This window comes from Cytobacillus sp. Bva_UNVM-123 (genome assembly GCF_046351715.2).
Classification (GTDB): Bacteria; Bacillota; Bacilli; order Bacillales; family Cytobacillaceae; genus Cytobacillus.
Genome location: NZ_CM177772.1, coordinates 4,605,691 through 4,663,361 on the forward strand (window position 1 = coordinate 4,605,691; position 57,671 = coordinate 4,663,361).

The 57,671-nt window shown below is 34.1% G+C and carries 53 protein-coding genes and 1 pseudogene (2 of these 54 only partly in view); 24 read left to right on the plus strand and 30 right to left on the minus strand.

The features are described 5' to 3' along the window. The 3 genes from KDN24_RS23670 to KDN24_RS23680 all read left to right on the plus strand — a co-directional run. Positions 1–1,192, plus strand: partial view of an SLC5/6 family protein gene (locus KDN24_RS23670; RefSeq protein ID WP_491348193.1) — the 3' portion only. It extends 134 nt beyond the left edge of the window; only the last 1,192 of its 1,326 coding nucleotides appear in the window; its start codon lies off the left edge, out of view; it ends in the stop codon at positions 1,190–1,192. Positions 1,193–1,204: 12 nt separating this feature from the next. Continuing rightward, complete coding sequence (ncs1, locus tag KDN24_RS23675) at positions 1,205–2,659, plus strand: NCS1 family nucleobase:cation symporter (RefSeq protein ID WP_491348194.1); 1,455 nt, start codon at positions 1,205–1,207, stop codon at positions 2,657–2,659. 182 nt (positions 2,660–2,841) lie between these two features. Next, positions 2,842–3,405 (plus strand): hypothetical protein, encoded by a 564-nt coding sequence (locus tag KDN24_RS23680; protein ID WP_409973383.1) that lies wholly within the window; start codon positions 2,842–2,844, stop codon positions 3,403–3,405. 158 nt (positions 3,406–3,563) lie between these two features. On the opposite strand, the gene KDN24_RS23685 is transcribed toward KDN24_RS23680, so the two are convergent. Beyond that, positions 3,564–5,144 carry an acetolactate synthase large subunit gene (locus KDN24_RS23685; RefSeq protein ID WP_409973462.1) on the minus strand — a complete coding sequence of 527 codons (1,581 nt, stop codon included), beginning with the start codon at positions 5,142–5,144 and terminating at the stop codon, positions 3,564–3,566. Positions 5,145–5,273: 129 nt separating this feature from the next. Here KDN24_RS23685 and KDN24_RS23690 point away from each other — a divergent pair, with 129 nt between their 5' ends. The 3 genes from KDN24_RS23690 to KDN24_RS23700 are packed head-to-tail and all read left to right on the plus strand — an operon-like array spanning position 5,274 to position 6,403. Beyond that, complete coding sequence (locus KDN24_RS23690) at positions 5,274–5,645, plus strand: group-specific protein (protein ID WP_409973382.1); 372 nt, start codon at positions 5,274–5,276, stop codon at positions 5,643–5,645. Continuing rightward, positions 5,632–6,177 (plus strand): RNA polymerase sigma factor, encoded by a 546-nt coding sequence (locus KDN24_RS23695; RefSeq protein WP_409973381.1) that lies wholly within the window; start codon positions 5,632–5,634, stop codon positions 6,175–6,177. The genes KDN24_RS23690 and KDN24_RS23695 overlap by 14 nt, the downstream gene beginning before the upstream one ends. Next, entirely contained in the window at positions 6,158–6,403 is a 246-nt protein-coding gene (locus tag KDN24_RS23700; RefSeq protein ID WP_409973380.1) for a hypothetical protein, read from the plus strand. Before KDN24_RS23695 ends, KDN24_RS23700 begins: the two co-directional genes overlap by 20 nt. Before the next feature lie 85 nt (positions 6,404–6,488). Here the strand turns inward: KDN24_RS23700 and KDN24_RS23705 are convergent, their stop codons facing one another. After that, a complete protein-coding gene (locus KDN24_RS23705; protein ID WP_409973379.1) occupies positions 6,489–7,094 on the minus strand; it encodes a TetR/AcrR family transcriptional regulator in 606 nt (201 codons plus the stop codon). A 136-nt stretch (positions 7,095–7,230) separates the two neighbouring features. On the opposite strand from KDN24_RS23705, the gene KDN24_RS23710 reads away from it, so the two are divergent. After that, positions 7,231–8,025 carry a tyrosine-protein phosphatase gene (locus KDN24_RS23710; protein WP_409973378.1) on the plus strand — a complete coding sequence of 265 codons (795 nt, stop codon included), beginning with the start codon at positions 7,231–7,233 and terminating at the stop codon, positions 8,023–8,025. 222 nt (positions 8,026–8,247) lie between these two features. On the opposite strand, the gene KDN24_RS23715 is transcribed toward KDN24_RS23710, so the two are convergent. Further along, positions 8,248–8,790 (minus strand): molybdopterin-dependent oxidoreductase, encoded by a 543-nt coding sequence (locus KDN24_RS23715; RefSeq protein ID WP_409973377.1) that lies wholly within the window; start codon positions 8,788–8,790, stop codon positions 8,248–8,250. 475 nt (positions 8,791–9,265) lie between these two features. Here KDN24_RS23715 and KDN24_RS23720 point away from each other — a divergent pair, with 475 nt between their 5' ends. The 4 genes from KDN24_RS23720 to KDN24_RS23735 all read left to right on the plus strand — a co-directional run bounded on the left by KDN24_RS23720 (position 9,266) and on the right by KDN24_RS23735 (position 13,179). Then, the gene (locus KDN24_RS23720) at positions 9,266–10,063 is read left to right on the plus strand and encodes a DUF2935 domain-containing protein (RefSeq protein ID WP_409973375.1); all 798 of its coding nucleotides are present in this window, start codon (positions 9,266–9,268) and stop codon (positions 10,061–10,063) included. Between the two features lie 227 nt (positions 10,064–10,290). Then, positions 10,291–10,803 carry a DUF3231 family protein gene (locus KDN24_RS23725; protein WP_409973374.1) on the plus strand — a complete coding sequence of 171 codons (513 nt, stop codon included), beginning with the start codon at positions 10,291–10,293 and terminating at the stop codon, positions 10,801–10,803. Between the two features lie 354 nt (positions 10,804–11,157). Further along, positions 11,158–12,018: an MBL fold metallo-hydrolase gene (locus tag KDN24_RS23730; RefSeq protein WP_409973373.1), complete on the plus strand. Its 861-nt coding sequence runs from the start codon at positions 11,158–11,160 to the stop codon at positions 12,016–12,018. Between the two features lie 27 nt (positions 12,019–12,045). Then, positions 12,046–13,179 (plus strand): zinc-dependent alcohol dehydrogenase, encoded by a 1,134-nt coding sequence (locus tag KDN24_RS23735; RefSeq protein WP_409973372.1) that lies wholly within the window; start codon positions 12,046–12,048, stop codon positions 13,177–13,179. A gap of 497 nt (positions 13,180–13,676) precedes the next feature. Here KDN24_RS23735 and KDN24_RS23740 read toward each other — a convergent pair whose 3' ends face one another. Next, positions 13,677–14,012 (minus strand): DUF6054 family protein, encoded by a 336-nt coding sequence (locus KDN24_RS23740; RefSeq protein ID WP_409973371.1) that lies wholly within the window; start codon positions 14,010–14,012, stop codon positions 13,677–13,679. Between the two features lie 209 nt (positions 14,013–14,221). Further along, positions 14,222–14,782, minus strand: a complete 561-nt coding sequence (locus KDN24_RS23745; RefSeq protein ID WP_491348195.1) for a cysteine hydrolase family protein — start codon at positions 14,780–14,782, stop codon at positions 14,222–14,224. A gap of 316 nt (positions 14,783–15,098) precedes the next feature. On the opposite strand from KDN24_RS23745, the gene KDN24_RS23750 reads away from it, so the two are divergent. From KDN24_RS23750 to KDN24_RS23760, 3 genes are read left to right on the plus strand one after another with little or no spacing between them, the layout of a single operon-like run. Then, positions 15,099–15,707 carry a class I SAM-dependent methyltransferase gene (locus KDN24_RS23750; RefSeq protein ID WP_409973369.1) on the plus strand — a complete coding sequence of 203 codons (609 nt, stop codon included), beginning with the start codon at positions 15,099–15,101 and terminating at the stop codon, positions 15,705–15,707. Next, a complete protein-coding gene (locus KDN24_RS23755) occupies positions 15,679–16,365 on the plus strand; it encodes a response regulator transcription factor (RefSeq protein ID WP_409973368.1) in 687 nt (228 codons plus the stop codon). Before KDN24_RS23750 ends, KDN24_RS23755 begins: the two co-directional genes overlap by 29 nt. After that, positions 16,362–17,462, plus strand: coding sequence for a sensor histidine kinase (locus tag KDN24_RS23760; protein WP_409973367.1), 1,101 nt, complete (start codon positions 16,362–16,364; stop codon positions 17,460–17,462). Before KDN24_RS23755 ends, KDN24_RS23760 begins: the two co-directional genes overlap by 4 nt. Before the next feature lie 312 nt (positions 17,463–17,774). Here the strand turns inward: KDN24_RS23760 and KDN24_RS23765 are convergent, their stop codons facing one another. The 8 genes from KDN24_RS23765 to KDN24_RS23800 form a co-directional block, all read right to left on the minus strand. Next, positions 17,775–18,011, minus strand: coding sequence for a hypothetical protein (locus KDN24_RS23765; RefSeq protein WP_409973366.1), 237 nt, complete (start codon positions 18,009–18,011; stop codon positions 17,775–17,777). A 618-nt stretch (positions 18,012–18,629) separates the two neighbouring features. Further along, complete coding sequence (locus KDN24_RS23770) at positions 18,630–19,763, minus strand: ABC transporter substrate-binding protein (RefSeq protein WP_409973365.1); 1,134 nt, start codon at positions 19,761–19,763, stop codon at positions 18,630–18,632. Positions 19,764–19,792: 29 nt separating this feature from the next. Then, the gene (locus KDN24_RS23775; protein ID WP_409973364.1) at positions 19,793–20,524 is read right to left on the minus strand and encodes a class I SAM-dependent methyltransferase; all 732 of its coding nucleotides are present in this window, start codon (positions 20,522–20,524) and stop codon (positions 19,793–19,795) included. Further along, complete coding sequence (locus KDN24_RS23780; protein WP_409973363.1) at positions 20,490–21,320, minus strand: ABC transporter ATP-binding protein; 831 nt, start codon at positions 21,318–21,320, stop codon at positions 20,490–20,492. Before KDN24_RS23780 ends, KDN24_RS23775 begins: the two co-directional genes overlap by 35 nt. Further along, positions 21,317–22,348: a FecCD family ABC transporter permease gene (locus KDN24_RS23785; RefSeq protein ID WP_491348196.1), complete on the minus strand. Its 1,032-nt coding sequence runs from the start codon at positions 22,346–22,348 to the stop codon at positions 21,317–21,319. The genes KDN24_RS23780 and KDN24_RS23785 overlap by 4 nt, the downstream gene beginning before the upstream one ends. Positions 22,349–22,449: 101 nt before the next feature. Beyond that, positions 22,450–23,019: an FmdE family protein gene (locus tag KDN24_RS23790; protein WP_409973361.1), complete on the minus strand. Its 570-nt coding sequence runs from the start codon at positions 23,017–23,019 to the stop codon at positions 22,450–22,452. Beyond that, positions 23,006–23,794 carry a Rossmann-like domain-containing protein gene (locus KDN24_RS23795; protein ID WP_409973360.1) on the minus strand — a complete coding sequence of 263 codons (789 nt, stop codon included), beginning with the start codon at positions 23,792–23,794 and terminating at the stop codon, positions 23,006–23,008. The genes KDN24_RS23790 and KDN24_RS23795 overlap by 14 nt, the downstream gene beginning before the upstream one ends. A 333-nt stretch (positions 23,795–24,127) precedes the next feature. Next, entirely contained in the window at positions 24,128–24,283 is a 156-nt protein-coding gene (locus KDN24_RS23800) for a peptidoglycan-binding domain-containing protein (RefSeq protein ID WP_409973359.1), read from the minus strand. Positions 24,284–24,603: 320 nt separating this feature from the next. On the opposite strand from KDN24_RS23800, the gene KDN24_RS23805 reads away from it, so the two are divergent. Further along, on the plus strand, positions 24,604–26,337 hold the full coding sequence (locus KDN24_RS23805; RefSeq protein ID WP_491348197.1) for a methyl-accepting chemotaxis protein: 1,734 nt from the start codon (positions 24,604–24,606) through the stop codon (positions 26,335–26,337). 579 nt (positions 26,338–26,916) lie between these two features. Here the strand turns inward: KDN24_RS23805 and KDN24_RS23810 are convergent. The 8 genes from KDN24_RS23810 to KDN24_RS23845 form a co-directional block, all read right to left on the minus strand. Next, positions 26,917–28,542 (minus strand): hypothetical protein, encoded by a 1,626-nt coding sequence (locus KDN24_RS23810; RefSeq protein WP_409973356.1) that lies wholly within the window; start codon positions 28,540–28,542, stop codon positions 26,917–26,919. Positions 28,543–28,908: 366 nt separating this feature from the next. After that, positions 28,909–30,651: a UvrD-helicase domain-containing protein gene (locus KDN24_RS23815; protein WP_409973355.1), complete on the minus strand. Its 1,743-nt coding sequence runs from the start codon at positions 30,649–30,651 to the stop codon at positions 28,909–28,911. Then, positions 30,641–32,641, minus strand: a complete 2,001-nt coding sequence (locus KDN24_RS23820) for an ATP-dependent nuclease (RefSeq protein ID WP_409973354.1) — start codon at positions 32,639–32,641, stop codon at positions 30,641–30,643. The genes KDN24_RS23815 and KDN24_RS23820 overlap by 11 nt, the downstream gene beginning before the upstream one ends. Positions 32,642–32,828: 187 nt before the next feature. Next, entirely contained in the window at positions 32,829–33,152 is a 324-nt protein-coding gene (locus KDN24_RS23825; protein ID WP_409973353.1) for a hypothetical protein, read from the minus strand. A gap of 185 nt (positions 33,153–33,337) precedes the next feature. Next, on the minus strand, positions 33,338–33,664 hold the full coding sequence (locus tag KDN24_RS23830) for an ATP-binding protein (RefSeq protein WP_409973352.1): 327 nt from the start codon (positions 33,662–33,664) through the stop codon (positions 33,338–33,340). 209 nt (positions 33,665–33,873) lie between these two features. Continuing rightward, positions 33,874–34,854, minus strand: a complete 981-nt coding sequence (locus tag KDN24_RS23835; RefSeq protein ID WP_409973351.1) for a TniB family NTP-binding protein — start codon at positions 34,852–34,854, stop codon at positions 33,874–33,876. Position 34,855: 1 nt separating this feature from the next. Further along, positions 34,856–36,895, minus strand: a complete 2,040-nt coding sequence (locus KDN24_RS23840) for a TnsB C-terminal domain-containing protein (protein WP_409973350.1) — start codon at positions 36,893–36,895, stop codon at positions 34,856–34,858. A gap of 367 nt (positions 36,896–37,262) precedes the next feature. Continuing rightward, a complete protein-coding gene (locus KDN24_RS23845) occupies positions 37,263–37,595 on the minus strand; it encodes a TnsA endonuclease N-terminal domain-containing protein (RefSeq protein WP_409973349.1) in 333 nt (110 codons plus the stop codon). 69 nt (positions 37,596–37,664) lie between these two features. Here KDN24_RS23845 and KDN24_RS23850 point away from each other — a divergent pair, with 69 nt between their 5' ends. Beyond that, positions 37,665–39,470: a TniQ family protein gene (locus tag KDN24_RS23850; protein WP_409973348.1), complete on the plus strand. Its 1,806-nt coding sequence runs from the start codon at positions 37,665–37,667 to the stop codon at positions 39,468–39,470. 236 nt (positions 39,471–39,706) lie between these two features. On the opposite strand, the gene KDN24_RS23855 is transcribed toward KDN24_RS23850, so the two are convergent. Continuing rightward, positions 39,707–40,729 carry a DUF4179 domain-containing protein gene (locus KDN24_RS23855; protein WP_409973347.1) on the minus strand — a complete coding sequence of 341 codons (1,023 nt, stop codon included), beginning with the start codon at positions 40,727–40,729 and terminating at the stop codon, positions 39,707–39,709. Next, positions 40,726–41,244 carry an RNA polymerase sigma factor gene (locus tag KDN24_RS23860; RefSeq protein ID WP_409973346.1) on the minus strand — a complete coding sequence of 173 codons (519 nt, stop codon included), beginning with the start codon at positions 41,242–41,244 and terminating at the stop codon, positions 40,726–40,728. Before KDN24_RS23860 ends, KDN24_RS23855 begins: the two co-directional genes overlap by 4 nt. 260 nt (positions 41,245–41,504) lie before the next feature. On the opposite strand from KDN24_RS23860, the gene KDN24_RS23865 reads away from it, so the two are divergent. The 8 genes and pseudogenes from KDN24_RS23865 to KDN24_RS23900 all read left to right on the plus strand — a co-directional run bounded on the left by KDN24_RS23865 (position 41,505) and on the right by KDN24_RS23900 (position 47,858). Beyond that, entirely contained in the window at positions 41,505–42,056 is a 552-nt protein-coding gene (locus KDN24_RS23865) for an RNA polymerase sigma factor (RefSeq protein ID WP_409973345.1), read from the plus strand. After that, complete coding sequence (locus tag KDN24_RS23870) at positions 42,049–42,807, plus strand: hypothetical protein (RefSeq protein WP_409973344.1); 759 nt, start codon at positions 42,049–42,051, stop codon at positions 42,805–42,807. The genes KDN24_RS23865 and KDN24_RS23870 overlap by 8 nt, the downstream gene beginning before the upstream one ends. A 1-nt stretch (position 42,808) precedes the next feature. Then, positions 42,809–43,684 carry an ABC transporter ATP-binding protein gene (locus KDN24_RS23875; RefSeq protein WP_409973343.1) on the plus strand — a complete coding sequence of 292 codons (876 nt, stop codon included), beginning with the start codon at positions 42,809–42,811 and terminating at the stop codon, positions 43,682–43,684. A gap of 5 nt (positions 43,685–43,689) precedes the next feature. After that, positions 43,690–44,952, plus strand: a complete 1,263-nt coding sequence (locus KDN24_RS23880; RefSeq protein WP_409973342.1) for a hypothetical protein — start codon at positions 43,690–43,692, stop codon at positions 44,950–44,952. Between the two features lie 11 nt (positions 44,953–44,963). After that, the gene (locus tag KDN24_RS23885) at positions 44,964–46,106 is read left to right on the plus strand and encodes a hypothetical protein (RefSeq protein ID WP_409973341.1); all 1,143 of its coding nucleotides are present in this window, start codon (positions 44,964–44,966) and stop codon (positions 46,104–46,106) included. 462 nt (positions 46,107–46,568) lie between these two features. Then, positions 46,569–46,718, plus strand: a pseudogene (locus KDN24_RS23890) (helix-turn-helix domain-containing protein); the annotation flags it as partial. Between the two features lie 340 nt (positions 46,719–47,058). Then, entirely contained in the window at positions 47,059–47,268 is a 210-nt protein-coding gene (locus KDN24_RS23895; RefSeq protein WP_409973340.1) for a hypothetical protein, read from the plus strand. Between the two features lie 152 nt (positions 47,269–47,420). Continuing rightward, complete coding sequence (locus KDN24_RS23900) at positions 47,421–47,858, plus strand: GNAT family N-acetyltransferase (protein ID WP_491348198.1); 438 nt, start codon at positions 47,421–47,423, stop codon at positions 47,856–47,858. A gap of 368 nt (positions 47,859–48,226) precedes the next feature. On the opposite strand, the gene KDN24_RS23905 is transcribed toward KDN24_RS23900, so the two are convergent. From KDN24_RS23905 to KDN24_RS23935, 7 genes are all read right to left on the minus strand, one after another. Next, positions 48,227–49,249: a sensor histidine kinase gene (locus KDN24_RS23905; protein ID WP_409973338.1), complete on the minus strand. Its 1,023-nt coding sequence runs from the start codon at positions 49,247–49,249 to the stop codon at positions 48,227–48,229. Then, complete coding sequence (locus tag KDN24_RS23910) at positions 49,246–49,941, minus strand: response regulator transcription factor (RefSeq protein ID WP_409973337.1); 696 nt, start codon at positions 49,939–49,941, stop codon at positions 49,246–49,248. Before KDN24_RS23910 ends, KDN24_RS23905 begins: the two co-directional genes overlap by 4 nt. Next, complete coding sequence (locus tag KDN24_RS23915; RefSeq protein ID WP_409973336.1) at positions 49,934–51,988, minus strand: FtsX-like permease family protein; 2,055 nt, start codon at positions 51,986–51,988, stop codon at positions 49,934–49,936. The genes KDN24_RS23910 and KDN24_RS23915 overlap by 8 nt, the downstream gene beginning before the upstream one ends. Next, positions 51,978–52,760 (minus strand): ABC transporter ATP-binding protein, encoded by a 783-nt coding sequence (locus KDN24_RS23920; protein WP_409973335.1) that lies wholly within the window; start codon positions 52,758–52,760, stop codon positions 51,978–51,980. The genes KDN24_RS23915 and KDN24_RS23920 overlap by 11 nt, the downstream gene beginning before the upstream one ends. 987 nt (positions 52,761–53,747) lie before the next feature. Next, positions 53,748–54,611, minus strand: a complete 864-nt coding sequence (locus KDN24_RS23925; protein ID WP_491348199.1) for a hypothetical protein — start codon at positions 54,609–54,611, stop codon at positions 53,748–53,750. A 148-nt stretch (positions 54,612–54,759) separates the two neighbouring features. Continuing rightward, the gene (locus tag KDN24_RS23930; RefSeq protein ID WP_491348200.1) at positions 54,760–56,655 is read right to left on the minus strand and encodes a TniQ family protein; all 1,896 of its coding nucleotides are present in this window, start codon (positions 56,653–56,655) and stop codon (positions 54,760–54,762) included. Between the two features lie 219 nt (positions 56,656–56,874). After that, positions 56,875–57,671, minus strand: the 3' portion of a protein-coding gene (locus tag KDN24_RS23935) for a PDZ domain-containing protein (protein WP_409973333.1). The gene runs 397 nt beyond the window's last position; the window shows 797 of its 1,194 coding nt (coding positions 398–1,194); its start codon lies off the right edge, out of view; it ends in the stop codon at positions 56,875–56,877.

Genomic DNA, 57,671 nt, shown 5'->3' on the forward strand with positions numbered 1-57,671 from the left:
TGGCCTGATAGGTGGGATTGGCTATTCATTAATGGGCGCATTTGCCCTTATTTTGTTTGGTTTTTTAGCAAAAAAAATTCGAAAAAACTATCCAGATGACTATACAATCGGCGATGTGTTGAGGAAGAAGCTACACCCTGCTGGTTATTGGTATATGATTTCCCTCCTTCTTTTCACAAGCTTAGATTCTTTATTTGTTCAGGCAATGGGAGCTGGTATACTCACACATATGATCTTTCCGATTCCTGTCTTTATTGGGATGCTGTTTTTTCTATTAGTTTGTTTTTTTATCGGTGGAGTTGGCGGAATGCAACGGCTGCACCAGCTTTCAGGCATAAACGTCACATTGATATTTGGAGCCGTTATCGTAATCCCTGTCTATTTTTTTATTCAAGAAGGTGTCCATCCGGTATATGAAGGGATTAGACTGTTTCACCCTTATATTCTGTATTTCAAAAATACAGACGCAACCTTATTTATCTTCACTGCGATCTTAATCGGCTTTGGACAAGTTGTCATTGATCGAGCCACATGGCAAAGAGTATTTATTATAAAAAAAGAAAAAGTGCAGATGACCTTTACATTAGCTGGGTTAATATGGGCGACCATCCCTCTCGCTTTGTCATCTTTAATCATGATTATTATATTTGGCAGAAGTTATGAAAATATGTATTCCTTAATTTTTGAGCTTGTCGATAGAATCCAGTCCTCCATTTTAATTATCTTATTTGTCCTTTTTTGTTTTAGTGCGATCTCAGCTGCTATTACAGCCGAATTACATGCGACAACTGCATTATTCGTAAGAAATGTTTTGGAATTATTTATTCATCCTTTAACTGATCATGATAAATGGAAATATACGTATATTTTTGCAGGTGGAGTGTGTGTGTTTTTACTTGGAATCGTCACGTTTCTTACCCCAAGCCTTATCGAATTACTTTTTTTCTTCGGGAATATTTACGCTGCTATGATTGGACCAATGCTTTATATTGTTCTCAGTAAAAGGGTACTTCCTTCCATCGTACCTTTCTCATCATTCATTGGTGCGGCGGCAGGCTATATATTTCAACGATATACTGAAAGCTTAATCGCCATTTGGATGAGTTTTTCAATCTCAACATTGATTTGCATAATTGTTTACATTTTTTTATCTTTCAAAGTCAGATTAGCTCTATTTAAAAACAATGAGTAGGAGTGACAACTTTTGGAGCTTAAACAAGCTTTGCTTGAAGAAGAAACCGCTGATAGCTTAGATTTATTCCCAACGAAAAAAGATGCACGAACATGGACGTTTGGACATTTTTTCTCGATTTGGATGGGATCTGTTCACAACATCCCATCCTATATAACAATTGGCGGATTCTTTGCTATTGGCTTGTCCGTTTGGCAAGTTTTTTCAATTATTATGATTTCCTCGATATTATTAGCTGGAATGATGGTGTTAAATGGCCATGCAGGTGGAAAATATGGAATCCCCTTTCCTATCCTCCTTCGAGCTAGCTACGGGATTAAAGGAGCACTTATACCTGGAGTACTTAGAGGTCTCATTACTGCCATCATGTGGTTTGGATTGCAAACGTATGCTGGCAGTATTGCTATATTGATTTTAATCGGAAAATTCTGGCCTTCCTTTTTAACAATTGGGGGGAATTGGAGTTTTTTAGGTTTGGGTTTACCGAATCTAATCGCTTTCATCATTTTTTGGCTCATTCATATCCTCTTTATTTTTACAGGAATAAATGCATTAGGGAAGCTGACAAAGCTTATTTCTCCCTTAGTTTTGGTTGTTTTCGGAGGAATGTCGATTTGGGCCATTCATCTCGCAGGAGGGATAACGCCGATTTTGAGCTATAGTTCAAGAGGTGTTGAGGGGAATAGCTTTTTCGTTTTCATCGCTTGTATGTCCGCCATTTTAGCCACATGGGTTGCGCAAATATTAAGTGTTTCAGATGTAACAAGGTTTTCCCGCTCTAATAAAGAACAAGCACTTGGACAAATATTAGGTCTTATTTTCACGTATTTGTTGTTTGCTGTTGCAAGTATTTCGATTATTATCGGCTCAGAAATTGCATTTGGGGTACCCATTTGGAATGTCCTTGAAGCGGTGGATCGTTTTGACAACATATTTGCCATTGCCCTTTCATTGCTTACCCTTTGCTTATCTACTTTATCAGTCAACATCATTGGAAATATCATTCCTGCTGGTAATCAGCTTGCTGCCCTTTTTCCGGGAAAAATTAATTTTAAATTAGGCGCTCTTATTGCAACGACAATCGGTATTCTTATTATGCCTTGGAAGCTCATGGAAAACTCTACAAGTATTTTTTCATTTTTAAATATCGTTGGGGGCTTGTTAAGTCCTGTAATCGGGGTAATGCTGACACATTACTTCTTTATTAGTAAAAGAAAGATTCATATACAAGAGTTATATTCTTTAAAAATTGCAGGGCCTCTTTCAGGTGGGGTGAACATTCCCGCATTACTTGCAACTGTCATGGCAGGAGGCATGAGTTTAGTAGGGAAATATATGGCTTTTCTTGAGCCTTTATATCGAATCTCATGGTTTACGGGAATCCTATTTTCCGTACTTTTATATACTTTGTTTTTTTACATGAATAAACGATTCACAAATAAACAGTCACAAGTCCATTTCAATTAGATGGGATTAATAGAGGGTGTCCCAAAAGTATAACTTTTAGGGACTCTCTCTTTTTTAATTTATTACTGCAAATAACATCGCCCAATACATTAATAAAATCTTTTTGCTTGCATATTATTCAAATAAAAAAGCTACACACATCATACAGGAAAATTGTTAACGAGATTATTGGGGGGAATCTAATGGGAAATCATGACACTTTTCTAAATAAAGTAAAGCAATTGCAACTGGAATTTTTAAAGCATTCAAAAGTAAAAAAAATTGTGTTTATATCATTATTAAGTAGTTTTAGTGCTATTTTCCAATCAGCTGGGGGGTTTTTCCCTGGGATCGGGTATTTAATTAATCCGTTAGCAACTGCTCCCATTATCCTTTCTGCTGCTTTTTCACAAACACTCGGTTTCTTCGCCTATTTATTAACGATCCTGCTGCTATTAATCGTACAGCCAAGTGAATTAATCGTGTTTCCATTTACAACAGGGCTGTTAGGCATTGCGATTGGAGTGTCTATCTATTATTTAAAAAAGGGAGTAAGTATCGTTCTGTATGGTGCAATTGCCTTAACAGCAGGAATTTGTCTACTTTTATACGGTTTGAATTTTCCAGTTTTAGGGCCAGTTGTTTCTCATTCATTTAGTATTCTAGTAGTCGGAATGATTTTTGTTTTCTCATTTTTTTATAGTTGGCTTTGGATGGTGATCAGTAAAATATTAATTAAAAAATTCACCTTCCTTAAATCCCCGTAATTTTCAAGTCAACCAGTCTTAGAGGCTCGTTTACTTATTTTATTAATGGCAAAAATTCTACTGTTTCAACTGCTCCATCATGACCACCTTTTAGAAAAGAGTATTTTTTATGTATTCTAAAAGGGGTCGTCATCTTTGCTTGATCCCGTATAACCCTCTTACGTATCTAATTGGATTTCAATTAATGTTAGTTCATTTTTCAATTGAGCTTCTGTTAGCATCTTTTCAAATTCGCCAATATTTACCGGCTTTAGCCCTTTTATGTGAAAGCTATTCGCAAGCTTCATAAAATCAGGGTTCCCAAAGGCTGTCCCATAACGATTATGAAATGTTTTCATCATCATCTCTTCTTCTAATTTAAGCTTCGCATCATTTAGGATGATGATAATAAAAGACAGACCTAATCGGGTAGCAGTCTCAATCTCAGCAAAGTTCATTAACGCCCCACCATCACCAGTAATACAAATAACCGGAGCATTAGGACAGGCAAGCTTCGCTCCGATTGCTCCAGGCAAGGCGATTCCCATCGCAGCAAGACCATTAGACATAATTAGTCGATTTGGTTGTTTCGGCTGATACGTACGGGCGATTGAAACTTTGTGTGCCCCGACATCAGAAATAATAATCGTACGTTCTGAAGCTAGCTTTTCAATCTTATGTAAGATTGAAATAATGGAAAAAGATTCGTTTATTCCTTCCTGAAGCTGATATGCTTGTTCAATTCGTTCTTTTAAATTTTCAGACGGAACCCACGTTCTTGGGAAAATTTCTAACTTATTCAATGCTTGAAGTGTTTGTTCTAAATTTCCTACCAATTCCATTTTTAACGGGTAATATTCATCTATTTCTGCAGGAACTGCAGCGATATGGATAACCGGACGTTTCTTTTTATTCCACTCCTTTGGAAGCCTTTCAACAAAATCAAAACCAATTACAATCAGGAGGTCAGACTCTTCAATCCCTTTTAATACTTCATCCCGCTCATTAAATCCAAACGTATAATAATTTTGCGGATGATTTTTAGGCAGTATCCCTTTTGCCTTAAAACTATGGACAACAGGTGCAAGTAATTTATCAATAAAAATTCTCAATTCATCTTTCATTGGCTCTCTACATACACCATTGCCAACAATGATAAATGGTTTTAAAGATTGATTGATTAATGAAGCTGTTTCCTGAAGTAATTCAATAATGGGAATACTCTTTGGAATTGGAGCAGCAGGAATAGAGCTATTTGGAATCATTTGGGCTGCTAAATTTTCCGGCAACTCGATAAGCACTGGCCCAGGCTTTTCCATAGTTGCAAATCTAAATGCTTTACGAATGATTTCAGGGATTGATTGTGAATCCTTAATTTGGATACTCCACTTTGTCACTTGTTCATACATTTTTACAATCTGTATATATTGATGGGATTCTTTATGCTGTCTTTCAAAGCCAGCCTGACCAGTAATTGCCACTACTGGTGAGTGATCCAATGCCGCACTCGCTATCCCTGTCAATAAATTTGTTGCCCCTGGTCCTAATGTTGCCAAACAAACTCCAGGCTTTTGTGACAGCCTCCCATATACATCAGCCATAAAAGCAGCGCCTTGTTCATGTCTTACATTGACAAACTGAATTTGCTTAGACTTTGATAATGAATCAATGAAGTCGAGCGTTTCTTTGCCCATAATGCCAAAAATATATTGTACCCCTTCTTCTTCTAAACATTTTACGAGCACATCTGTTGCTTTCATATGTTCCACAATTCCACCTTTACTATTATTTTATAATTAGCTTTACCAAAAATATTGGAATCATTAATGAACCTTTCTGGCTTCTCAATTGTATAAACTAGTAAAGAATAGAAATGGAGGTTCGTTTCTTTGGATACTGGCTGGATTGTTTCGCTGATTGTTGCTGGCGTATTGATGACGATTATTTTAGCTATTGCGATACCGATGGATCGCAAATATGTTATTCGTGAAAATGGGAAGATCAATTTTAAGAAAACAAAAATATATTTACGTTGGAATGTTTTTGATACACTTACACTTATACTAGTTATTTATTCGATTATTTGCGTTCAATCTTTAAATTTTTTAATAACAATGGGGAAAACAGTTGAAAATGTTTTTGTGCAATTTTTTACAAATCAAGCACAAGCATGGACGCTCGTCTCTTTTCTTTACTTAATTTTCCGTGTTTCATTGACATTAAAAACGATTAAAGAACGTTGGGGAGATGAAATTGATTGATAGAGAAGATGAGTTAATGATCGCCTATCAAAATGGGGATGATGAAGCATTAGAAGGCATTTATGTTCACTTAAAACAAGCACTTTATGCCTTTATTTTCCGATATTCAAGAGATGAGCAATTGAGTATTGATATCGTACAAGATACATTCATGAAATTACAACGATATAGACACTATTACGATCCTAACAAAGGAAAGATTAAATCTTATCTTTTTCAAATTGCCTATCGATTAATGATTGATCGATTAAATCGACGGAAAAAATGGCGAACTCTCCTGCCTTTTCTTACCCCCGTAAAAAGTATTGATATTCAGCATGCCGATCGAATAACAGTTCGAGATGCGGTTACAAAACTGCCTGAAAAGCAGCGCGCCGTTGTTTTACTTTATTACTATCATGATATGCCGCAAGAAGAAATAGCCGTGATCCTTGATATTCCAAAAGGAACCGTTAAGTCAAGATTGCATAAAGCGATTCAACTTTTAAAGCAAGAATTGGAGGGCGAATATTATGAGTCAAGATCCCTTTAAAAAAGAACATCATCTCCGCTCGAAGTTAGATGAATATCACGTTACGATCCCTGATTTTCCGATGAAGCGAAAAAGATGGGATCGATTCATCCATATTCTAGCTTCACCAGCAAATAATCCATTTGAGCCGTTGATTTCGAATACAAATGGCTCCTTAGCCTTGAAGATTGTGCCAATCATAGGAACGATTGCATTCTCAGTTTTACAGATTTTGTTTTTTATATAAAAATAGAGAGAGTACTCCTAAAAAGTATAACTTTTAGGAGCACTCTCTTTTTATAAACCTTATGAAAGCACATTCGTATATTCTTTTACTTTCTTTTTGCTTCTTTCGTAAATCCTTCTGCGATAAACTCAATAATTTGCGCTATTACTTTAGGAAATACGTCTTCACCAATTTCGTGTTTGTGTAAACGAATCATCATAATAGCTTGGATAATTCCTACGATGACTTTTGGATCATCTTGAGGTAATACTCCCCTCTCCATTAACATATTGACGGCATGAATGCCTCTTTCTGTATTCTCCTTCGAAAATTCCAACATTTGCTCAGGAAGCTTTCGATTAAGACGCTCATGATCATCATTTTGAAAAACTTGTTGAAGAAATGGATTTTCCTCGACTAATTCAAAAGATGTATGGAAAAAAGAAGCTAATAATTCTTTCGGGGAAAGCTTTTCACGAAATAGCTCATTCAGCACTGTTTCACGAATTTCTTCTTCATTTTTTAAAATTTCATAATAGAGCTCCTCTTTAGAAGAAAAAAACTTATAAAATGAGCCCTTGCCAATTCCACATGCCAGTACAATATCGTCAATACTCGTTTTAGTTAGACCATATTTAATAAATATTTCTTTCCCTTTTATTAAGAGAGATTGGCGAATCTGCTCTTTTTCTTGTTCTGTAAATTTTGGCATAGAATATCTCCTTTATGAAAACGATGTGACTTTTTGTGGATTTTTAGTCACCAATTATATATACTTATCTTAACTTCTCTATGAATAGAAGTAAACATGAAAAAAATCTTAACATTCTAGCCATGGTGGGGAAATTATGATGATGGAAGTAGAAAAAGAAAAACGATATCAATTTGATGGACCATATAATTTTCGAGAAATCGGTGGATTAAAAACAATAGATGGAAGAATCATGAAAAAAGGCGTTTTGTTTCGTTCAGATGAATTATCTCGCTTAACAGGGAACGATTTAGTAAAATTTTCACAGCTAAAGATAAAATCAATTTGTGATTTAAGAACTCCGAGTGAACAAAAATCAAAACCGAGCCGAATTAAGTCAGAACATGGAATACAAGTAATCAATATTTCGATTCAAGATCGAAGTCAACAATTTACACATCTTGAGTTTTTTAAGTTTTTAACAACTAAAACAAGCACAATCGATTTTGAAAAAATAATGAAAGATTTGTATTATAATATGGCTTTTAGCAGTTATACTCAACTTCATGAGATTATATCTTTTCTATCAGAACAAGAGAATGTGCCTGCACTTATTCACTGTACAGGGGGAAAGGATCGAACAGGTTTTGTAAGTGCCCTTATTCAATTACTTGTGGGAGTACCCTATCAAAACGTTTTAGACGAATATTTATTTTCGAATGTTTTAATTGGACCACGCATGGAAAAAATTGAAAAATTCGTGAGATGGGTGAGCCTTTTTCGAGTCTCATCAGACCGCATGAAACCAGTATTGGAAGTTCGCCGAGATTATTTAGAAGAGGTTTACGAAGAGATTATCGAAAAATATGGGTCTATTGAAACTTATCTATGTCAAGCTTGTAAAATACCAGAAAATCGTTTATTAAATCTTAAACATTTATTACTTGAGTAAAGAATAAGAAAATCTTCCTTTCTATATGAATAGGAACGATTTTCTTATCTTTTTATGTTCAAAAAAAGGATGCCCAAAAAGGCAGGCTTTTGGGATTACACCAAATACTTACCATAGTCCTGCCAATTCTTGAAATTTTGGAGTGATAATATAAAGAGAATCTCTTTTTCCACAGGTTTGAACGACCTGATTTGTAAAAACACAAAGCATTGTTTAATAAACTCAACTTCTGTTCCAAAAAACAGTATTCGTTTCGTTTGAGTTTCTCCCAAAGAAAACGACTACATCTGTTAAATCAATATCTTCTTGACAAGCAGGAGGTCCATCAGCACCAAAACTTTGTATAAGAGACCATTCTGCTGTTGCCGTACATGGCCTTGTGTTGGCATCAACATGATGCGTTCGTAGACCTGCACGGGTAATTTTGGCAATCGTATAATATTCCTCAAGATATGCTTGACCTGTATGATAAAAGGCTAAACCTCCTGGTCCTTTCCTTCTTAGAATACCCTTTGTTTTTTCCACTAATAATGAGTAGGCATCTTCCCAAGTTGCGGACAACAGCTTTCCATTATGACGTATTAATGGTGTAGATAAGCGGTCTATACTGTTATTAGCCCACCATTGATTTTCACCCTTTGGACCGAGCCGACCCTTATTTATCGGATAATACTCATTCCCCATAATTCCGACAATCTTGTCATCTTTAACAGCAATAAAACATCCACAGCCATTTGAACATATATTGCATGTTGAATAAACCATTCAGTCTATTTTACCTTGTGAATAGATATTCATATCAACCCTAGAGGTATCCCATGCCATACCTTTCACCCCTAATTTTGAAGATTATTATTTTTTATAATCTCAATTTGCTCCTGTGCGGATGGGAATCTTGGATATTTACATACACATCGGTATGGGAGAAATGGCGGGACAATAGGATTAATTGTAGAATATACCGGAATCTGATCTTTTGAAACACCCGTTTCCCTTCGAAACGGAGGAACTAACAATTGTTTATTAGAAAGCTTTTGAAAATGATCCATGATTACACCTCGATACAATTGATTTGCAAAATTTCATTCCATTTTTAAAGAGTTTATGGCACAACATCGTTTAAAAAGTTTGGTACATTCCCTTTTATAAACTAAACTTAATCACCCTTATTTGAGAATTTTCCCGATAAAAAAGGAATAAATATCAGAATTGTATAGGTTTTTGAAAAGGGGGAGTAAGTATGAATGATGTTTTTGAGAAAACAGCAAGATTTGAACATCGGTTTTGGCTTCAAATTTTAGGTGATCATTCTAGGTTTATTCATGAAGCTTTAGCACCCGTTCAGAAAGTGGAAATTGAAAAAGCTTCAACATTTATTCGGGTATTTGATACACTTCTGGATCAAGCCGAATCCAACGATCTCATGAAATTAACAGAAAATGCCGAAGTAGAAGCAATAAAACTTCGAGATTTTAAATTAGATTTATTAAGAAAACACCTTATCGGGAAAATCAAAATTCACCTTTCACCTACCTTTATTAATCATATGTTGAATGAATTAGAAGAATATCTTCGAATTTTAAAACATTTAAAAGCAGGGCAAGTTCCCCCAATTTATCACGAACTACATCATCATCTTGTGTGGTTATTAGATGCAGCTGGTCATTCAGAGGCGATTTCATCCAATTTAGACGGTGTTGAGAAGAGATTAAGGGAGAAAAGTGATTTATTTACAAGGCATTTTGAAGATTTTTACTTAAAAGCTGTAGAAATGGCAGGATATTTAAGAACAAATTTATCAACGTTTCCCGCTTTGGTAAAATTCAATTCTGACGCCCAGTTAGAAATAAAATTATTGCAAAACTTTTTACAAGAAATAGAAGAACTAGAGCTAAGTAAGCAAGCATTAGGGACATTTGCCCCGTTAATGGCGGATCATATGTTTCGTGAAGAATGTTATTATTTAATGAAGTTAAGTGAATCAGCGAATCTTGATAAGCCAAACTGTGATCCTGCTAGACCTCGGATTAAAGAGTGAAAAAGGTTAATCGGTTTAAATGTAAGTGCTGAGGAAATTGGATATCCTCAGCACTTTTTTAACTTTAAACGGGATTTGTTCTAAAGCGACAACAATTATGTAAATTACATAAAAACAAAAATCATGTATATTTTTTAATTCCAGTTGAAAACTAATCCGTGTGGATATCGAGTATCCAACAAAAAAGGAGAAAGCTTAATATGTCTTTCAAATTAAGGAGTGTTTTCATGGGAATTCTAAGCGGTAATCCTCAAAATGAGCCTATGCATTATGGTGAAGTTTTTGGAACTTGGAGCTACTTATCTGTTGCTAAGGGACTTCATGCTGGTTACCAAACCTTTGCTAATCACACTGGTGATGATGACCTAAAAAAACTGATTGAAGAAGCAATACAAGGTTTAAAACAGGAAATAAGCCAAACCGAAGAGCTTCTTAAAGTAAATGGTGTAGGTCTTCCTCCTACACCTCCTGACCGTCCAACAGCTGATCTCGAAAGTATCCCTGTAGGTGCAAGATTTGCAGATCCTGAAATCAGTGCAGCAATTTCTATGGACATAGCAGCTGGCTTAGTTGCTTGCAGTCAAATAATTGGACAATGCATTCGTGAAGATGTCGCTTTAATGTTTGGTCAATTCCATACAGCAAAAGCTCTTTTAGGTGCAAAATTTTTAAAACTCAATAAGGAAAAAGGTTGGTTAATCCCTCCACCATTACACTTACAAGTACCTGAAAACAATTAATTCAATCTGAACAAAGTCCATTCTCCCAAATCTTGATGGACTTTGTTTTTTTATTCCCAAATAATTCCTATATTTTTTTAGTCCACTTAATAAAATTCTTTTTTCTTGAACATAAAAAAGAAGAACAATGCTTATTAATTTATATTCAACCGCTCTTTTTCATTCAACATCCAACTCTTTAGCCTTCGCTTTATTCTCTTTATTAAGCATGCATTTTCTCTAAAATCTCAACAGACTTTTTAACATGAGAGCAGATTGTTCATGCTTTGCATTGTAGAAAAAAGCTAAGATGATTAGGTTCAATTTAATGAACGCATACTACTAATAAATCACTATGTGGGGGGGGGTTAATAAATGGATACTAATATGGAATACAGTAAAGATCATAAATTTATTCCCGTAACATCCGTTTCAACTCATCTTGGCGGTGAGGTTGCTCAGGACCTGTACTATTATACAATTCAAATTGTTAATATCTGTCTCTTTGGTAACCCAGAACAAAAAAATGAATGGGTTTTAATTGATACAGGAATGCCAAAATCTGCGGATAATATTCTTTCAGCAGTAGAAAAGAGGTTTGGTTCAAATAGCAGGCCTAAAGCAATTATTTTGACACATGGACACTTTGACCATGTGGGAGCTGTTGTTGATTTAGTAAGGCATTGGAATGTCCCTGTTTTTGCGCATGAACTAGAATTACCTTATTTAACTGGGAAAAAGAGTTATCCTGAACCAGATTCAACTGTTGAGGGAGGATTTGTTGCTAAGATGTCCCCTATGTTTCCAAATGAACCGATAAACCTAGGAAGCAATGTTGAAAAGTTACCCTCTGACGGAAGTGTACCTGGAATGCTTGGATGGAGATGGATTCATTCACCAGGACACTCACCAGGACATATATCATTATTTAGGGATGAGGACAGTTCGCTTATTGCCGGGGATGCATTTGTTACAGTCAGGCAGGACTCATTGTATAAGGTGTTAGCCCAAAAACAAGAAGTCAGTGGACCTCCGAGATACTTTACGACCGATTGGCATGCAGCATGGGAATCAGTGAAAAAATTAGAAGCTTTAAGACCAAAAGTTGCGGTTACTGGTCACGGAACACCCATTTCCGGAGAAATATTATCAAACGGATTAAAAAGTCTTGTACAAGAGTTTGACCGTATGGCAATTCCAGACTATGGACGTTACATTGACGGAATTAAACATTAAGTTTGTAAAAATAGTTAGGAGGACATCATGAGGGCTGTCACATATCAGGGAAAATACGAAGTAGCAGTAAAAAAGGCAGAAGCACCAAAGATACAAGACCATGAAGATGTAATTATAAAAGTAACTTCAACAGCTATTTGCGGTTCAGATCTCCATTTATATCAAGGAAATTTGCCTTTGCCTATTGGCTATGTAATTGGCCATGAACCGATGGGAATTGTTGAAGAAGTGGGACCGAATGTTACGAGTGTGAAAAAGGGAGACCGTGTAGTAATTCCATTTACCATAGCGTGCGGCACCTGCCATTACTGTCAACATGATCTAGAAAGTCAATGTGATAATTCTAATCCTCACTATGATTCAGGGGGGTACTTAGGATACTCTGAAAAATTTGGAAATTATCCTGGCGGACAGGCTGAATATTTAAGGGTCCCTTTTGGCAACTATACCCCTTTTCTTATTCCAGAGGATTGCGAATTAGAGGATGAGTCATTATTGTTTTTATCAGATGTACTTCCTACAGCCTATTGGAGTGTTGATCATGCAGGGGTTAAAAAAGGAGATACTGTTATTGTCTTAGGTTGTGGGCCCGTCGGATTAATGGCGCAACAATTTGCCTGGGAGAAAGGCGCAGAGCCTGTTATTGCGATAGATTATATTACGAATCGACTTGAGCACTCAAAAAAAATGAATAGAACAGAAACATTTGACTTTACCGAATATGATGATATGGGTGAAACATTAAAGGAATTAACAAAAGGCGGGGCAGAAGTTGTAATCGATTGCGTGGGGATGGATGGTAAAAAGTCTCCACTTGAATGGGTAGAACAAAAATTAAAGCTTCAAGGTGGAACATTAGGCTCGATTCAAATTGCGACCAAAGCTGTTCGTAAAGGTGGAACATTACAAATAACGGGGGTTTATGGTGGTTTATATAATATGTTCCCATTAGGTGCTTTTTTTGCTCGAAACATCTCAATAAAAATGGGACAAGCGCCAGCTCGTCATTATATGCCATACTTGTATGACAAAATAAAAAATGGGGATATCGATCCTACAAAAATCATTACTCACACTATGCCTTTGGAAGAAGCCCCACACGGATATCATATATTTAACAACAAAGAAGATAACTGTATTAAAGTTGTTTTAAAGCCATAACCAAACAAATTTAGATTTTTTTCCGATCAAAATAAATATATTACAGGAAAATCAGAGACAAATTGCTAAGGATAAACATGAAAATTAAAAAAAGGAAGCAAGAATTGTTCGCTATCTTTCCTATAAAGAGAGAAATCAAACCATAAGAACCCATCTTTTGGAAAGGTAAAAATGTTACTAAAAAAATATAAAAGGCTCTTTTTAAGAATTATAAATTATGTTGTTTTATCAATAAGGTTGCCCTTACCAATTCGCTCTCGTTTTTATAATTAAAGTAAGTAGAAGCAAGTTTTTTACTTATAAAAAAAGTTGGCTTATTGGTGATAGAAATGAGAATGATAGAGATTGACTCAAAGGAAGAAGAACGGTGAAACGAGGAGTGCTTCATTATTAAACTCATCAAGTTTCTCCATTCTTCTTCAGTAAAATTTTCACTAGTAATATAGAAATATGTCGTCCTTTGCTGAAGCTAAAAGACATACTTGATTTAATAATAATTATTCCATTTGTTCTATACTTTTTTGTACAATTGCGACCATATCATCTTCGGCACCGAGACTAAAGTTGAAAAAAACACCTTGTCCCCCACCTGCGCCAATTGCTGAAATGAAAATATTACTGTTATTCCCTACTACAGTAAGGCTCAAACTTGCTCTGTTTCCATTTCTCATAAAATATTTATCATAAACTCGAACTGCTATTTTAGTATCTCCAATAGTGTAGTTGCTTTCATCAACTAATTTCATACTTATTCCACTATTACCAATATTATTTTCCAACTGATTAATCACTTCATCAAATTGACCAATAATTGTCTTTTCATACTTTGCCATAATTGCCTTATTCGCCCCCATAATAATTCTTTATTATAAAATACGATTGTTCATTATCCTCGGTTTCTTGTATGGATTTATTAACTAGGAAGAGTTCATCAATACTGAACTGTTTTTGAATTGAAAAGATAAAATCCGGACTTTCCAACTGAAAGTCCGGATTGTTTTCTATCGCAGCTTTGCAAACTTTTGTTTAATTGTATTTTTTATTATGACCTATACGTGTCATGAGTTGGATCAAACAGGTCTTCATCAGCATTTCTGACCATTGAAAAGTGTTCAACATTATAATGTCCATGAAGAGTCTTATTATGATGCTTGATAATTTGTTCTGCACTTAAAACATCACTATCCGTAGTTGAATGTCCATCACCGACTAATGTGACATCCAAACCACTTATCGTCGCTGTTCTGACAGCAGTATCTATACAGTACTGTGTAGAACAACCCATGATAACAATATGTTCAATTTCCTGAGAGCGTAAATGATCGAGAAGACCTGTATTATGGAAGGAATTTGTTGCAGCCTTATCGAATATTTTTGCCTCCGCAGGTACATTAATTTCATTATGAACTTGAAATCCAGCACCTCTGCCTTCAGCTACATCGATGTCCCTTACAAACACAACAGGCACATCGGATTCTCTTGCTTTTTCAATCACTAAATTGATATTGCTAATAAGCTTCTCTTTACGAAAAACCTCATTTGCTTCGCTATTACCATCAATTAATTCTTGTTGGGCATCAATGATTAACAATGTTTGCTTCAAAATAATTTTCCCCTTTCTCGTGTTAGGGAAATGCTCGATTAAATAGCCAAATTCCCCTTGCTATCTTTCTTACTTAAATATTTTTTATTTATCACCATAACTACGCCCTTCGCAAAAATTGTCTATAAATTAGTATTTATAATTTTTAGACAAATAAACTTTAACATAAATGAATAAACAACGGTACTATATTAAAAGAGTTATCGCAGACTTTTTTGTTCCAAAAGCTTAAGAATTCTTAATGTTTTTTTTGAGTAATCCTTAAGATTTGAATTTTATAGTTTAACTATAAATTCATATCTTAAGGAGTTAGTAAATGGAAATATTATCCTTTATAAGTCAATATATTGTTAATCCCAGTAAAATTGGAGCAATACTTCCAAGTTCAAGATATCTCCGTGATAAAATGTTGGAAGAAGTCAATTTTGAGAAATCGAAGTATATTGTTGAGTATGGACCAGGAACAGGAGTTTTCACTGAAAAAATCCTTGCGAGAAGAAATGCCAGTACTGTAGTTGTTTTAATCGAAAATAACAAAGCATTTTATCATGTACTTAAAGAAAAGTTTTCTAATGAAAAAAAATTAATTATCATTCATGGTTCTGCTGAGTATATTGAAGAATACTTAAATGATTACCAAATTCCTTACGCAGACTATATTATTTCTGGACTACCATTTGCTAGTTTACCAAATCATGTATCAAACAATATTTTGTCAAGTACATTGAAAGTAATAAAAATAGGCGGGAGATTTATAACTTTCCAATATACGAAGTTTAAAATTTCACTATTGAGACAGTATTTTCCTACTATTAGTGTGAAAAGAGAATATAGAAATCTGCCCCCCGCTTATATCCTGACTTGTATGCGAATAGAAAAGGAATTGGAGGAAATCGATGAAACCCAAAATACTTATTATAGATGATGATAAAGAAATTAGGAATCTTATTAGCATTTACTTAGAAAATGAAGGTATGCAAACTCATAGAGCTGAAGATGCTTTAGAAGGCTTACAACTTTTAGAAGAATATGATTTTGATTTAATCATCTTAGATATTATGATGCCAAAAATGGATGGAATACAAGCTTGTATCAAAATCAGAGAAGAACGAAACATGCCGATTATTATGCTTTCTGCAAAGTCAGAAGATATGGATAAAATTCAAGGTCTTACTTCTGGTGCTGATGATTATTTATCAAAACCATTTAATCCTTTGGAGTTGATAGCCAGAGTCAAATCCCAACTAAGGAGATCAAATAAATATAATACTAGTATAAGAAAAAATAAAAACATTATGGAAATAGGTTCCTTGCAAATAAATGTAGATACTAGACAAGTTTACGTTCAAAAAAAAGAAGTCAGGCTGACCCCTAAGGAGTTTGATATATTAGAACTGCTTGCTCGCAACAAAGGAATTGTTCTTAGTGTGCAAAAAATCTATGAAGCCGTGTGGAAGGAAGATTTTTTTAAGTCTGATAATAACGTAATGGTCCATATTACAAAAATCAGAGATAAAATAGAAGAAGATCCAAAACACCCTATATATATTAAAACAGTTTGGGGAGTAGGATATAAAATATGAAAAGTATAAAACTAAGAGATAGAATTGCTTTACATTTACTTGGGGCCATTTCAGTGAGTTTATTTATCTCTATAGCCTCCTTTTTGGCTGTTATACGCATGATTAGCTACTTTTTTCAAGATAAACAACCAATAGATGTTCATATATCAATATATTACTTATTAATAGTACTTGTATTGTTATTTTCCATTTCAACTTTTATTATGACCTTTATATTTTTGATAAGAAAAAAACTGGCTTATCTTAAATTAATCTCCGAAAGTATTCATCATATTGCAAATGGTGAAATGGGGCTAACCATTGATATGAGAGGAAAGGACGAATTGACCCAACTTGCCAAAAACATTAATTACATGTCTATGGAATTAGATAATAAATTTCAATATGAAAGACAATTAGAACGGGAAAAGAACGAACTCATTACGAATGTTTCTCACGATTTACGAACACCATTGACCTCGATTATTGGATACTTAGATTTATTAAAAAGAGGAGAATATACGAACAAAGACCAATTACAGGAATATTTAGAAATAACGTATTTAAAATCAAATCGACTAAAATTATTAATTGATGAGCTGTTTGAATACACTCGATTATCCAATCCAAATTATAAGTTAAATAAAAACATTGTAGACATGAGAGGTCTGTTAGAACAAATAGTAGGAGAATATCTTCCCATTTTTGAGAAGGAACAATTGAGTGTTATGAAATCAATCGAAGATGCAGATATTTCAATTCTAATGGATGCAGAAAAATTGGTTCGTGTCTTTGATAACCTTATTAGTAACGCCATAAAGTATAGCGATAAACCATCAGAGGTTACTATTAGTCTTCATAATAAAGGAGATCGGGCAATCTTTGAAATTTCAAATGAAGTTGAAAAACCTCCTAGTATTGATTTATACAAATTATTTGAGCGTTTTTTTATGGGGGATAAAGCTAGAATAAGTAATAATGGTGCTGGACTAGGGCTTGCAATTTCAAAGAGGATTGTGGAATTGCATGAGGGGAGAATGTATGTAGAATACAAAGATAAAAAGATAAACTTTATAGTTGAATTCCCTTTGTATGTTAAGAGGCTAGTAAATGAATAAAAGAGCCTACTTTTGAAAAAAATCGCTAAAAACAGGCACTTTATATTTTTCCCAATAACATTTTTTATAAAAAGGTTTGATTATTTACTATCTATGTAGTCAACAATCGAACCCGATCGTGGCTTTATTAAAAAGGAAATCCTACTGTTATCTTGATTGGAGGTCAAATTGATCGTTGAAGCAGTTCCCATGTTCATTTTTTTGAATCTACTGGATACTATCTTGATGCTGTATTTCAACAATCAATAAAAACAGCCTTTTTTTTAAAAAAAGAGCCTGTTGGCTCTTTGAACACTATTTATCAGTTCCTTATTAAAATGCTCTTCTTCTTCCTGTTTTGACTTTTTGTCTTCTTCTTCCTGTTACGACTTCCCGTCTTCTTTTTCTTCTTCTCGTTCCCTCGAAGTCGCCATCGAAATCATCATCAAAAAAGTCTTCATCGAAGTCATCGTCGAAATCATCGTCAAAAAAATCATCTTCGAAGTCGTCATCGAAGTCTTCTCCAAATTCACGTCTCCTTCTTTCGAATTCATCTTCAAAACGAGGCATAAGTTCAACCTCCTTCCATTTCAGAAGTTTTTGAGAAAAAAGGGATGATTAACCTAAACTAATCAGACTTTTACAAGTTAATAGCTGTCTCACACAAAAAAAGCTCTCTCATACAATGATGAGGAAAGTGCAACTCACTATATGCAATATAAAGCTACTGCCTCTGTATCCGATTACTTTAGGAAAGAATAATCTTCTCTATGTATATATATTTTTTTTGACAAGATTTGATTGGACAAGCATCATAGTTTCTAAAAAATTATTTTGATTACATAATGTAAAAATAAAAAATTCCTTTTTTTACCCCCCTCTATAGATTAAGTACAACAATCTTTCACAAACTCCACACTAGCAGTACCATAGGTATTCAATTTCCCTTGAAATTCTTCCTCAATTAAATGGACCTCTAATAGAATAAGTAACCCTTACAAAATTTGCATAAACAGCAAAACCAGTCATCCGAATAAAGGACGACTGGTTTTACTGATATTGACTTGTTTATTATTGAAGTAATTGTATCATCCTTCTCCACGAACGGTGCCAGGCACCGCCCGTGGACAGATCACTCCATTATGTCCACCGATGGTGCCTGGCACCGTTGGGGCACCTCTGATAGCACTATTTTAGTGTAGAACGGGATAATAGTTTTGTTGCTTCTTCGTCAGTTAGCTCATAATGGTAGAATAGTTGGTAGAATTCCTTTGTTTCCTTTAGCATGTCGTAATCGAATTGTTCAGGATAAAAAAGATTTCCGAGCCACTTTATTCCTAAAATTCGATTAATTGAAGGTGGGAAGCCGAGCCAATTGTATGGTCCAACTGGTACTTCATATACCTTTCCTTCCTGTACAGCCTTTAAATCCTTCCATAAAGCATCTCCTGCTAGAGCCTTTTCATACATGCTGTTAGGCTCAAAGATAATCACATCTGGCTGCCATAAAAGCAGTTGCTCCATTGAGACTTCATTTCCTCCACCCTTACTTGCAGCCTGATCAAGCACAGCAACATTATCCAAGCCGACAAAATCAAAAATTTCTGCATGGAAAGAACCTTTGCCATTCGTATTTAATCCACTTTCTCCAATACCATAAAAGATTTTAACCCACTCATTTTCTGGTTTTGCTGTAACAAAGTCCTTCGCAGCCTTTATGGCTTCCTCACTATAAGCTGCTAAAGTATTTCCATATTCCTCTTCGGAAAGAAGAGCGCCTAATGTTTTAAAAGCTTCAGGAATTGTGTCTAGCTTTGCCTCAACAAAAATCGTTGGAATTCCAGTAGTTTTTTGGATCTCGTCCATATCTTCTTTAACCGTTTTCTTCGCCTCACCAATATCTATAATAACATCTGGCTTTGCAGCAATTAATGCTTCTAAATTAAATGTGTCCCCATAAAACATTCCAAAGGTAGGTAAATCTAAGATTTCCTTATTAAAATATTTTTCACTATCTCCAGAAGGCTTTCTCGCCCAGCCAATCAGCTTTTCTGGTGCAACTGCATATAAAACCATTTGTGCTAACGGACCTGACGGTGCAATCTTTGTAATATTCGTCGGAATCTCAACCTCTCTTCCAGTAGAATCCGTAAACATTTGTATAGCTGGCTCTTCTTTTTGAGTTTCCTCTTGTACTACTTCAACTTCTTCCTTTTCTCCCTGTGGTTCATTTCCAGCTTTATTTTGATTACAGCCTGCTAAGCTGGAAAAAATGAGCATAAGTGCAAATAATAGCCCACTAATTCTTTTAAAATACTTCATCAAAATTCCTCCCAATCAATTATTTTCGTCTAAAATTGTCTTTCCAAACTCTTTTTTCTCAATAATATAAAAATCCCAATATCTTTTTTATTCGAAAGAAAATATTCATTTCCATATGAATCAGCTTGAATTTTTTCCACATTCCTCTGAATATGTGAGTCTATTTTCTCCTGCTCACAATCAGGTAGATAATGCTTAATAAATTCTACTATCTCTTTCTGAGAAAAAAGCGGCTGACCAAACTGAACTGTAAGATCCTGATATAAAAATGGAATATTCCTTTCAATCAAGCCCTCCTTAAGAGAATCAGCCTTCTTCTCAAAATGCCTTGACCTACCCCACGGTAAAAATGAATTTTCACTTCCATTAGAGACAACTAAGATTAATCTCTTTCTACAAAAACCTAATAGTTTACTAATATCTGCTAGATTGCTTTTGAAAAAACTACTTACTACTATGTCCCATTGAGGCTCATCACAAATTTCTGCCCAATCACTCTGTAAAATTTCTAAATTTGTTATATTAACCTGCTTTTTTCTCTCCTCAAGATCAAGCAATGGTCTTTCCTCAAAATCACTAGCGGTAACCATTCTAGCCTTCTTTGCCATTTCAACACTTAAATAGCCTAATCCACAGCCAATATCACAAACAGAGTCAGTCTCGTGAATATACGGGGATATTTCATCATAAATAACCCGATAATATCCCGTATACTCAGCTGCATGCTTATACCACCGTGTACTTTTCTCTGTCCAGAACATGCTTTACACCTCCCTCTTTCTTCCGATTCGGCACAATCACCCTTACATCACCATCGCCTGTATCAATATCATGAAGCTTTACCTTTACCCCATATACTTGCTGCAATAGTCCTTCTGTTACAATTTCCTTTGGATTGCCCATTTCAATAATTTCACCTTTATAAATAACGAGTGCTTTATTGCCATATAGAAAAGCATGCTCAGGATTATGAGTTGATAGAATGATAATATACCCTTGATTGGCAAGCTCCTTCACTTTCGCCATCACACGCATTTGATTCCCATAATCAAGATTAGCAGTTGGCTCATCCATAACTAGAATTTTTGTCTTTTGAACAATGGCCCGAGCTATGAGAGCAAGCTGTCTTTCCCCGCCGCTTATTTCTGCATATCCACGATTCCATAAATGGGCAATTCCGAGCATGTCTAATGCCGCCAAAGCTTCTTCTTCATGTATGGTTTTTGGCATTGACGCTCCCTTTAGATGAACGGTTAAACCCATTAGTACGGTGCTTAATACAGAAAAATTAAAGGTTGGATGATGAGACTGTGGAATATAAGCAATCCGTTTAGCCAGCTCCACCGTCTTCATCTTCCTAATACTTTCACCCTCTATAAAAATTTCGCCCGTATAATTTTTGGATAAGCCAAGCATGCAGCGGAATAAAGTACTCTTACCAACTCCATTTGGACCAAGCACACATAGTAGATCGGCAGGATTTGCAGAAAACGTAATATTCTTTAAAATTTGCCGCTCACTATAGCGAAAATTCAACTGATTTACTTCAATCGTCATAGCTTATTTCCCTCGCGTAAAATTAGATACATAAAGAACGGTGCCCCTACAAATGCTGTTAAAATTCCTAGCGGGATTTCCTGTGTTGCCAATAATCTTGAAAAATTATCAACTATTAAGAGGAAACTTGCCCCTAGCAGTATCGAAGCTGGCAGTAACACACGAAAATCTGCACCGACAATCATTCTCGTAAAATGAGGAATAACAAGACCTACCCAGCCAATCATTCCACTGACTGAAACACTTGCCGCTGTAATTAATGTGGCGCAAGCAATAACAATAACACGAACCGCTTTCGTGTTAATGCCCATCGTTTTAGCTTCTTCCTCTCCCATTGTCATCACATTTAATTTCCACCTCAAAAACATAAGCGGGATTAAACCAATTAAAATCGGAATTGCACTTATAAGCAGATCATTTGCACGAATAGAAGCTAAGCTCCCCATTAACCAATATGTAATCGCAGGCAATTCATTATTCGGATCTGCTACAAGTTTGATGTATGATAATCCAGCTGAGAACAAAGCTCCAACCATGATTCCTGTTAAAATCAATCCTAGAGATGGGTTTGTTTTTACCCTTGTGCTAATCATCCATACTAAAAAAACCGTAACCATTCCAAAGAAAAATGCAGAAATCGAAATGCTATATTTGCTAAAGCCGAGGAAAATCGCTAGTGCTGCTCCAAAGCCTGCACCAGCTGATGCCCCTAATAAATCTGGAGATACCATCGGATTTTGAAATAACCCTTGATAGGTTGCCCCTGCACATGATAATGCGGCACCAATTAAGACAGCCGCAATTACACGTGGTAAGCGAATTTGAAAAATAACCGTCTCAACTTCAGAGCTCCAAGTTGTTGGAAGAGTAATAACCTTTGATGATAATACTTTTATTAGCTCTAAAGAAGAAATCGGATATTTCCCAAGTGCAAAAGAAATAAGAAAGCAAAAGATGAGAAAAAGCGATAGTATCAGAAACTTTATATGATTCTCCTTTTTAAAAGAGGTTGTATTTAATGATTTCATTACAGTCCCCCTCTTGATTTACCGTTTCTCTGTGATAAAAATTGGAAACGGGTGTATAATCGTCATACAATATTTAAAAGTCATTACTTTTTACTTCCCAACTAGCGAATCACTTCGTAATAAGGTGAAGAGTAGCAAGCTTTGCATAGCTTTTTTGAATCAATGACTACTTCACGCCCATCATTCACTTCTTCCCCGCATTTTTCACAAATAATTCTTCGCAAGGGCTTTCCAGGTAAATCCTCCGGTTGAAAATGGACAATTACTTTTTCAAATGCCAGCAGTTTATCATCAGGCATAATCTTATAAGCTTCCAAAAATGGATTTTCCTTATTTGCGCTATACTCTTTCGCCAATTCACGAACATGTGCTGGAACAGAGATTCTAACGGCTTCATTTGTATGTATATTGACAAAGGTTGCCGCCATTTTTCCATAATCAAGATGCTTTAACGAGCGTCTTCCAAGCTTACAGCCAGTTACAGTTTGAATAGCATCTGCGGCACAACGATCCGTTTCCACATAGACGATCAAACTTTTATTCCCGATGGGCTCATCAATACCTAACCACTTTAACCCAGCCATTCCAATTCTAACGCCAAGAATTTGCCCCGCACATAAATGGCCGTGGTAAGCAGCAGCTTCCTCTAATAATTCATCAAGCAATTTCATATTCTTTCACACCTTTTAAATCTGATAAAAGAGATTCGCTTTTTACTAAGTTCACATAATTAACGGATCCTTGAAAATGATGAATCCCTCCACCTTCTTTTATACAACGCAAAACTGGATCCTTTTCTTCAACAACAAGACCGCTAATCATATCAACACCCATTTCAAAAAGAACTGTTGATATAGGCGTACTTGGACCAAGCATGATCGTAACCGCGTTTCTCGATAATTCTAGTAATCTGGGAGCTGTCTTATTAATAAGGGTTGATGATGTAATAAGAACAACCTCCTGCTCTGGCAAAAGATATTCTGCAGCTGGATCAGGTAAATCCCCTAATGAAGGTTTCCTTTCTAGAACTGTTAATTGGCAATGCTTACTTAATTCATCTACATTCGGAAAATGACCGATAACTGCAACTTTTTTCCCGCTTATCTTTTCATTGATAAGATCAAATGCGCTTCCTGAAGGCAATTGATGATAACCACAGTTTTTCAAAGCACAAATCGTATCGTAATTATTGATTGTTGAATTGATTGCACTAAGTCCGATTGAGGCTTCAACGAAGTCCCAAGATTTCACTAGCTTAGCTAAATTCTTCACAGATTTTCCTTGACATGTTCCAGGGACAAAAGTACTCATAACTTGACGAGGTGAACTCATCGCTAAACCAATCGAATTTGATCGAGTTACAGTCCAAGTTTGCCCGACAATAATTTCTTCAGCAGCTACATCTTCCTTTACTTCATTAATTAACTTGTCATATAACTCCCACATATTAATATCCTCCTCGAAAATAAAACTTATAAATCCAGATGAAAATGATTCATTCCCTCCCATAAATATCACAATTACAAAGATTTTAATCATACTAATTATAATTATATATAACTAAATATAACTAGATATAATTAGATATGATAAATATACATTTAATTTGTGCTAAAAAATACAATTTATAACTGTTTGTCATTAATCTGTCAAAATTCCAAAACTCTATCTACTACTGTCTACCCCAAGCATACAAACGGTGCCAGGCACCACCCGTGGACAAAATGGTATGATCTGTCCACGGGTGGTGCCTGACACCGTAAAAGTGACACGATAAGATTAGCGGATGTGAATGGCTGTTTGCAACTGGATGTCATTTTCTTCTTTTTTTATTACGTTAAGCACTGCTTGTTCGAGTGCTGAGGCTGTTCTCTGATCGATGTCACCAGTTGCTTCAAGATTATTTTCTTGTTGGAAGGCGATGACTGCATTCATCGTTATATCATTGAAATAGCCATCCGATCTCCTGGTGGATAACCAAGCACTGCTAAGATTTCCTGCGCATTTTTCACCGGTTCATTATTCATATCCTTCAATAAATCTGCTTCAATTTACTAATAACGTGTTTATCATAAGAAGATCGACCGCAGTTAATGGAAACTTCCCATACTTTTGTAATAGGAAAAATTTATTAATAAATTTTTAGAAACCTTTAAAGAATATCTATTTTTTTTCCGATATATAAAATATTACTAATCTTGAACATGGTATAAGAAAACGAATAGGAAGTATTTAACGAACAGAGGAGAATCAGCATGAAATCGATTAAATTTAAGCTCATTAGTATTTTACTTTTATTACTTGCAATTCCAAGCCTCATTATTTGCCTTGTCAGTTATGAGAATTCGAAAAATAGCTTGGAAGAATCGGGGGAGAAGATTCTAAAAAATAGTGTAGAATCTGCCATTCAATTAATGAATGCTCTAAATGAAGGAGTTAAAAATGGGGATTTAACATTAGATGAAGCCCAAGAAATGGCTAAAAAAACGATCATTGGACCGAAAAAGGAAGATGGTACAAGAGAAATTGTTAATCCAGTTGATTTGGGGGATAATGGCTATTTATATGTAATTGGGCTGGATGGGGAACAGGTTGCAAGTCCATCGGTTGAGGGGCAGAATCTTTGGGATAAAAAAGATAAAAATGGAAAGTTATTTATTCAGGAAAAAATAGAAAAGGCTAAGTCTGGAGGGGGATTTACTACATTTTATTTTATTCTCCCGAATAATAAAGATGAGGTAGCGGAAAAAATATCTTATTCTGAGTTATATCCAGAATGGGGTTGGGTAGTTGCTGCCGGAACCTATAAAATGGACTTTAATAAGCCAGCCAATGAATTATTATATGTATTACTCATCACATTTAGTGTAGCAATCATAATTGGTAGTGCGATTGCTTTACTATTCTCTAAGCATTTGGCAAATCCTATTACTGAGCTTTCGAGAAAAGTAAATGAAGTGGCAACCGGTAACTTTTCTATTTCATTAGATGAATTGAAACGAAAAGACGAAATAGGTTCACTGAATATTAGCTTCAATCAAATGGTTCATCATTTAAAAAGTTTAATTGGGAATGTTGAGAATTCAATTAATGAAATTCACTCAACCTCATTAAATTTAACAGCAGTGGCAGAAGAGACAACAGCCTCCGGGGATGAAATTGCTCGAGCTATTGAAGAAGTTTCGCGAGGCTCTGTTCAGCAAGCGTCTGATGCAGATGATACAAACCAAGTGACAGTACAGTTTGCAAACCAAATTATCCATGTACATGAAAAAAATAATCATATGCTGGATTCTTCACAGGTAATGCAGTTAGCTAATGAAAAAGGATTGGAAAATATTCACTTCCTTAAAGAGAAATCAGTTCAAACCTTTGATCTTATTAATCATGTTCAACAGGTAATTGATAGTTTAATTGGTAAAGTAAAGGATATTGAAAGCATTGTTGGGGTTATCAACGATATTTCTGCTCAAACTAATTTATTGGCCCTTAATGCAAGTATTGAAGCAGCAAGAGCGGGAGAGCATGGTAAAGGATTTGCTGTTGTTGCCGAGGAAGTAAGAAAGCTAGCAGAACAAACATCTGAAGCAACAGAGCGAGTCAAAGATACTTTGAATGCGGTAGAAACAGAAACACGGATTGTGAATGATGAGATGGAGAATACATTAGTGATTGTGAATGAGCAAAATCAGGCTGTGAGCAGCACTGAATCATCCTTCCAAGATATTGAGTCCTCTGTCAATACGATTTTGACTGCTATTTCTGAAGCAGCATCAGGGGTTGATGCTCTTATGGAGTCAAAGGATAAAATTGCTAGCTCGATCGAAAGTATTGCTGCAGTTAGTGAGGAAACAGCAGCATCTGCTGAACAAGTTACTTCCTCTATCGATGAGCAGCAGAGAGCTATCCAAGTAGTTACTGAGTCAGCTTCGAAATTAAATGATGAAATTAATATCTTAAAGCAAGCAATTGATAAATTTACTTTGTAATCCTGAAATAAAAATAAGCAAATCTTCACGTGTACGCATTACAACTAACCATATCCTTGATTTTTTAAATCAGGTGTATGGTTAGTTTTTTTAGAATTTGTATTTTTAGGATAGTAATATGACAAAAGACGCACAAAAGCATTAAATGTTCCTCGAAAAAATTGAATAATAAAGTGAAACTTCAATCAGTGGGGGTTTTCCGACGCACAGGATGTGCTATTGCAGACGTTGCGACTGGACAAGGAACTATTCCAAATAAATTAGAACAGATTCCAGAAGTTAATGAAAAATCACATCAAATTTAATTTTTCATTAACTTCCGGAATCTAGTGTTGAGGCTGCCACCATTTAATATTGATTTTTTTCATTTAATTCCGGAATGAGGCTTTAATTTCAGTTGTGTTTTTTTTCATTCATAATCGAGCGGAAAAAATAAATGCGTTCTGTCCTAATTGACTGAGAAAAACATCTTTCAATTTTTATGTATGAAAGGCTTCTGACTTAGAAAGAGTATGATTAAAATATTTCCATGTAACTTCTTAAAATTATTCATAAAAATGCTCCCTTCCCTCTAAAACTCTATCTCTTTTCAATAAGATAATATTTTTCAAGTGTCTTTATAAAACCAGTTGTCTCTCTAATATCAGCTAGACCATCATGTTTTTTCAGAAGCTTAAGCAGTTTCTTACGATCATAAAAGCAATCAAAGTTAGTGGGTTTCACCCTTGTATTATTAAACTCTTCTAGTTTTTCTTTTGCTTCATCAGAAAAATTCGCACTAGTAATGTAACAGGCTTTTATTTGGTGTTTTTCCAATCCACTGCTTTTTAAGAAATGTTTTTTAGCAATTGGATAGGTTTTTCCGAAGAACCACTGTATAGTATTCTTTTCATCCTTCGATCCCAGATTAATAATAGTTGAAATCTTGAAGCCCTTTAGTTCTACTATTATTATTTCGTTCCTGGTTTTAATTACAAGATCGTATTCATACGGTTGCTTAGTGGGTTCATCAGGATTTTTTATATATACAGAATGCTCGACATAATCCTTTGGGAATAGGTTTGTAAAGATAGTAAACATTAGTGTTTCAAATAGATCGCCTTTAATATTTTGCAAGTTCTCATTTTGACCACTTTCTTCAATTGTATCAAGTGACTCTTGTACCGTCTGAATAATTTTCACACTATCGATTTCCGACAAGTGAAAGTTGTCCTGTATTAATCTTCTTAAAGATTGAATGTTATTGAGAATCCTTCGCACCTTAAATCCTAGTAAAGATTCCAACGAAAAATTAAGAATATGCAGCTTTTTTAATTGTTTTTTTGTCTCATCTTCAATATCCATGTAAACAATTATTGGCACTACTTTTCTCGGACCATTTTCTGGCTTAGTACTGTTCCTAATTAATTGAATACGTTCATAAAACGATTGTAAATCAATGTCTGAATAGGTTCTATAAAGTAAAATATCGGCGACAACGATAGAACTTGAATCTTCTTTATTTAAATCGCCAAAATGGAATCCAGTTGTTTTTGTAAAAGAATGAAAATCAAAAAGGAAATCATTAAATACAGCGCCCTGACTAGGGTTATCTTTACTTCTGTAAATTGGGCGTTCCGAAATAAAACCATGGTTCGAGAACCAACGTAATATATCTACAATTAAAATTGTATCTTCTCTCATCTTTTCTTGATGCTTAGAAATCAGCTCATCACAAACCGCAACTTCAGAACTTTTAAGAATAAACCGTTCACCAGTAGCTAAAGTCTTTATTGTAATAAAGTCATAGCTGACTAACCTTTTTAAATCTTCCTTTAACGAAACCGTTTTGTATTTCTCGAAGTTGCTAATAGGAGTAGATGTTATTTTGATAGCCTCGTACATAGAGACAATTCCTTCGTTGATTTCCAATAGTGAAAGTAGCCTGAATAACGGCTTTCTATATTGTTTAGAAATCTCTTTAATTGTTGCTAAGTTTAAGGAACTAGATGGATGCATATAGAAATATTGTCCTTTACTGAAGCTAAAAGGCATACTTGATTTAATAATATTATTTTGGGTTGCTCTTCGTACTAACTGTCTTGAATAGTTATTGCTTATGTTGAATCTATTACAAAGTTCTTCGTTCAAATCTGTTGCAGAATAGAACGAACTGGGGTCTTCAAACAAAGATCTTATGAAATCATTATATTTATTAGTTTTCATTTTGTAACGCTGCCCTTATAAAAATATTATTCTTTCTATTAAAACTGCTATCGTACTTTCTACAAAAAACCCTATTATATCAATGATTGAAATTATATTATCTGTAACGTTTATTTTTTCTTACTACTTTTGTAACTTAAATTTCTTTTATTGGTCATGGTTCAAAGACCGATGAATTTGATATTATAAGTAACCTCCCATAAATTCCAAGAAAGAATTTTTGAATTTCAAACCTACTTCTTTCCTTTATACTTTTATCTCTAAAAGAATAAGTATTTAGGTAATTGTATTATGGATTTTTCATAAATATAAAAATTATCTTTTTCTTGTTTAGGCGTGTTAGAATTAACTACCATGAATTTCAAACTAACATTCCTTTATTATCCATTCTCCTTTCATTTTCTCACGTACTTCTTCAGTACAAAGATCCTTATGGAGTGCATATACAAATAGATGTGTAACTCTACTAATTGCTACATATAATAAATTGTGGTCTGTATATCTATAACCAATATCACTGAGAATCCCATATCTATGAAAAAGTATATCCGTGAGAGGACCTTCATCAAAATTTACAAGTAGAGCTGAACGTAAGGTTTCACCTTTTACAGAATGTATGGTAAATACATCGTTCTCTGTTTGTTCAATTCCATCTACTCTACTATCCGAACAATTTAATATATCTTCAATTTCATGAAATATTGAGTTCGTAATGTTAATTCTTGTTACTCCTTTTTCCTGTAGTAGATCATTTATAAACACTTTTAGTCGCTGCTTTCTTTCAGCATTAATCCCTAGTTTTATGAAATCTAATAATATTTTATTTAACTCCATGATTCTATTATGGTTTTTAACCCATTTTTTCAATTCAGTAATGCTTTCACTGTCGTTTCTAATCTTTTTACATACAAATTCGATTACTAAACGTTTTAAGTGAACACTTATTGTCTCTAACTCCTTAGACTTCTTATTGCTATACATTATTCCTGGCTTTATTCTAGAGGTCCATCTCTTATTCCAAACTAAAACTTTATCGCTCTTTTTAGAGTCTTTAAAAGGCTGAGACTGTTGTTCGTACTCTGTAATAATCTTTTTATATGCTGTATATATTTGATTCTCTTCTTCATACAATAGAATAATTGGTGCAAAAGAAACTTTTTCCTCAGGTGTTTGAATATTTACTGTAGGCATTATTAAATTCAAAGGTTTTGAGATTTCTTTTCCAAAGCGATTTGTTATATTTAATTGAAAAATCTGTTTCTCATCAATTTCAGGCATTGGTTGTCCATACATGATTGTTTGATAAGGATCTCCAATTATTTGCATTATGTTATCTTGTGAATTAAATATTCCTCTCAATAAGTCAATTCCTGTAGGAGTTGTATCTTGAAATTCGTCGATAAATATATATTTAAAGCGATTTCTAAGCAATTCTCTATAATGTGAGTCAGTCAAAAATAATTTGGAAAACAAAAAAGTGTCATCGTACTCTAAAAAACCTTGCTTTTTACGTAAGAATTTTGATTCTAAAGCATCAGCCCTATATTTTTCAAACTTTTCCCATCCGCTGGTGTTTTCTATATCTATACAGCCCCGAGAACTATCAAAGTAAAGAGTGCTTTCATAAATTTTCCCAGCAATAAATGCCCTTGCGCCATCCTGCATAAAAGAATATCTTCTAGTTAGAAATCTTTTATAAAACTCTAAATCATTAGAAGATTGGTCATCAAAAAATAAAGTGTTATGATTGTACTCTTTTTTAAAAAATGGTAGCACACAATACCTATTAAAAAACTCGTGTATTGTACCAATAAAATGAGGATGAGAGATGCTCGCGATACCCGCTTTTTGAAGTGTAGTATTGATCTCATTAACAGCCACATTTGTATATGTAATAATACAAACGCCTTCTTTACTCCCAATTTTTTTTAGGCATCTTAGTAAGAATACTATTTTTGCAGCCAGTGCAGTTGTTTTTCCTGCACCTGGCCCCGCTACAATCATTTTTGTCTTGAACAATTCAATAAACTCTCTTTGCAAACTATTAAATCTTCCATCACCCAATAAAATTCTCTCGACAAGTTCATATTCTAATTCATCAAACTGCAACGTTCTCTCCTCCTGTTACATGTTTGATTGCATCTACTAAGTGCTTCAATACTTGATCTTGTAATAATCTATCTTTTAAAGATTCTTTATTGTCTATCAGGAATTTCGCAAATTGTTGAGCTACTATAGATTTAGAAACTTCCTTTTTCAATAAAAAAGAATAAACTTTCGTGGCCCTTTCAACGGGGTCTACTATCGCTTCCCATATTTGCTTTTGTTCCTGTCTGTTTGATTCTTGGACATAGTGACATTTTAGTAAAATATCTTCAAATTCTTCCCTTAAATCACTATGTGCTATAGAATGCTCTAACGTCCATGGTTGAGAGATATATACTTTTGTTTGTTCCACATTATTGAAGTATCTTTCTTTAATTTCATTCTCTTTACCTATTTTACATTCATTAAAATTTGGTTCTACAGTTTGCAACAATGATTCTATACTTATACCTATTTCTTTAAACTTTTGCTTCAGTTCTGCCCCTGAGAATTCAGCTCTTATTTTTTCACCATAAATTGTTTTAGACTTGCTTATTACATCCTTCATCTGAACATATATGTTTTCTTCTAGTTGACTTTTTAATTGTCCACTTTCATAAAAGTCAGCGATTTTCCTATTTAATTCTCTATCTACTTTTAAATAACAAGGTTCTTCATAATACTCAACTGGTTTTAAATCTAAATCGGTTATTATAGAAACTGGAAAATTCATTGGGTTATTAACATCATCTCTAATAAAGATGGATGAATATCGTTTAAATGCCAAATTGCCAACATTAATAATTGAAACACCATATTTATGCAAGGGTCGGACAATGACCTCTGCAATAGATGGTAATAACAAGTTCTCTGCATCACCTTCTACAAAGATGACGCCTCTAGCAAAAAATAAATTAGCTTTAGTTGCATCTAAAAACCTTTCTAAAAATTCATAGTCATCTGCTTCTAATTTTGTTTGGCCTTTGTTCATCGGAAAAGCTTGTTGATTAAAGATAAAAATAATATTTTCTAAGGATATAGAAGCTGCTAACACTGGGCTATGGGATGTGAAGATATATTGCATACCTGATTCATCAGCATTTTTTTCGAAGTGTTTAATAACTCGTAGTTGTGCTTGTGGATGAATATGGGCCTCTATCTCTTCTATCAAAGCAATTTTTGGTCCCACTTCTGTTTCACTGAGCAACAATAATTCAACAGCCATAAATAATAAGTTGGAGCTTCCTAAGCCAGTTCCAATCTCTCCTAAGTTCAATTCTAACTTTCTTAAAATTTCTGAGAAACTCATCTCCCTGTTCTTTATCTCAGGTTCTTTCCTATTATTTTCCTCAAAGAATTCATTAACAGTTAGTCCAATTTTACTCAACACCGGTTCATTTAGTACTCTCTTTAATTCATCAAAAGCATTTGTAAAACTATCAACAATCTGTTGTTTTTCTGTGCTATCATCTGAAAAATCTCTTAAGCTTTTTACTACTTGAGCTACACGAGAACGTGCACCGGGGTTTAATTCAGTAGCAGCATCTCGTAAAGGCTTAAGATATGTTACTGCTAATAATTGTCGAACAGTATCTTCCATACCCATTTCTAAATTTTCCGGACCTGCTTTTACGCTTCTTTTAATTTTCTTCTGTTTATTAATATCTTCATAAATCTCTGCTTCCATTACAATACGAAGTTCAGAAGTTTGTGATTGAAGTGATAGCCATTCATAAAAATATGCTTCTTCTTGTGGACTTAATTTTTTAAATATACATTCAATTTTCAATGAGGTATTATCTGTATTAAAGTCTTGTTCTGTCACCCAATTAATTTCATGACTGTTTGTCCCTAGAATTATTTTGATGGCGTCGATAATTGCAGTTTTTCCTGAATCATTTTCACCAACTAAAATGTTTAGCCCTTCCTTAAATTCAACTTCAATCCCAGGGTTTCCATCTTCACCTACTGAAAATTTTCGCCAGTTCCATAATTTCAAACTATGTAGATACATCTCTTATCCCTTCTTTTCATAAAAGAAATAGTGTTTAATATTTTTTTCTAGATAATAATTAACCATTTTTTTGAACCTTTTAATGGATATTATAATTTCATTTTATTCGTTCGAAACCTATGTGGAATCCCTTTTTGCTTTTTTACCTTCCAAAGAAAATCACCATTTACAAACATATTTCCTTTTTTTATGGTTGTGGAGTATTGGTCCCACGTGCATCGATTAATAAAAGTTCAAATCGGTAATCATTGTTTCCAACTCCGGATTCATCAATATCTGATCTTAATGGATCAGATGAACTGAAACTAACAAATAATTCTCCTACTATTTCTGATTTGGGCTGTAAACCTATTTTAAAATCAGCTCCAATCACACTATCTATACCCATTACGGGATGGTGGGATAATTTTATACTATCTTTATTGTATATATTCATATAACCTGTAGTGATTGTTATCGGGTTTTCAGTGGTATTTGCTAATAGTACATCTATCGATGCCACACCATCCAAGTCATGTACACCATAAAGGGTTTATTCAAGAATTTCAGCTTCAAATAGACCTTTGTTTTGATACATAAAATCAAAATCACTACGTTTTGCTATAGAGTTTGAAGACCCCTTACGAATTAAGCACAGACCTTCATTTAGTTTATATTGTATTTCCTTCTGAGCATGTATGGTTTGCTATTTGTATTTTATATTCTAAAAACGCCCAGCAAAGTTCCTTCATATTCATACTTGAAATAATCAAACGGAATATCTGGTTCAATGTTACTTAAAATAACCTGAGGATAATTAGATGAATCAACAAACTCTTCATTAGTGATCCCCTTAATTTCTTTTCCATCTGGCCTATCCTTTACCCCAATAATGATGAAATTGTCTCCTTCATGACGGGAATTGGCCATTGCCACAATGTTAGCAATTAGGTCCACATGCTGTTCTTTCGAATATTGTTTTTCTTTAAAGTCTAGATATTTACACTCAAAGCCATTTCTGATAAACCCTTCAATTATTTCCATATATCCCCCTAAATAATTTATATAAATTATCAATTCGACAAATCTCCTCATTTTCCCTATATTATCAAAACGAATTTTTAGTGAACTCTAAATGAAATATTCACTTTGTTAAAATCAACGCAAAAAGGACCCGTATCGGTCCTTTCCTATCCCCAATAATAAAGTTTTCACTTTCATGATCATTTTAGTAATGGTGGCTCAATCTTCTACTAATTTGCATCTTTACTTCTAAGTTCCTCTAATTCAAAAGCTTCAACTATATTGAAATTCTTTAGGGTAAATGGATTTGTGGTAAACGGACGTGTAGACATATCAATTTTATTAAACCCATCATATAGATGATTTTCATCAATTGAATCACTTCCACTCTTAGCAGCGAGTCCTGTCGCTTCATATAAAAGCTTATTTAAATGTGATGGGAGACCATTAGTAGCATAGAAAAATTTGTCTGCTAATTGCTTGGAGGCTAATAAAGAGCGATCTACAAAAGGTAATCGATCATCAATGTTTTTTAGAAAAGCCCTAAATTCAATTTGCTCATCTCGTGTATTATATCTGAAACCTTCCATACTAAGTTTCGTTAAGAACCGTCGATCAAGTTGTGAGTTAAATTTAAAAATTTTCTTTGATTCTGGAAAACCGCATAATATTATTGGTACTCCAGCTTCATCACAAAAAGATTTAACCCACTCTGAAGCTTTATTGAGCACGTGTTTTGTGTCCCTATCTAAAAGATGCTGAAATTCATCTATAATAATCAATTCAACCTTACATTTTTTAATAAAATTCAATAACCTACTTGTTTGACTAATTTCCGTACCCTTATCGTATGCAGGATCTCCTAGAGAATATAGTAGTCTAGCTGCAACCGTTTTAGGAGTGGCACCTACTGGTACTGTAGAGTATAGCACTGGAATTACAGTATTATTGTTTACTATATCTCTCGGGAAACGGCTAGTATACTCCTCCAAAACGGTAGACTTCCCAACTCCAGCTTCTCCAGACAAAAATAATGAGTCTGGCTTAACTGAGCCTTTTGAATAATAATGTATTTCTTCAATCTCAGTTAGTAAATTACTATAAGTGGGATGAACTATTACTATTTTCTTAACATGCTCTCTCCTGTTTCTCACATCTTCTTTGCTTGCTGGGATACCATTTAATCGTTTGAAAGCAAATTCTTCATTCATATTAAGATAGCTCCTTTTTATCTTTTTTCATTGTTACGTCCCAACTTGGAAGATCATCCTCATCCGTGTCATCGTATTCAATATACCAATCAGTTTCTTTAACAATTTGAGGCTCAGTCGTATTATTATTTCCTTGTTTGACTTCCGGCTCTTTATCAATTATTCGGATATCATCGTTTACTAATGGAACATCAATGTTAGTTTCAGTGGTAATAACAGCATTTTTCTTTGTTTCTTCCTGAGTAGGCTTAAATACTGTCTCTGAGATGAAATCAGAGTTTTGATAATCTATCTTTTCCTTATTCCGGTTCCATTTTTTCACTTTCTTTTCATCTAGTTTCCGAATTAATTCCATCTTACGTTTTACCTTTGCTCTGTTGCTTGGACTGAATGTTTTCCTTGTCTCAGTTCTTCTTTTTGAATTCAATTCTAAGTCTATAAATGGAACAGGTAAGTCTACGTTTACCTTTTTTCTCTTTAATCCTGTGAATTCGGCAGTAATATATTTATTGTTTATAGGGTCGTATACATATACTTTTCTCATATCACTTAAATCAAATCGTACACGTACTTTTTCATCCTCTCGTTTGAACTTTTCTAGTAGATTTTTTAATTCCATCAACTCAGGGCTAAAATAATATTCATTTTCGATAACTACACCTTGCTGCTGTATAGTCCTTAACTCTGAACCACCCATCAGAATAATTTTTAATGATTCAATACTTCTCGGGATCTGTAACATAAGACGTTTATTATCTTCTATACCTTGTACCCAAAGATTGTGTGGAGAATCTCCCCGCCTGGAATCGTAGCTATTCGCCACAATATCCACCATGCCAAGGTGTGCCATGTAGATAAATCCCTGAATGGTAATGCAAGCATTTTTCTGAGAATCATATCTCCCTTTTTCTATGAAATTTGAAAAAGTAGTACCCTTTTGATTATGTATAAACATGGTGTTTAGCCTTCTAAAAGCTCTCTCGATTGTTCCCTTTTGATGACCAGCATCAATTTTACAAAACTGAACATCCTTGACTCCTACTTGATAGCAAGCCTCTTCGAATTCGAATGAATCATTAACACTCGCATTATCAACAACTATAGTATGTGGGATACCGTGGGCAATCCATGAATTATCAATTAAAGGATATAAATCCTTCAAATAATTTTTTGGCATAATTAGATGAATTAAACATTGTTTTAATGCATTGCTATCAACAGGTTTAAAAGTAACGAAAAACCCCATTGGCATGCCTGTACATTTATCAACTGCATATATTAAATTTGGTCTTTTTGGTTTAAGATCTGCTGGATCAATCAACATCAGATCAACTGGTGTCCAGTCAATTTCTACTCTTTGAAGAGGTCTAACTGCTATTACCTCTTTTTGTGAACCATCTCGTTTTAATTTTGCTAATACCGATCCTTTTTTTGGTAAGTCCACTTTGTAAATATCAACTAACTCCATAAATCTCCTTCTAACTTTAGAACGCGAAACATACTTTAGTTGTTCCTTATCTCTAATTAAATTTTCTTCATCAATCCTTAAAGTAAACTCTGAAAAAATATCTTCCATTGTATATTTAAGCCCTTGATATGCGTAATTTTCTAGATAATGTTCAATAGCTCCATCTAAAATTTTTTCTGTTTGTTTTGATATCCTAGGTCCTTTAGGACCAGATTTGAATGCTACAAGTGCTCTAATGTCTTCTGCACTTTCCCATCTTTTCTTCCACTCATAAAATGCTGATTTTTTAACTTGTCCATTAAGTTCTTCAAGATAACGCTTAATTTCAGAAGGCAAAATATTTCCCTTTATTACTGGTTCTAATATCTTATATCTTCTAATAGCTTCATTTTTTGATTTTTCATCTAAATCATTAATATTTTGTATACTTACATACTTTGTTTCTTCCTCTTTTATTTTGAAAACTAAGGTTCCTTCCCACCACAATTTTAGCAATTCGTCTTTTCTCCATAACTCTATCTGCTGATAATTTTTATTTTCTAATTCAAAGTCACTTTCTAATTCTTTCCTCACTAAGTATTCATTGTCTTTAATTAAAAACCTAGTCCAGGAGAAAAATAATAGCCTGACATTAATTGATCGCCCTCTCTATTAATGAATCGTTGTTAATTAGGTATGTAATTAAATCCGTTGAAACTTGATGAGTGTATATTAAATGAAATAAACTACTTTCGACTACAGATTCATCAAACATTGTTATATATTTTTTTAGGTTTCTAATAGTAGTTTTTCCATTCATTTTTTCTAAAGCTCGAAAGATTTCAGACTTAACTTTTCTGCTAATTGAATCAGGTCTCACTTCTGTCAATATATCGAGGTTCTCTATTAGAAAGCCCTTCCGAATATCTTTCTCAGTTACCACTACATACTTCATATGTCTTTAACTACAGTATTTCAACCCTACTTGAAATTTAACTTTATTCTTTTCATCTTTAGTTCTATCCCACGCCTTAACCTCGTATATATACTTTTTCATATCATTTTTCACAACAAGAAAGTCTGGATAATATTTAAGCTTTTTCCCCTGATAAACATAGTCAATTCTTTCAGGCTGGAATCTAAAATAAAGTACTGTAGGATCAAAATCTAGAAGTTTAATAAAATCTCTCTCAAGTGTACTTTCCCAAGGAATCATCCGATGCATTTTCGTACTATTATGCTTTCCTCTAATGCTAAGTTTGTTGCTAGCTTTAATTTTCCTAGCAGCTTTCATTCGCTCACCCCATGCTTGTGTAAAATTCACTCAATAAGGTAAAAATAGATAGAAAACTAAGGTGATAATATGTTGCTATTTTTTCTAAAACCTTATACTCAGGAAACACTATTAAGTTTTATTTACAGAGTTGCTAAAGAACATGAGATGACTAACTTAGATTGGATATTTGAGCTTATTCTTAGGGAATTATCAATTAATCTTAAGCCCGAAGAGGTCAATTGGTTAAAAGGAGATGAACTAAAATCTGTCGCCAAATTTCTTGGAATAACTTTTGAAGAAGCTAAGAATTTAACGGTATGTAATTATTTTGAGAGATTTCATATAGATGTTCACAGTGAGTCAAAAAACACAGTGTTTCTATATAAGAAAACTCGTTTCTGTCCATTGTGCCTTAAAGATGGGGTTTACCAAAGGAAGTCTTGGATAAGTCGCCATTCCATTTTATGTTTGGATCATAATGTAATTTTAGTTGATTCTTGTAATACTTGCAAGAATATTCAGAATTCAAAGTCTGTTGTGCAAGATAAATGTCAATATTGTAACAACAAACTTTCAAATTCTCCTTTTAAAGAGAAATTCCCTTATAGTTTTATCGAATACCAACAGGTTTTGAACCAAATCCTCGAACAAAATAGTTTGCTATTATCTCATCCCTGGATAGAGGATCCTGGAACATATGTACAGACTTTAGATTACTTAGCCCTTTGGATAGCAAAGATGATTCCTGAAGATGATATTTCATTACCGGAATATGGTATGTACTTTAGCAAAAAGGTTCTTGAAAGAAATCATTTGAAAAATTATCGTTCAATAGAACAAGCAGCTAGTTTGTATAATTTTGTTTATAAAATAATTAATAATTGGCCTTCTGAATTTTATAAATTTTTAAGGAGAGCAGAAAAACATAATGACGATTCCTATAAGAGTTTTGTTAAGTATGGAATTAAAAGAATTATTAATACACCTTTATGGCCAATTTCTATGTCCTTTACAAACTACCTTGCAAAAGAAAAATCTAATTTACCTGGGAATCAATATGTAAGGTCGGATGAGATTAAATTCTTATTTCAAAATTTCAATGGAGGGATTATTAATTCTTCTCAAGTTAAATCAAAAAAAATAAGTATCTTCAATTCCGAAATTAATGTTATTGATAAAGATGAATTGGAAGATTTTATGAACCAGTTTGAAAATAGTTACACTAAAGAAGAATTAAGGTCATTGTGGGGAACAAGTTCAAAATCTACTTTTGCAATTTTGAACGATGAACTGATAGATGGGGCCTTTTGCTTCAAAACAGATAGCGCATATAACTGGGTCATCCCTAAGTCTTCTATACTCATATTCGAGAAAAGATTAAAAAAATTATCTACTACAAACATAAGTACACCCATTTCATTAAATCATGCAGCTGAATGGATTGGGCCGGATAAAGCACATTTGCTAATTAGGAAAATGTTAAATAGCACTCTTAAATTTGTATATAATCATAATATCTCTGATGCCCTACTTGATAAAAAGGATATCTATTATCAAATTAAAGAAGAAATTATTAAACTTAGCAAAAAATCAAAAGTAATTTCATATAGAGATGCAACGTTTATACTAGGGGTTAAACAATCGGATATTCAATACTGGGTGGATAATAACCGATTTGGAAAGGTAAATTGTAATGTTAATCGTGGCATACCAATCCAGAACTTTCTGGATTTTCATGAGAGATTTATTACTACATTAGAACTTGCATTCAAACTTAATATCCAAATAAAACAGGTTAATAAGAGATATGCTATAGGTAAACTGATTTCTATATCAGGCCCCCAATTTAATGATGGAAAACGACTATTGTTCTTAAGAAGCCATTTTGAATAACCCGGAATTCAAACAATAAAAAATCCTATATCCTTGATTAGTCCACAATACACAATAAGGAAGATACTCACCATTCCACGAACTGTTGTTCCCACCATCCTCCAAACTATGGAATGGGGATGTTTTCATGATTCACCCAACCTTTAATTAATAATAAATACAGCAAGTCCACTGTCATTTCAATTGACAGTGGACTACTTATAGTAAAATAATTTCTTTTAAATGCTCCGCACAATTTACTCTTTCTTTACTAATTTTAATTCTTCATAGCCCTTCACCTTTAATGAAAGTGATTGCTGCTCATTCCATACACTGTAAGGGAAAACTAGGTTAATTACTGTTTGTTGCTCTTTTTCTAATCGCTCAACATGTGCATTCTTTACATAGTATGCTTCCCCCTTACTATTTACTATTGCTGTTTCAAATAGAGGATGACTGTTATCTTCATTTAGACCATCGATTGTGTAGCTCACTTGCATCGATCCGTTTGTCACAATCGCCTGTTGTAAGGTTAAACCAGGAACGGTATTTGCTGCTGTATACACTTGTTGCACAACGTTTGTAGTTGTTAAATCAAAAGCCCATTTACCATCAACCGATGTAATACTGCCATCGTTATTAACAAGATGTACAGCTTCAACAATTAATTGAGCCCCTTCTAAAGAGGGAACCGTTGCTGTTGTAGCCCCTGCAATATAGGATAATGTGGCACTATTATTATTCACATTTGTCAATTGTAATTCTGCACTATCAAAAAGCCCTGGTCCTGCGATTTCCTTTGTATCCGATACCGCAGCATCGATTTCTTGTCCAGTTGCATCAAAAAGTCGATATTCAATGGTCATGCCGTTTAAATCGTCTTCCACGATATGCTTAGAATCAATTGTAAATTGTAAGCCTAAACGAAAAGCGTCTGCAAAGAAATTATCTAAAGTAATCGTCATATTTTCAGATGTCTGTGTTTGCGCAATAGAATGTAAATCACCATTTTCCATCGCTGTTTCTAAACCGGAATCATTTATGCCTAAAAATGCTTGTAACTTCGCTAACGCTGTATCGTTCGTTAATAAGACAGCCGAGCTTAATGCAAGTACTGCAACCGCAGCTGATACTGGTTTTAGCCATGATTTTTTTGCTTTTTTCTTGGGTCGCTGACGAATTTGTTCGTATGATTGGTCAAAAGCAAAACGAATTGAAGTAGGTAATTCTTGCTCCTTATTCATATCCTCGCGTACTAAGTCATCCATATTGCGCTTCATATTAAATTAGCTCCTTCCAAATAAAACGTATTTTTTAATTGTTTTTTGGCCCTTGAAATACGTGATTTTATGGTGCCTTCGGATTCATGTAGAAATTCACTAATTTCCTTCGTCGTAAAGCCGTTTACATAATAAAGCGTTAATGCAATCCGGTGGTTATCATCTAAACTATTTAGTGCATCATCTAGCTCCAACGACAAAAAATCTTGATGGGATAAATTATTAAGAACCGTTTCATCCATTGCAGCTAATGGTTTATTTTTTTTCATAAAGCGGTAGCAATTGTTCAATAAAATCCGACATATCCACGTATTAAAATACTGTCCCTTTTTCAACGTTGCGATTTTTTCAAAGGCGAGCATAACGGTTTCTTGCAATAAATCCGCAATGTCCTCATCCTTTAAACCTAGTCGCTTTGCTGTGCGATACAAAATAAGTTCATATTGCTGAATAAGCTGTATAAACGCTTCGTCATCTCCTCTCTGCGCTTTTTTCACTAAAATGTCATTCTCCATTGTCAGCACCTCTCTTTTCCATACATACCGTTAGAGCATTTGAAAGGATGTTTAGTTGCATAAAATTTAATATTTTTATTATGTCATTTTCTAATCTCGAAAACGATCGTTTTTGTTACGGTGGTACATAAATAATTCTTTCTTATAATCAAAAGTTTTTTCTTAAAATTTTTTTAAAAATAACCCAAACTATTTTTAAACTTATTACGGATATACTTATAGGGTGGTAATCATCATGGAAGAAGCAAGATGGTGGAAATATGGATAATGAAGAGCGTTGGGTTAGAAAAATAAAACGAAACGCAAGTGATACTTCAGCGAATGAACTTGTCTCGAAATATTACAAAGAGATGTATGCCTTTGTGTATAAGCAAACACTCGATTCGGAATTGTCGTTAGATCTTACACAGGAAATTTTTATTAGTGTTTTAAAGTCAATCAATAATTACGATAGTAAAAAGTCAGCTTTTCGAACTTGGCTTTACAAGTTGGCGTCTAATCGGCTTGTTGATTATTACAGGTCGAGGAGCTATAAAGATACACAGCGAGTAGAACCAATCGAAGATTACGAATTTGAAGACAAACATGATATGTCCATTTCACTTGAACACAAAGAAGACTTTGAAAAGGTTACTGCTCTTGTCAACGAACTTGATGCAATGTCTCAGCAGATTGTTCGATTAAAACTATTCGGGGAATACACATTTGACGAAATTGCGGCAATTGAAATGATTCCAGAGTCAACAGTGAAAACAAAATACTATGCCGCATTGAAACGAATTAGAAAAGGAATGGAGGTTCATCATGGATAAAGAAAAATTTAATATTCCCATGCCGGATGAGCGAACAATACAGAATCAAATCCAAGCAATTGTTGCTGCTGGTGTAAAACCAAAGGAGTCATTTTTTTCTTATTTAAAGTCTATGTATCAACAAGTCGGCATCAAACATTTATTTTCAGACCGTTCTGAACTTATGTTCATTCTTTTTACTACGTTCACCGTGCTTAGTATCTTTTTTGTTAGCCCTGAACCAGAGCGTATCCAGGTTGATAATATGTACTCTTTTATTTTTTTGATTTCACCTGTATTGTTCATCACTCTATCGATATACACCTATTCAAATAAAGTCATGTATGCCACATTAGATGTCGAGATGACGTGCAAATATAATGTTTATCAGGTTATCGCATTCAGGATGCTGGCATTCAGTGTCATAGCTACTTTGGTTAATTCGCTAACAATATTTTTTATTGTCATGGCGTATGATGATGTTCAATTTTTTAGAGCAATCATGATTTCCATTACAGGATTATTCATTTTTTCCATTGTATTTTTATATACCCTGATGAAAAGACGTTCTACAGTTATCGCTGCTATAACGATCGTTGGATGGATAGTTGGGAATCTGCTTATAAAACTTTTAGATAACAAATTGTACAATGACATTTTGGTCAATTTGCCATTATTTATTTATGTAATCATTCTAATTGGCAGTATAACCTTTTACATTCATTTATTAAAAAGATTGATTCATTTTAAACATACAGAGGGAGCTTTTTAACATGATTATTGTGAAAAACGTTAGTAAACAGTATGGGGATTATATTGCTTTAAATAATATTAATCTAGAATTTACAAATGGAGTATATGGATTGCTAGCACCAAATGGTGCGGGGAAAACCACGCTTATTAAGATGATCGCAACCTTAATTTCCCCCAGTAAAGGTGAAATTCTTTATGCAGGTCAAAATATCTTCAACATGGATGAAGAGTATCGGGCATTGCTTGGCTACCTACCACAGCAATTTGGATTTTATAAAAATTACACACCAAAGCAATATTTATTGTATTTGGCCGCATTAAAAGGAATTGGAAAAAAAGAGGCAATAGAGATTATAACAGAGCTGATGGAGAAGGTGGCATTAACCGATGTTACGAATAAAAAAATGCGGAAATTTTCTGGAGGAATGATACAGCGTGTCGGAATTGCCCAAGCACTTTTAAATGATCCAAAAATTCTTATTCTTGACGAGCCTACTGCTGGACTAGATCCAAAGGAACGTGCAAGATTTCGTCATTTGCTCTCAGAACTTGCACGGGACAGGCTAGTTATTATTTCAACACATATTGTATCGGACATCGAATCAATCGCAAATGAAGTGATTATGATAAAAAATCAGCAAATCCTCTATAAAGAATCGGTTGGAAAAATTTGTGATTCCCTTGAAGGGTATGTTTATGAAACAGCGATCAGTTTTGAACAATTGGATGGGTTCAGACAACAATATGTCATTCTTTCGGAAAGGCAAGAAAGGGGCAATATGAGCGTTCGCTTTATTCATAAAGGTGAAAAGGCGGCAAATTGGCAATCAGTAGCCCCTAATTTAGAAGATGTATTTCTCTATGAATATCGTGATGAAATACAGGGGGAAGAGTAAGGAAAATGAGAATTATTTTTTACGAGTGTAAAAAAGCATTTACATCGCCCATCCTCATTGCACTAATCCTTATATTTATGTCTTTCAATATCTTTGTAATTTTTAGTAATGCAGATTTAAAAGAGGAATTGACAGTTGCCAATGAACTAGCTAAAACATATGGAATTAAAATAACCGATGAAACCTTACAAAAAGTTAAAAAGGACCTGCGAAAAGATATTGCGGAGTTAAATCAAATTACGGGAAAACACACTAATCGGCATTTCAACAGTGTTAATGAATTCTTAGGTAGCTTACATTATAAAGACCATAGTCTATACAGCGAAAAGGAATGGGCTATGTTCAATAAATTGCAGTTAAAAGAAATGTATTTAAATACGGCAGAAACCATTGACAGTGAATATAAGAATATAGACTGGAAACAAATCGCCAATGCTGGAACTGAGATGTATGGATTGAGTGGGAGTGCTGAAGTTACTTTGCAAAATGAATATGGTAAGCTTTCAAAGCGTTTCGAAGAAATGAAAGAAAATGGAAAACATAAAGAATGGTTTTTCATGGGAGATCAGTATAAGATGCACAGCTTTTTGTTCAGAACTATATTCGGACAGCTGATATTTGAATCAATAATTTTAATTGTGTTGGCAACTGCCTTAATAACCAATTTTGAATTTGAAAATAAAACCCATCTAGTCACTTATCCCACCAAAAGAGGGCGACATTTAATGAAAGATAAGCTGGTCGCTTCCATGCTAGTAACAACGGGGATTACAGCATTATTGATATTGATCACTCTTAGCACCTATTTTTCAGTATTTGATTACTCATATTTATGGGGTAGTTCAATAAGCAGTGCGTTGAACTGGGAATATACGTTTCCGTATGTGGCATGGTGGAATTTATCGTTTTTAACCTTCCTTATTGGGGGCATTCTACTTGTCTATGTGTGTATGCTTCTGTTTTCAATCATTGCTTTTTCTATTTCCACTATTGTGAAAAATAGTTATTTCACCTTCTTTATTTTTGCTGTTTTTTTCGCAATAGCTTTCATAGTGCCGGGCTATATGCCCACATCGTCAAAAATGGTTATCACTTCCGCATATACCCTATCGACACTTGTCATGAATCCACATATGTTTTTTATGGGAAATGCCGGGCTGACTATGGACAAATATTATGAACTAATTACAGTGGTCGTGTGGACTTTGATCTCTATGATCTTGTGTTTTTATTGTCTAAGAAGATTTAACAAACAGGAAATTCATTAAGGAGAAAATTTATGCAAATTTTATTACATGAAATCAAGAAGATACTCACGTGGAAAATGCTTATTTTACTTATTTTTGTCAATTGGATTGTCTACTTTCTTTTTATTGAGTATGACGTTAATTACTTTGCTAATGGAAAAAAGGATTCCTATCGTATAGGGATTGAAATGGTTAATAAGTATGGGATAGATATGGAAGAGAAGGATTTTTTGGATTTTAAAAAGGTTTATAATGAGGAAGTAGAAAAAGCGAATCGTTATTTGCAGTCAAAAAAAGCATTTGTGGATGCAGGAATGGGAACGTATGAGAATTTTAGAAATAATTATGATCCAAATAATAAGGAGCAGGATGCACTTCATAATAAGGTCTTTTTCGAGGATAAAGTTAAAGTGTTTTGGGAACTTCAAGAGCGTGAACGGTTGATAGAACATTTTGAGGATAAAGAAGTCCTTATGGCAAATGAAAGGAAATATGCAAAGGATCACCAACAAATTCGATATGATGAATTAATAGCATCCGGGTATTATCCAGTGTATACAGGAGTAGCCATAGAGAACTTTGAACGATTTATTAAGAACGTAGCTATTGCCATTATTTTAAGCGTAGTGCTTCTTTTATCACCAATCTTTATCAAGGATCGTTATAGACGGGTGCGAGATTTACAATATACAACAAGAAAAGGACGGATTCTATATAAGACAAAGACTGTGGCGGGACTGATTTCCGCCTTTATGGTAATGACTACCTTACTCATAATCTATTTTGGCCTTTATTCTTTACACCATATATCCATATCCGTGTTTTTTAAAGTGCCAGTTCATATGTTTAATGGGCTTACGTACTGGTATGATCCGACGTTTTTTCAGTATATTTTGCTTACAGTCATAGCTGTGTACATTCTAGGATTTGTTTTCTCACTATTAGCGATGTCCTTCTCAAGCATTATGCCAAATTATATATCTCTAATCGGTATTCAAATCCCATTTGTAATGGCTATGCTCATTTTTGGATTAACCTATTTGCTTTGGCATATCATCAGTATTAGGATGCCCCAATGGATCGTTCCAACTTCATATAGTGTGATAGTTGTATTAAGTGCAATTTTTTATGCACTTTTATGGAAATCGGAGAAAAGAAAGGACATTGTTTTATAGGTGTATCATGAAGAAAAGCCTGGTAGTAAATAAAATTATGGAAGGTATAAGTCCTATCTTATTCTATTAAATGGCTCTATTTATTGAAAAATTATATTTTAAAATGTTACCCCTATCTAAAAGATGGGGGATTTGTTTTGGTTAAATTACTTAACCAACTTATTGTAATCTTGACATTTCCTTATTGCGGGTGATAACAGCTTCGCTGGTACTACCCCTAGTAATAAAGAAAAATTTTTATTCAATTTCATTTTGTATCCCCCAATATTTGAATTGAATGTTGTCTTGTATAGGGGCATTTTAAATTGGACTGTTCATTAAATTTTTACTCCATTCATATTTCGGATAAATTTGGGGGATTAGATTTATCACAGAATTTTATCATCATTAAATATTTATATGAATTTTAGCACAATTAAAACACCTAATAACAATTTATTTTTAAATTACCTTACGCTACCCCGATTAAAGAAATATCACAAAAATCATGCAGGAATGAATTATGCAGTAAAGCTATATAAAGAAGGAGGTATGACTGTAAATCAAATTTGTGAAATTACAAAGGTATCAAGGGCTTCATTATATAGAAAGCTATCGGAAGGGAACAAATAATCATTCCGTATCCCATTAAAGGGCCAGATTGTTGAGGATGTAATTTAGCATTAATAGTGGGGAACCGTACCATAAGTAAATGAGGTTTTTTTGGAATGTAAAAATAAAATCAAATATGATACATAGAATAATAAATTTTATATCTTCCTGGTATGGGTACTTACACTTATAAAATTTTCAGTTGCGTCTGCAGCTTTTTTTATGGATTCCCTAACGTTGTAAATCCGCATTTTCCTGACGCTACCCCGACTAGAGCCTATTCTAGAAACTTTGAAGAATGGTACAACTCATCATTTAGCCGGGAAAAAAGGCCGCGAATATATTGGAGAGGAACGCACTCATGAGAAATAAGCATATTAGAAATACCGAAGGTGTAAAAAAGCATGCCCAGATGAAAAGCCAGGAGACGGCTCAAAAAGTAGACCAGGCTATTCAACGCCTTATCAAGACGAAGGCTAAAAATAACCGAATTAAAAAACTTGAAGAAGAAAATAAACGTCTTAAGGAGGAATTATTGAAATTACGTGGAATGATCTACGATCAAATTTGAGAATAAAAACTTTACTATTTTACTGGTATTTCTGATTATGTTAATGGTGTTAGTGCAAGAAGAATTCAAGTAGATCATAATCTTTTGAAGATAGTTATTGGAAAGTTATGATAAGCTGAGTAAAAAAAGAGTTTAAAGGACTGATTCAATTAATGGATATTAGAAAACCTAATGATTTTGAACTAAAAAAGGTTTTATCGCTTTCACCACAAGCTGTTTTTGATGGCACATTAGGTGAAGTAAAACCTACGAAAGAAAAAATTGACCAACTTGTTAAACCACTTTTGGAAAAAGGAAGCTATTACTTAATAGCAACAAAAAACGATAAATTAATGGGATGGATTCTTATAGGGACAAGTAAAGACCAATTTACTGATAAAATGAATGGATTTATTTACGAATTATTTGTTATAGAAGAATTTAGAGGGAACGGGATTTCCAAATTGTTAATGAGAGCTGGTATTGACCATCTAAAACAAGATGGATACTCAGAAATCCGTCTAAGTGCATTTGCAGGAAATCAAGCAATTAAATTGTATGAAAAATTGGGATTTAGCATTAGGACTGTCACTATGAGTTTGCAGGTATGAGAAACTAACCTTATATTAGAAACGGCTGCGTTAATTTAAAGCTTGTACGATAAAATAATTAAACTTTTTTAAATCAATACTTACATTAAATACATGTAAATGATGTGAGAACTGTTGATATTCCAATAGTTTTCACATCGAAGTTAAGATAAGCGCTATTTTCTGACGGGACCCCTAAAGAGATAATATATCCAAGTTCATCTCCTCCACAAACTGCCCCTTTACATAAAAAAGAGCGTAATTCTTGAAAAGGAATTGTGCTTTTTCAGTAATCGGGCCATATTATTGAATAACATTCTTCTATAAAAGATTTCCAAACGAGGGTTTGGTGACATTGCTTTTACATCCATTAGATTTCAGAAAAATTTTTAAACCTTTGGGAACAGTAGTTGAATTGTAAAACCACGCTTATATTTTGACTCAACCTCAATTACAATTTGCAAATCGTCACATAATTTTTTCACTAAAAACAACCCCATCCCTGTAGATTGCTTTTGATTGCTAGTATCTCCTGTAAATCCTTTATCAAATATAAATGGCAAATCCGATTGCAAGACGCCTAGTCCATTGTCAGTTACTTTAATGTAATAGCGGTCTTTGGCATGTTCAAAACCTGTTTCTAGCCAAATCAAACTCTCACTATCTACGTTTCGATATTTAATTGCATTTACAAGTAACTGGATCAAAATAAAATGAAGCACTCTTTCATCAGATACAACGGGTATGTCCTTTATCTCCGTATAGACACTTACATGCTGCTCTTCCAATAATGATTGTAGCTCTAGTAATACATCTTCAAAGCATTCCACAATATAGACCTTTTTCAAGCTATAGTCAACATGCACAGCTTGTAGCTTTGCATAAAATAATATGCGTTCTACGTAATCATGAATCGTTATGTTTGCATGATTTAGCCGTTGATAAACCAACGGGGACATTTCATCTTGCCGATTTTGTAAGACAAAATGAAGTAACGAAAGTGGTGTTTTAATTTCATGCACCCAGCTTTCTATAAAAGTTTCATATTCTAATGACTGGTACTTTGCCTCTTGTAATTCATCATGTAGATGACGTAATTGATTAGCCAAATCATGCAGTGGTTCCTTATGTATGTCACCTAAAACTTGAAGCAACTTAGCCTCATGCTCAGCGGAAGGCTCTCTTAAAAATTGATAAAACGTGTTTCTTTGCTTCTGTTGTTTTTTCCATGCAAGGAGCGCTCCTGCCAAAATGCTTATAAGGGTAAAAATGAGCATCGTCAACACTAATAATTTAAATGTCTCTGGATATGCAACCCACGCTAAAAAAATAAAAAACCCGCTATTTGCACATATAAGCAAAATCCATTGACGCGATTGCTGTAGAATATGGAGACAATCTAATCGCCTCATATGGACTCACTCCCTATTAATTGATAGCCAACACCTCTGACCGTTTTAATCTGATGTGACACGCCTACTTTATCCAATGTTTTACGAAGTCTGGTCATGTTTACTTGTAGTATATTTTCGTCCACAAATTCACTACTTCCCCACAATTCATGGAAAAGTTGCTCCTTTTCAACAACCGCCGGTGCATATTGTATTAAAAGCTTCATAATGGTGCCTTCATTTTCAGATAATGAAAGTGAATTGTGACCAATATATATTTCATTCGTCTTCAAATTTAATTGGAAATTTCCCCAATTTAAAAACATCGGCATTTTGGCATATAGTTGTTGTAGCTTTTGTATTCTTGCAATGAGTCTTTTCGGATGACAGGGCTTCGTTAAAAAGTCATCGGCTCCTAATTCTAATGCATGCAACTCATCTCGTATCTGATTACGAGCAGTTAAAATTAGAATCGGACCAATTCCTTTCATTTTTAAAGTACGACAAATTTGAAAACCTGATAAGTTAGGTAAATTTAAATCTAACAATACTAACCCCGGCTTGGCAGCGATGATATCTTCAACAGGTGTATCAAAAGAAGAGATACTCACTACAGAATACCCCTCTTTTTGTAAAATATTTTGTAATTCTTCGCGTAGGAAAATGTCATCCTCTACAATGACAATATTCGCCATGCCATCACCTCTACTCAATTTCTTTTAACTTCCTGATTTCTCCATCACTCTTTCGTTGAATCATTCGTATATAGCCAACTTCAATTACAATAAATAATAGCACCACTAAACCAATGACGATACCATTTTGAAGACTGAAAACAGTTGCCGGCATGGCCGTTAATAAAGACCAAATGCCAAAAATTCCACTAATAAATGCTACCGAAATAGCTAAGATGAAGTATAGCCAAATTTGCTTGCGTGCAGATGTACAAATTGATTCTACATCTGCACCGAGCATCGCTAACGTTTGATAGCGACTACGCGTGCTTCTTTGCTGCATTAAAAAGTTTAAGCCTAGCACCGTATTGGCGATAATTAAAAACATGATACCTAAATAAAACGTTGTATAACTGCCTGCTACCGTATAAAATAACTGTCTGCCCATGCTCGCAAGATAGCTCTCATACTGCAAGCCTGTCGAATTAAGTAATTGATCGACTTCAAGCATCGCCTGCATAAGCCCTTTTTCTTCAATAAACTCGTCTTTTAACGTCATATTCCAAAGCCAAGTTTCCTCAGCGTAAAAATATTGCTCGAATAATGCATCCGGTACAATCAACGAATACATTAACGTAATGGCTCGATCTGCCACAATCTGATCCGAATATAACGTCGGCAATAATGTGTATTCATTTTCCGCTATTTCAACTGTTGGATTTTTTTTCAATGTGTCTTTTAATATATCATAAGGCGCTCCTGTATCGTCACTTGTATACATGGCCACCTCATTATCAGCTAACTGAATCGGCTTCTTTCCAGCTGCCTCAAGCATCGCATTATAGCTCGATAATGAAATAAAATACGGCGTATACTGCATCGATAAGTTGTTTAATAAAATCTCTTTTGGCTCTGAATCGGCTTGACTCGATAATGTTTCTATTAAGCCCGTCCATGCAAAATGATAATTTAATACTGGCTCATCTTCAGGTGTGTAGAAATTATGTAACGCCATCCCATAATAACTATCAACGTAAGGTGCTAGCTCATCGGATTTAATCAAAGGCTTAATTTCATCTTCATTACCATTAAACGTATAATCGACAGTTCGATTAGCTACAGTGCTATTCGTTAACGTTGTCGATGTACCAAAGGCGAAGCAGACCATCGCCATTAAAATTAGTAATGATGATATTGCTAGTGAACTCCATTGATGCAATACATTTTCCTGTAGCTGTCTCGCCGTAAACATCGACAAACCTGTTGAAGAGCTTCCTTTTCGCTTCACATAAACACCAATCACACTTCCTAAGCCACGGAATAAAATAAATGTCCCGTACACACCAACAAGCAAAATCAGCGCAAATACGCGATAATCAAAATTTCGTAAATATAAAATCGCCATGCCGTAAGCGATGCATAAAAAAATCGTCCCGAATAATAAAGCCGCTCCAGACAGTAAGCTCACGGCGCCCCATTTAGGCGTCATTGTACTTTGCGATTTTTCCTTATCCTCATGAAGTAATTCAATCGGCTCTTTTCGACTCATCGTAAAGCTTAAAATAAGCATGGCTAGCAGTTGCACAAGGAAGAAGCCACAAATCGTCAAGCTAATGCCTGTCCATGAAATACGGAATGCATGACCTATAATCCCCATGCCAACTAAACGTGATGTGGTTAAATTTATAAGCTCTGTTAAAAACAATGAAATCGGCAGACCAATACATAGGGCCACAATGCCATTCCAAATCGTTTCGCCCATAATCATTAGAAACAATCTACTTTGCTTCATCCCCATCATTAAATACAAGCCGAACTCATGACTGCGCTGCTGCAGCTGGTAGCGATTTGCAAAATACACGAGGAAGAACACGAACACTAATGAAACTGCATAAAGCACTGGAATTAGTAACAACAATCGCTCTACTGCATCGCTTTCAATCGTATTCAAATACAGCATCACATCTTGCTCACCTAATGACAAGATCACATAAAACGCCACAATAGATACGATAAGCGATGCAAAATACACACCGTTTTCCTTCCGCGTTTTGCGGCTATTACGCTTCACAAAATCAAAGAACATTACTACTACCTCCAGCAAGCTGCGCCATCACCATAACGATTCGCTCATAAAATGCCTCCTGCGATTCGCCCGGTACATTTCTACGCAGTTCATGGAAAATAACACCGTCTTGGATAAACAAAATTCTTGAGCAGTAGCTAGCCGCATTCGCATCATGCGTCACCATTAAAATAGTAGATGCCTGTTGTTGATTATGTTCAGACAGCTTCTCCATTAAAATCTTGGCGTTTTTAGTATCTAACGCACCAGTCGGCTCATCCGCTAACACAATGCTAGGATTTGAAATAAGCGCTCTCGCTGCTGCAACCCGTTGCTTTTGCCCGCCAGACAATTGTGACGGAAATTTATTTAACAGTTCTTCTATATCAAATATTTTCGCTAATTGCAGCAACTCTTGTTCCTGTGCCTTTAAATTAATCCCATGAATCGCTAACGGCAACATGATATTTTCTTTCGCCGTTAAATTATCAATCAGTTCAAATTGCTGAAATAAATACCCGATTTGATCGCCTCTATATGCAGCGAGTTGTGATCCTTTGAACGACGAAATATTTTGCCCGTCTAGCAATATTTGGCCTGATGTTGGCTTCAGCATTGTGGCGATTACATTTAGTAGCGTCGTCTTGCCTGAACCACTCGCACCCATAATGCCAAGAAACTCCCCTGGTAAAACATCAAAAGTTACGCCTTTTAATGCCATTGTTTCATTTTGTCCCTCACCAAAAACTTTACGTACTTCTTTCACTTCAAGTAATTTATTCGAAGCATTCATCTGTATAGCCTCCCATTTTTATTCCTAGCAATACCTTACTACAAAAAATCGGGAAATTACTCTTACAGTTGTTGTAAGATTTGAAAGAACTTTATATCTACTTATATCCAAGTTTAGGCGACTTAAAGCAGAAAATGCTTTATAGACGGGGCTAGAAAAGGAGAATCACGTACTTACCGATTACATCTACAATTTAAAATCATAGATGAAATCAGTCAGTTTTATTTGAAACTGTTAATAGTAGGGGCTTTAGTTGAAAAATGATATTCAACAAAACGGGATCATTGTCCCAACCAGCCTGAAACATGCTTATACAAGTAGGGAGTGAACAGTTTTGCTGACGGGATCAAGTCCCACGGGCGCTACGTTCTACTCCGACTACCGCCATAATAAAACCAAATAAAAAAAGTTCAACCAGTAAAAACTGGTTAAACTTATATTACGATCGGGCGCTATTCCAAATATCCAGAAGAAAAAACCATTCACAACTTTATGGATTTTCATGAGAGTTTCATCACTACATTAGAACTTGCATTTAAACTTAATCTCACAGTAAAACAGGTCAATAAGAAATATTCTATAGGTAAGCTGATTTCTGTATCTGGCCCCCAATTTAATGATGGGGAACGACTATTGTTCATAAGAAACCATATTAGTTAATTAATTCATCTAATAGCAACCCAAAATTTATTCACAGTAAGCAAAATGCAAATTAACGTGTCTAGAACAGGTAGAGTTCTTGTATCGTTATAAAAAAAATCCGGAGATGGTTTAATTCTCTATGGTACATGGAATTGAATTCAACAATTAAAATATCAAGGGGGAAGGGAAACTATTAATGGAATTTAGGAACAACCAAAAAGCAGAAAACAAAGTGAACCCTGATTGGACTATTGATTAATGGGGCTTGGAGAGATAGAAGGCTGAACCACTATTGGATTCAGCCTGAATTTGTATTTATTTTACTATTGAAATCAGGTCCATTTTTTATTTAGCTACTTTGTATTCTTTTAAATATTCGTTTGGAGTGTATATTTTTATTATATTACTAACCGATACAGAAACGCTTGGTTTCAATTCACAATATATTTCATCAGTATAACTACCGTGAAAGATTCCATCATTTAAAATTGATAATGACTTTTCAACAATCCATTTTCTGTTCATCAAATCAATTTCGATTTCCTCAAGATTTTCTGTATAAATCCTATGATAAAAATTTTTAACATTAGTAAGAAGTGTCTTGAACTTAATTATGTAGCATTGCTTGTTGTTGTCATTCATCCAATCATATTTTATATTTCCATCTTTCAGAAGTTTAGCTAAATTATATACAAATTCGGGATTTTCATTCACGTTTCCCCCATAATTGAGCACATTTTCACATGAAAAGAACGAATTAATTTGATAATCTTCAAACAATTTAAAACTCACCCATTCGGCAGAACCTCGTCCTAAAATACCTCGATAACCCTTGGCAATATCGTAAATTTCCCCTTTATGATGAATTTGTTTCTTCTCTAAATCTATTTGGACACCATGATTCTGTAAGTATTTATTTAATGGAGTATTTAACAATATAGCTTGTTGCAAATTAACTAGTCCATATTTTTTTATACTCGAACATTCATCATTGTTTGTTGTAACATGAAGAGATGTCATTATAAGTTCACTTGATAATAATTGTTCATCAGTTATTTGAAATAATTGAAGAAATTCATTGATATCATAACTATCCTTATTATTTGCGATATATTTACTAATTTCTCTTTCAGTTAAATTCAAGTATTTTCCGAGTGAATGTATTGTACCTTCAAAGGTTGTAAGGTCATACTGGATAGCTTTTGACAACATGGTTTCCCCCTTGTATAAAAAATTTGTTGGATTATTCTTTCATCAACTAAACTGCTTCGTTAATTGAAGAAAAAGTGACGGATTCAATTACAACTAGCTCTTCATGAATTTTTATATGCCTAGAACTGGATTTTAATAAAAATTTTTAAATATTTTTATCCCTAATGGAAATAATTTCTGATATCCTTTCTTCAACATCTATCTTAGGTATATCTTCCATAATGGGCCCTAGATCTGATTTTCTATAGATGTATCCAGTTCCGCCATTTATTATAGGACCAGAAACAGGAAAAATCCCTTTTTTTAATAATGTATCCAGTAATTTAATACTTGAAGTTTTAAATCTATTCATTAATTGAGCCATAGTTACATAGTTATTAACAAATTCCTCTATTTCGTAGTAAGAAAATTCATTAGTGTTCTTTTCAACCCCTAAAAAGCCAAATTTATTCCAAGATGACATATGGTGTTCAGGAATTTTTATCAATTTACTCACTTCCGTTGTATTCAAATTAATTACTTTTTCAATAAATTTACTGTACCTTGTTTTTTTTATGAAAGATATACTTTCCTCTAGATCAAAGAAATAGCCTTTAAATGGTTTTTTTCCAGGTACTTTATATATATTTATAAATCCATTTATCAGTACTTCTATTAATTCAATAAAGGTAATTCCTTTAGCCCCAGCACGGTTAAAAAATTTAGAAAAGGAAATAAATTTTCCCTCTGAGCTTTGTTCTTCTGAAATAAAGATTAAATTATTTTTTTCTATTTTATTTATTAGTTGTTCACCAAATCTTATATCGTAATAAGACTTTGTATTATTTCTTTCACTAAATAACTCTATTCTCTTTATCCAATTATTTTCTTCGAACAAATTTATGTGTTTAGGATTCAATCCAATTGACTCAGCCAACTCTTTTTTATAGACTATAAACTTCTTATATTCCATAAAATTTTCGAGTGATTCAAAGGTGATACTTCTAGTGATGAAGTTATCATTATGTACATAAACATACTCTTCCAGTACACCGTTTTCAACCAGGTTATTAAAAAACTTTATAGACATATTAGTCATCTTAATGGCCTGTGTCCTTGAAATTAAATTAACATGACTTTTATTGTGCTTTCCAAAAGTCGTCGGCCTTTTTGTTTGGTCTTCTACATATCTTCGAAATTCCTCAATGAAAATATGAAATTGAGGATCATATAATTTTGTATAAAAATCTCTTTTTATATTCTTTAAGAACGTTGGATACTGCTGATTTCTATCTAGAAAATCTCTAAAGTTAAATGGCCAATCTATAAACAAATCATAAATAGAAATAAGCTGTTCAAATAATTCCACTTCTTGAGTATTAATTTGGTTAATTCCAATTCCATTTCTACCTAAATTGATTCTATACCAAAAGGAATTGATTAGTTTGGTTAAGGAATAATACGAAAGTCTTCCCAATATTGAATCATTAATAATTTCATATAGCTGCTTTCCATAAAAAGCGTTCATGATAATTTTACTATGCAATACTTCCCTCTCATTCAATTTTATTCTCGGTAGATTATTTAATTTAAATCCGCAATTACATTTATGAATCTCTCTCCTTATAGATGAAATCTTTTTATTGCAATTAGGACATATATTTATTAGTAATAATGAATGATTAGGACAAGCCATGTTAATTTTTAGATTCCAAACCTTTCTAATATAAGGATCTTCTTCAAAACAAGACGGACAAACCTTATCATATTCAGTATTCGCATGATCCTTGAAACTACTGGTATCACCTGTACTTTGAAAATACATAGTATCGCTATAAAACGTTAAATTCCATAGTACTTGTTCTTCTATCCTTAATAATTGACCTAATGGACTCAAATTTACTTTGTTAGGGTTTGGTTTTACTAATTGTCTGATATCTACATTGATTAAATTCGTAATCCAATATATACTCTCATATTTATTTTCCTGACATATTCTTAACAAAAAACTTGTAAAAGTTTCATCTTGATGAGGTTCAGTCGTTAACAAAAGACTCCGCATCAATTATCTCTCCTTTAATAAGATGGCTTTATGATTCAAAACAAATTAAGTAATCATTCAAAATACAAATATATTAAAAAGGAGAGACATAATCCCTCCTTTTTTTATTCCGATTATCAATGAAGTTGTGTTCCGGGAGATTCTATTTTAATTCCGGATAATAGTGAATAACCTTCCGTTAGATTTTGACATTATTCCAGAAGTTAATGAAAAATTACATCAAACCGCTTCATTCCCCTGCTTTCGATCATCCTGCACGAAGAGAATGCCTAACTCATGATGATCCCCCTCGAATAAAGCTCGCTGAACAAAACGGATTTCTCCATTGACGTCAAGAACCTCAAGCTTACAGTGCGCACGATTTTTTAATAGAGCTTCATAAAAGTCTTTTTTATCGAAAACTTTTATTCCGTTTACTTTCGTAATAAGCTCACCAATTTGTAAACCCATATGACTTGCTGGGGATTCAGGGATAATGCCTAAGATCAAAACACCTTGATTTTTTTTAGAAAAATAAAAAGGCAGGTTTTCCTCATTCAATCTTTGTTTTAATGTAATAAGTTCACGTCCGATAATGGCTAGCGTCACAACAGCAATCGAGGCAAGCGGCGACCAATACCCAGAAATAGATAGGAGTGTTATCACAATTCCAAGCTCCATGACTCTTTTTCCAGTCTTTTTCATTGCTTCAATTGGAAGCATTCCTTGTATTTGTTTATAAAAACCGATAGCAAATGGAACAAGTATGATTGAGTATGATTCACCAGCAAGCGAGAACATTGGCCACCACTCAAATGGAGATGGCAATGCTTCACCCGGAATAACTAGAAACATTGGTATGATCCAAATCCGTTTCACTTCATGAACACCTACGGTTTGGCCACGTTTGCTTTTAATTAACTTCGGAGAGGTACCTTTCCTCCCATTCTTAAAAATTAGTAATCCTTCTCCAACTATTAATAGTGCTAAGAGTACAGCTATCGCCGGAAAGACCGTCTGTTCCGAATTAGCAACAG

Coding starts and splice junctions, on each gene's coding strand:
- KDN24_RS23790 (WP_409973361.1), bottom strand. CDS start 23,019: ATGAAATTGCTTGATGAATTATTAGAGGAAGCTGCTGCTTACCACGGC.
- KDN24_RS23720 (WP_409973375.1), top strand. CDS start 9,266: ATGAATGATGTTTTTGAGAAAACAGCAAGATTTGAACATCGGTTTTGG.
- KDN24_RS23850 (WP_409973348.1), top strand. CDS start 37,665: ATGTTGCTATTTTTTCTAAAACCTTATACTCAGGAAACACTATTAAGT.
- KDN24_RS23730 (WP_409973373.1), top strand. CDS start 11,158: ATGGATACTAATATGGAATACAGTAAAGATCATAAATTTATTCCCGTA.
- KDN24_RS23865 (WP_409973345.1), top strand. CDS start 41,505: ATGGATAATGAAGAGCGTTGGGTTAGAAAAATAAAACGAAACGCAAGT.
- KDN24_RS23855 (WP_409973347.1), bottom strand. CDS start 40,729: ATGAAGCGCAATATGGATGACTTAGTACGCGAGGATATGAATAAGGAG.
- KDN24_RS23710 (WP_409973378.1), top strand. CDS start 7,231: ATGATGATGGAAGTAGAAAAAGAAAAACGATATCAATTTGATGGACCA.
- KDN24_RS23735 (WP_409973372.1), top strand. CDS start 12,046: ATGAGGGCTGTCACATATCAGGGAAAATACGAAGTAGCAGTAAAAAAG.
- KDN24_RS23920 (WP_409973335.1), bottom strand. CDS start 52,760: ATGAATGCTTCGAATAAATTACTTGAAGTGAAAGAAGTACGTAAAGTT.
- KDN24_RS23885 (WP_409973341.1), top strand. CDS start 44,964: ATGCAAATTTTATTACATGAAATCAAGAAGATACTCACGTGGAAAATG.
- KDN24_RS23705 (WP_409973379.1), bottom strand. CDS start 7,094: ATGCCAAAATTTACAGAACAAGAAAAAGAGCAGATTCGCCAATCTCTC.
- KDN24_RS23900 (WP_491348198.1), top strand. CDS start 47,421: ATGGATATTAGAAAACCTAATGATTTTGAACTAAAAAAGGTTTTATCG.
- KDN24_RS23775 (WP_409973364.1), bottom strand. CDS start 20,524: ATGTTCTGGACAGAGAAAAGTACACGGTGGTATAAGCATGCAGCTGAG.
- KDN24_RS23715 (WP_409973377.1), bottom strand. CDS start 8,790: ATGGTTTATTCAACATGCAATATATGTTCAAATGGCTGTGGATGTTTT.
- KDN24_RS23810 (WP_409973356.1), bottom strand. CDS start 28,542: ATGAAAACTAATAAATATAATGATTTCATAAGATCTTTGTTTGAAGAC.
- KDN24_RS23685 (WP_409973462.1), bottom strand. CDS start 5,144: ATGAAAGCAACAGATGTGCTCGTAAAATGTTTAGAAGAAGAAGGGGTA.
- KDN24_RS23860 (WP_409973346.1), bottom strand. CDS start 41,244: ATGGAGAATGACATTTTAGTGAAAAAAGCGCAGAGAGGAGATGACGAA.
- KDN24_RS23805 (WP_491348197.1), top strand. CDS start 24,604: ATGAAATCGATTAAATTTAAGCTCATTAGTATTTTACTTTTATTACTT.
- KDN24_RS23760 (WP_409973367.1), top strand. CDS start 16,362: ATGAAAAGTATAAAACTAAGAGATAGAATTGCTTTACATTTACTTGGG.
- KDN24_RS23880 (WP_409973342.1), top strand. CDS start 43,690: ATGAGAATTATTTTTTACGAGTGTAAAAAAGCATTTACATCGCCCATC.
- KDN24_RS23905 (WP_409973338.1), bottom strand. CDS start 49,249: ATGAGGCGATTAGATTGTCTCCATATTCTACAGCAATCGCGTCAATGG.
- KDN24_RS23830 (WP_409973352.1), bottom strand. CDS start 33,664: ATGGAAATAATTGAAGGGTTTATCAGAAATGGCTTTGAGTGTAAATAT.
- KDN24_RS23695 (WP_409973381.1), top strand. CDS start 5,632: ATGAAATTGATTGATAGAGAAGATGAGTTAATGATCGCCTATCAAAAT.
- KDN24_RS23765 (WP_409973366.1), bottom strand. CDS start 18,011: ATGCCTCGTTTTGAAGATGAATTCGAAAGAAGGAGACGTGAATTTGGA.
- KDN24_RS23795 (WP_409973360.1), bottom strand. CDS start 23,794: ATGTGGGAGTTATATGACAAGTTAATTAATGAAGTAAAGGAAGATGTA.
- KDN24_RS23930 (WP_491348200.1), bottom strand. CDS start 56,655: ATGCGGAGTCTTTTGTTAACGACTGAACCTCATCAAGATGAAACTTTT.
- KDN24_RS23835 (WP_409973351.1), bottom strand. CDS start 34,854: ATGAATGAAGAATTTGCTTTCAAACGATTAAATGGTATCCCAGCAAGC.
- KDN24_RS23845 (WP_409973349.1), bottom strand. CDS start 37,595: ATGAAAGCTGCTAGGAAAATTAAAGCTAGCAACAAACTTAGCATTAGA.
- KDN24_RS23750 (WP_409973369.1), top strand. CDS start 15,099: ATGGAAATATTATCCTTTATAAGTCAATATATTGTTAATCCCAGTAAA.
- KDN24_RS23680 (WP_409973383.1), top strand. CDS start 2,842: ATGGGAAATCATGACACTTTTCTAAATAAAGTAAAGCAATTGCAACTG.
- KDN24_RS23725 (WP_409973374.1), top strand. CDS start 10,291: ATGGGAATTCTAAGCGGTAATCCTCAAAATGAGCCTATGCATTATGGT.
- KDN24_RS23800 (WP_409973359.1), bottom strand. CDS start 24,283: ATGAATGCAGTCATCGCCTTCCAACAAGAAAATAATCTTGAAGCAACT.
- KDN24_RS23915 (WP_409973336.1), bottom strand. CDS start 51,988: ATGTTCTTTGATTTTGTGAAGCGTAATAGCCGCAAAACGCGGAAGGAA.
- KDN24_RS23870 (WP_409973344.1), top strand. CDS start 42,049: ATGGATAAAGAAAAATTTAATATTCCCATGCCGGATGAGCGAACAATA.
- KDN24_RS23895 (WP_409973340.1), top strand. CDS start 47,059: ATGAGAAATAAGCATATTAGAAATACCGAAGGTGTAAAAAAGCATGCC.
- KDN24_RS23780 (WP_409973363.1), bottom strand. CDS start 21,320: ATGACGATTGAAGTAAATCAGTTGAATTTTCGCTATAGTGAGCGGCAA.
- KDN24_RS23755 (WP_409973368.1), top strand. CDS start 15,679: ATGAAACCCAAAATACTTATTATAGATGATGATAAAGAAATTAGGAAT.
- KDN24_RS23740 (WP_409973371.1), bottom strand. CDS start 14,012: ATGGCAAAGTATGAAAAGACAATTATTGGTCAATTTGATGAAGTGATT.
- KDN24_RS23820 (WP_409973354.1), bottom strand. CDS start 32,641: ATGTATCTACATAGTTTGAAATTATGGAACTGGCGAAAATTTTCAGTA.
- KDN24_RS23700 (WP_409973380.1), top strand. CDS start 6,158: ATGAGTCAAGATCCCTTTAAAAAAGAACATCATCTCCGCTCGAAGTTA.
- KDN24_RS23875 (WP_409973343.1), top strand. CDS start 42,809: ATGATTATTGTGAAAAACGTTAGTAAACAGTATGGGGATTATATTGCT.
- KDN24_RS23770 (WP_409973365.1), bottom strand. CDS start 19,763: ATGAAGTATTTTAAAAGAATTAGTGGGCTATTATTTGCACTTATGCTC.
- KDN24_RS23785 (WP_491348196.1), bottom strand. CDS start 22,348: ATGAAATCATTAAATACAACCTCTTTTAAAAAGGAGAATCATATAAAG.